Consider the following 57,671-nt stretch of genomic DNA (forward strand, 5'->3'; position numbering starts at 1 on the left):
GTTCCCCCTAAAAAGACGTTCTCAAAAAAAAGGCACGTTATAAATAACGTGCCTTTTATAATCACACTCCTCTTATCTTTTTAAATACTAAGGATAAGAGAGAAACGGAGATTAAGCCTTTAAGCGTGGAAATAGCTCAAGTGCGCCATCTTGATTGATCGAATCATACTGTCCGTCTTTAAAGTCTTTATAATTATCCAGCATATAGACAAAAGACTCACTCACAGGACGTGAAGCGTATGGATTATCACTTCCAAAAAGAACATGTCCTGGCTTTGCGAAAGCGAGCAAAGAAGGAAGTCCTTCTGGGCTGGAAGAAAGCGCCGTATCGAAATAGAATTTGCGGAAAGTTTCCATTAAGCTATTCGCCGTTGGAATATTTTCCTCGTGTCTTGCTTTCCGCACAACAGGAATCAATTCTGCAAAACGACGTACGGCAAAAGGTAAAAAACCGCCAGCATGTGCCAAAATAACCTTAATATTTTGATAACGATCCATCACACCATTATATACCATCTGCGCAGCAGAACGTGTTGTATCAAATGGATAATCCACAACAGGCCCAGGAATTACAAACTTACCAGGAACAGATGGATCATTTGGATGAACGAACACAACCGCAGAGCGCTTATTTAGTTCCTTCCAAACAGGCTCTAAGGCAGAATCTCCGAGATACATCCCTTCATAATTGCTGAGCAAAACCACACCATCGGCTTTCAAGTGATCAAAACCATATTCGATCTCTTTCAAAGCACCTTCAATTTCGGAAAGCGGCAATGTTAAGAAATTTCCGAAACGCTTAGGATGCTTCTGCACCACATCAGCCGTATATTCGTTGACTTTCCGCGCCATTTCTAAACGCGCCTGCCCTTTCCAGCCGCAGACACCTGGAGCTGTCAAAGAAAGAACAGATGTGCCAATCTTATTACTGTCCATAAAATCTAAAGCGGTTTGTGGTGTCCATTCAGGTAAAGTCCAGCCTGAAGGATCTCCTCCATGTTCTGATAATCCCTTGCCCCAGACAGGCGGTATAACGTGTGTATGAACATCAATACGGGAAATAGATGACTTGATCTTGTTGCCTTTCTCTAAAAAGCGCTGAAATAAAAACACTTTTTTGTGCCTCTCTGCCCTAGATAGGCATTCCTCGCATAACAAAAAACTCTATTGTGGTTCTATATTTTAAAAAACCATTAATTTATCTTCATCTACCTCAGCGAGAAGGCCGACAAGGCCGCCAACTTTAACACCATCAATCAAGTCAGTTTCTTTAAGATTCGTTTGAAATAAGCCTGTTTCGCAGGCGATGAGCTTTATGCCAAGCTGTAAGCTTTCCTCAATTAATTTGTCTAGACACAAAACCCCTTCGGCCTCAGGACAATTTTCCTTATCGCATTCAAGGTTTATTTTTCTAAAAAGGCGAACGCTTTTTCCACCAGCAAAAATCGTGACTTCTCTGCCCAACGCCAAAGCAGCTAAACTCAATGAAAAAGCAATATGCGCCCGATTTCGATCATCTCCTGCCAAGAGGATAAAAAGAGGCGAAAAATCCTTAGCTTTTGTCATGGTAAAATCTTCTTCAAATCAATCAGCGTTAACGAAACGTCCATGATGTGGGCAGTCTTTATCAGGCGCAATTTTTACTTTTCTTAAATGGCGCTCCATCGCATCCCACATATAAAGGCGTGGCTCATCCTCATAACCCTGCCACTCAAGCGCCATTCTCAGAATTTCCGTTCCCATCATGCCCGCAATGGTTGCGCAAACAGAACCAACCACCCCAGCCAAGGCACAGCCTCCAGCCTGTTGATTTTCTAAATCAGGATAAAGGCAACGGTAGCAGGCAATCTTTTCTTTTTTATAGAAAGGAAAACTCGCCCATTGCCCCCATGTTCCTTGAACAGCACCGCTAATTAAAGGCTTCTTTAACTTCTGGCAAATATCGGAAACCAGCCCTCTTGTTTTTGGATCATCGCATCCATCCGCAACAATATCGACCTTGGCAATGATTTCTTCTGCGTTCTCTGTATTCAGATATTCACAAAGAGGCGTAATGCTGATTTCTGGATTTAATTCCAGACCATATTTTGCCGCTGTCTCTGCCTTGAATTTTCCAATATCAGAAGTTTTATAAAGCGTTTGGCGTGGCAGATTCCCCAACTCAATTTTATCTGGGTCAATAATAAAAATCTGACCAATACCTGCACCTGCCAGTTGGGGCAAAAGTGGCGCACCTAAACCACCGGCTCCGACAATTAAAATTTTTAGATCCCCCAAACGTATTTGCCCCTTTGCACCAACAGCAGGCAAAAGAATTTGTCTGGAATAACGTTCCAGTCTTTCAGGGGTTAACATACAGGCTCCGAGTTTTCTAAAAAATTAAGCTTCAGGAAGGTCTTCCTGCAAAAGAGTGATGTTCACGGCATAGGAGACTTCACCATCTTCCTCATCTTTATAAACTGTACCGATTGTTTCATCTCCAACCAAAACCTCTACACTCACCCCTTTCCGTGCCATGGGTGGAATGCGAATGGCTGGAGATTTTAGAAGCTTTTGAAGGCCTGCCTGAAGCCTTGAAATTTCTGATTGTGTAAAGTCAGCCATAAATATCCCATTTCAATTTAGAATCTCTTTTCTGCCTGCCCTTATAACAAGTTTCAAAAGAGAAATCTTTGCTTTCTTTGATTATTTGCGTTGTAAATTCATTTTACGCCGCATTTCAGAAACGGCCTTGGCTAAGCCCACAAATAAGGCCTCACCAATCAAATAATGCCCAATATTGAGTTCTGAAATTTCTGTCATTGCGCCAATCTCCTCAACATTGTCATAAGTTAAACCATGGCCCGCATGCACTTCCAATCCATGGGCTTTCGCAAATTTTGCGCCTTCTTTCAAACGAAGCAGCTCCTGCTTCAAAGCCTCTTCCGTCTTAGCCTGCGCATAAGCCCCCGTATGAAGCTCTACGGCATCTGCTTTTAACTCCGCCGCATGTTTCAATTGTTTTAAGTCTGGATCGACAAAAAGAGAGGTTCTAATTTTTGCTTCTTTCAATTTTGCAATAAATTCAGGAATCGCCTCCTGAAATGTATTTAAGCCCCCTTCCGTCGTTAGTTCCTGGCGTCTTTCTGGCACAAGACATACGGCAAAAGGTTTGATCCCTAAAACGATCGAAAGCATTTCAGACGTTGCCGCCATCTCAAAATTTAAGCCCACAGGCAATTCCCGAAGGCGCTTCATATCCTCATCTTTAATATGACGTCTATCTTCTCTTAAATGCGCTGTAATCGAATCTGCTCCGCCTTTAATCGCTTCCTGCGCAACCTTTACGGGGTCTGGCCAATTTCCACCACGCGCATTTCTAATCGTCGCCGAATGGTCAATATTAATGCCTAATCTTAGAATTTCTGCCATACATCCTCACAAAACAATTTTTGAACGCTGCTTTCTGATTTTTTCAGCCTCTATAAGCGCTGCATAAAAACTCTCAGCAGAAGCCTTACTCTGAGCTAGATTCTCCAAATCACATGCAATATCAAAGGCCGTACCGTGATCTGGTGATGTTCTTATAATGGGCAAGCCCAGTGTTATATTCACGCCCTTTTCCATGCCCAGCGTTTTAAGCGGTATCAATCCTTGATCATGGTACATGCACAAGGCAACATCATATTTCTTTCGCATCTCAGGTGTAAAAAGCGTATCTGGCGGATAAGGGCCCTGCACCTGAATACCTTCTTCTTGAAGAATCTTCACAGCCGGTATGATAAATGCCTGCTCCTCTTCACCCATTCTGCCATTTTCACCCGCATGGGGATTCAGCGCAGCAATCGCAATTCGAGGGTGAGAAAAACCGAAATCTTGCTTTAATGCCTGATTCGTCTTGCGTGCCGTGGTTATAATTCTTTCTTGCGTCAGCTGTTTTAAGGCTTTCCGAATAGAAACATGCACCGTTGCCAGAACAACCCGCAATTCAGGACATGCCAGCATCATTGTTTCTTTTCCAACAGAACCGCAAAGATGCGCTAAATATTCTGTATGTCCTGGAAAAGCGAACCCTTTTTGCGCCAAAATATCCTTAGAAATGGGGGCCGTCACGACGGCCGACGCTTTGCCTTCAAGACACCACTGAACCGCAGAACGAATGGCCTCGACGACAGAAGGCGCATTTTCGATTTCAGGAATAGTCACTTTCGGAGGATAAGCACATGAAACCGGAAAGATTGGGAGTGCCTCTCCAAAAAACTTCATGCCTTCTTCTGGAGTTTTAATCTCTTTTACAGGCACAGCTTTTGAAAAATAGGCTGAATCACCAAAAACAATGAAGGGAGGCGTTTTACATGCCTTTCTCGACAGCCACGTTTTGGCGATAATTTCCGGCCCAATACCCGCTGGATCGCCCATTGTCACAGCTAAAGGACGCTGCTGCATCTCAATCTCCTATCAATTTCAAAGGACGCTTTGGCGGGAAATGATCTTTTTGAGAAAATTCTAAGTCTTCCAAAACAACCTCGCCCTGCATCTCAAAAACTTGGCGAAGCTGCATAAAAATCATACGCAATTTTTGCTGTTTTTCAGATCGTGTACTTTTAGAAGATAAAATAATCTGCCTTAATTCAGGCTTTTTATCTAAAAGGGGGCACTTCCCTTCCTCCACTAAAATAATCCCTTCGATAAGAGGATTTTTTTCAATAGCGTCCAAAAGAGGCAAAGAGAGTTCTGAGAGGTCTTTTTCAAAACGTAAATCCACAACACACGGGCTGAGAAGAGAAGATTCTGTCTGATAATTTTGCCAACCTGTTAGAAACTTTTGCAACGACTCTAAGCCAACAATCCACGTTAAATCTGACTTTTCCAATCTTTCAAAAAGCGAATTCTGCCAATTTTGAGAGGCTTCCTCCCAATCTATTTTTGTTCCAAAAGAGCATAAACGTTTGAAAAAATCAGCCTCATTTTTATCAAAAGCCAACAAATTCAATTCAAAACCTAGATTGGAAAAAAACTGCACTTCCTCAAGCAAAATTTTATCGCCTTCTGAAGAAGAATTATCTGGAAGTTTTGGCAAAACAAAAGAGAGTTTTTCAGGCCTTTCTGCGAGAAGCAGATCCGCAAAATTCTTTCGCCGCCAACGTGCTAAAGACATTTCTCCTTTTGAAAAGGAAAGTTTTTCACTTACAACCGCATAAAAGGTAGGTGAAAAGCGAATTTTTTTCCCACTTTCCCTTAAACTTAATGCAACCGTCTCAAAATCTGAAAAACTAGTCCAAATCAATCTCTCTTTAACTTGTTGCGCTTCCTGTATTTTTTTCCAAATTTCTCGAACCGAAGAAACCTGAAACAAGAAAATACCAGAAGGCGGAACATCTATTTCTTTCTCACCCTCAAAGAAAGAATACTTTTCTTGCTCAGAAACCTCTCGAAAAGAATTTAAAGTGCCATCATAAGAAAGACTTCCACCGTGATTTTCCTTCAATCCCTGTATCACCCTAGCACCAAATGCAGCTGCATCGCCTTTCTCTAAAACAGCAAGCATTCTCGAAAGATTTATACCCTCTAAACGAACGCCTGCCGCCATCCAAAGCGTATTTTCAGCGCGCAATGTTTGAAGAGCAGTTTTCCAAAAAGCCAACACATCTTCTAATTTCAATAAATGGCAAAAACGATATTCTCCTTTAACAAGTCTTTCGACAGTGCGCTGCTCCTCCAGATTTCCAGAACTTACAATAAGAAGTTCTGTCCCTTGTTTTAAAATGGGTGCGAGACTTTCAATAGAACTGATAAGAGCAGTGTAATCTCCATGGGAAAACAAAACAACACTCAAATAAGGCTTTGCTGTAAAGAAATCCTCGTCCCAGCTTTCTGAAAAAACTTGCAAAGGAGAACGGCTTAACACCGAAAAAAGTGCCTCTTGCCGTGCCTGAGAGAGGCGCATTATTTGCCCAAAATCCTTTAAAGTCTCCTTGGACTGCGTTTCTTTCTCCTCAGCTGGCGCATACAACGTTTTTAAATCTTTTCCTAATTCATGATAAGCAACATAAAGAGAAAATAAATCATCTGCGCCAAGCCGTTTCATTTCCGCTTCGACTTCTGGCGTTTTCTGAAGAAAATGGAAAATATTTCTTGGATAAAAATTTTTATCCGTTAGAAAAGTACGCCCCTCTTCCTGACCGCATCTTAGAAAATGATCATATCCATTTCTGAAATTCCCCGCCTCTATCGCTTCTCGAACGTCTGGGTGATGCCTAAGATATTCTGTTTCTGAAAAATATTTACACGGATCAAACGCCAAAGGTGTTTTATTCGTTAGATAATGATGTAACGGAGACGAAAATTTCTTTTTTGCAATTTCCTCTGCGACCTCTGGATATTTTTCCAAATAATATACTGGGTCAAAATGCCAAGAAGTCCTAAGCGTTGTGATTTGTAACTCAAAACAACTCAGGAAAAACTGCCAAGCACCCATTCCTTCTGGAAGTTCTCTTTTGGGAGAAAGTTTTTCTAGTTCTTCTAAAAAAAGCTTTGGAACAAAAAAACGGTGTGGACGCTTTTTTTCTAAATCCCCCTTCAGAACAAAATGGTCATAATAATTTAGAAAAAGTTCAGGCTCTGTTCTAATCCGTCGAATAAACTGCCCGACGTCAAAGCAAAAACGTTTTTCTGAAAGTTCTGGATTAAAAAAGAAATATTCTTTTTCAGAAAAGAGCCAATGAGGCGCATGTCCTGAAAGCCCATTTTTTAAATAGAGTTCAATAACTTCCTCTAGAGAAGATGGACGCCTTTCCAATGAACAATTTTCAACATAAAAGGCTGGATCAAAAAAAGCATTCGGCGACTGCTTCGTTTCCCAGCCTTTTTTTTGCCAAAACAAACGATCCCGCCCTCTTTTTTGGGGAATTGTTCTTCCATAACGCTCCCGCCGCCAGATAAAGTCAAGCAATCCCCACTTTGGAGGCTGCTCTCTCGCTTTGATAAAACTTGAAAATTCGAGCTTTGAAAGTTCAGGAAGAATTTCAGAATTTGGTAAAGGCCTCTCTGTCATTTTTCCTCATTTTTAACCGAGATTTACGTTCATTACGTTTAAAATAGCCTCATGAAAAAAGCTTGTGATAAAGATATACTCAAAAAGCATTGAGCGCTATAAATATGAAACGAATAGAGGGATTACTCCCCTGAATTCAAAAGATTAAATCATTTTATGAAAAGCCTAATGACGACCTCAACTTCTATTCCTGAAAAAATCCTGCATCGCCTCCCTGACCGTACAGGACTCATTGTCGCACTGGACATGCCTTCCTTAGCGCAGGCTGAGACGATTGCAAATGCTGTCCGTCCTCATGCTGACATGCTTAAAACAGGAATGGAATATTGCTATGCGACAGGTCTTGAGAAAATAAAAGAAATAGAACGCATCCTTCCTATTTTTATCGATCTCAAGCTCTACGATATTCCTGCAACGGTCAAAAAAGGCATGAAATCCCTTATGCGCTATCACCCTTCCATGGTGACAATCCATGCTTCTGGAGGTGCAGAGATGATTAGAGCAGCCAAAGAAGGGCTGCAAGAAAGTGCTAAGGAAAACCATGTTCCAGCCCCACTCCTGCTGGCTGTAACGGTTTTAACAAGTTTTTCTTCAGAAGCACTCGAAAAGACAGGTATTCCACGATCGCCTCTAGATCAGGCGCTTCTTTTAGGAAAATCTGCCATTGAATCAGGTGCTGACGGGCTTGTTTGCTCTGGACATGAACTTAAGCATCTTCGTCAAGAACTCGGAGAAAGGCATGTTTTAGTAACACCTGGTATTCGTCCAAAAGGCAATGAGACACATGATCAAAAAAGAGTAATGACACCGACAGAAGCTGCGCATGCTGGTGCGGATTGGATTGTCGTTGGACGTCCTATCACACAAGCAAGCAATCCAGCTGAAGCTGCAAAAAACATTCAAGAAGAGCTTTCAAATGCCTCAAAATAAAAGTTGCATTTCTTTTTCAATATTTTTTAAATGAGCCATAATTTTTACGAAGTGGGCAACCTAGCATGACGGAAACAGATTCATCTTCCACGAGCAATGAAAAAACAACTAAACCCTCTACGCTTGATAAAATTTCCAATGCTTTATCTGAAGCTGAGCGTACGATTTCTGGCGCCTCTTTCTTAAAAACACCTTCTGAACCAGAAAAAGATAAAAAAGAAAACAATGAGCAAAGAACACCTCTCTCCCCTGAAGAAGAAGAAAAGAAAACAGAAGAAGAGCTAAAGGCTGAAAAAGCTGAGGAAGACAGAAAAAAAATTGAAGCAGAGCAAAAAATAGCTAAAGAGAAAGCTGAAGCTGAAGCTCGAAAAGAACTTACCATGGCTCAACTTTTGGCAAAAAATCCCAAAACTGAAAAAGAAATGGGAGAAGAGCTGGAAATGCTCACAGCCAGTAAAAACTTGACACCTGCAGAAGTGAGTAAAGTTTTACAATGGCTGATTAAACAAGAAATTGTACAATCAGAGCGAATTAAAAATCTGCAAAAAGCAGTCGAAAAACTCTCTCCAAAAACCTGAATTTTATAAAATTTTATTAAAGAGAAAGGATAGTTACATATTTGTAGCTATCCTTTTTTATATCCATAGAGCTAAATTCTAAGCTTCTATGAAAAAGATTTCTCAAGTAAGGTTTAAGACTCGCCAAGTGCGAATACACATCATATTCAAACTTAAGAATAGCGCATGTGAAATCGGAATAACCTTTTCATCTACTCTCTATTAAATGGGACTAATCATGAAGAAATTCAAACTTCGCAATCTCCCTCCCTTAGCTGGCATCGCTTGCCTTTTGGGCGTTGGTTTTCTTACTGGCTGCAGCGGTAATGAAAATGAACAGGAAGGTATTTCCCGTATGATGGGAAGTGGCAATCAAGATCAACCCGATGCAGACACAGCGCAGGGAGCCAAAATGCAATATGATCAAGAGCAACGCCTAAAACAACAGCAAGCAGATCAACCCGCTTCCTAATAATACACCATACAGTAAATCCATAATAAAACGGCACTGTAATCTATTTACAGTGCCGTTTTATTCATCGCTAATTGATATGCGGATGCTGATCTATGAGCTGCTGCCGCTCGATTTGCTTTTTATTCAGCTCCTCTTCCAAAGAGTGGATAATACCATCAATACTCTCAATTTTTTGTTCTAAAGTCTGCTGATGCTCTTCTAAAAGCTCTTTGGCTTCTTGAATATCTGAAGCCGCTGGAACGGCACCACGCAAAGGTCTGTTAGCAGTCTCCCTCATAAAGAAAGTCGTGATAAACCCAATTGTCCCCATTCCCATTAAATAATAAGCTGGCATCATTAAATTGCCTGTCATTTGAACCAGCCAAGCCAAAATTGTTGGTGTCAGACCTGCGATAAGAACCGAAATATTAAAAGAAATTGCCAGCGCGCTATAACGCACCTCTGTTGGAAATAGAGCAGGCAAAATAGATGCCATCACCCCAAGGAAGCAATTTAGAATAATCGCTAAAATAAACAGCCCCAAAAAAAGCGCAGCAGGGACATGAGAGCCAATCAAATGAAAGGCAATGAGAGAAAGGAAAATAGCGCCTAAACTCCCTGCAAACACAAAAGGACGTCTGCCGATTTTATCGCTGAATAAGCCGATGAGAGGTTGAACAAAAAGCATACCAACCATCACAACAACAATAATCAAAACCCCTTTGCTGCTGCTGTAATGAAGATTATGCTCCATATAGCTAGGTAAATAGGTCAGCAAAATATAATACGTCACATTGCAGACAATGACCAAACCGACAGCACTCAATAGGCTTCGCCAGTATTTTACCGCAATTTTTTTCAATGGAACACGAGGACGATCTGCTAGTCCTTCACGATCTTCTTTCTCGATTGTTTCAATATGCTGCTGAAAAATTGGGGTCTCTTCCAGAGCATTTCTTAAATAAATTCCAATAAATCCCAAGGGTAATGCAAGAAAGAAAGGAATCCGCCATCCCCACTCTGACAAAGCTTGCTGGCCAATTAGACCTGTTAAAAGCTCAACGACACCAGCCCCCAGCACAAACCCTAAAATTGAACCGAAATCAAGGAAGCTTCCCATAAAGCCCCTTTTACGGTCTGGAGAATATTCTGCAATAAAAATAGAAGCCCCTGTATATTCTCCGCCAACAGAAAATCCCTGCACCATTTTACACAGAAGAAGAGCAAGAGGTGCAAAAATTCCAATTGTTGCATAGGAAGGAATTAAACCAATGCAGAAAGTACTGAAGGTCATCAAAATAACAGTCAGCGCCAAAATTTTCTGACGTCCGTATTTATCCCCTAGAACGCCAAAAAACATTCCCCCCATAGGACGAATTAAAAAAGGCACAGAAAAAGTTGCCAACGTCGCAATCAGCTGAACGCTCGGTGTTACTGCGGGGAAAAAAACAGCTCCCAAAACAGTCACAAGGTAACCATAAACACCGAAATCAAACCACTCCAGAGCATTGCCAAGGGCCGCTGCTGTAATCGCTTTATGGAGTTTTTTATCATCAATAATTGTGACATCACTCAATTTTAAAGGAGAAAGTTTTCTAGTTACCTTCATAATTCCTTGCTCTTTAATTTACAAAAAATCTTAAGAAACCTGCGAGCTATCAATTTTCAAATGACAAAAGCTTCTTTAACTTTAGACTATAAGGCCTCTTAATTTTTCAAAATATTCAATTAACTAATGCCCTAATGAAGAAGATTCTAAATCCTCTTCATCACAGCGTATAAAACGGTGCTGCTTTTGAAGGGAATAATCCGCCTCCCAGCACCAGCCTCTTTCCTGAAGCTCTGTTCCTGCGGCACTCAAAAGAATTGATCCTGCAACATTATTTGTTGGATCAAATCTTGAACGCGCTTCTAATGACCACGCAAAAAGCTCTTTTAAAGGCATTTTTGCTAATTTCTGCATAACTTCCTTTGGCGGTGCCGTCGTAAAGAGAACACATCTTGCCGCCGTTCTGCCATCTTTTTCACATTGCGCTAGAACTTCCTGATTCATTTCCTTATTGAGCTTTAGAAAGTCCTGCTTTTGCCCGTACGTTAAGCGTTGCGCCATTGGGTCATAATCAACCTTAGCAGATTTTTCAGCAAGATGCTCTTCTGTTTCTTTTTCTTTCTCTTGTTTTAGACGAAGCTTCCGCAATTTTTCCATTCCAGAATCTCCTTTTAAGGCAACCTCTGCAACACCAAAAGCGGAATAAACCCCTAACCCATATCCATCTGACAAGGCCTTTTTTTCTAATTCTGGGTTATTTTCATTCTCTTCTTCGGATTCACTCTCTTCTTCCTCAACTGGAAGCTTTTCCTTCCCTGGTGCTATTCCAGCTTCCTCAGCTGCAGCCTGCTCATTAAAACCTTCTTGACCTGTTGTCGTATGCTCTCCGTAGGTTTTTTCAAACGTTTCCTTTGCCTCATCTACACCAAACTTTCCAGCCTCATCCCATCCTGATGTTGCAAGTGTTTCGGCACACAGCCTCGCTGATGGCCACGACGCAAAACATGTTCCCATCACAGTAAAATGTAAAAAAGATAAAAGCGTTTTTTTCATAAAACCTATGTAATCCTAAGGAAGGAATGGTCACAAAGCTTAATAATAAGCCATCACCTCAAAATTCGCACCCAAACGCCGCAAACCACTGCTATTTTCATAAAATTTCGATTTTTCACCAAAGACCAGCATCGTTCGATAGAATTGCAGATTGACATCCCCATGCAAGAAAACAGGAGAGGTCTCTGGACGCATAAATTTCTTAGGCACTAAAACCGCCGATTTTGGATTGATTTCCTTTAACACCATATCCCAGCGATCTGGCAAAACTTGTGGGAAGACATAACAATGCCCTTCTAAAGCAATCGGATCCTCTAAATTTTTTTCAACAAGAATAACAGGGACACCATGACATTTCCGTAATGTTTCTTTACCCCATTCTTCCTCTTCATCTTCCCATTTCTTTTTTTCTGTCTCGTCCGAATATTTTGCCCTTGCCTCAGAAACGTCCAATCCTTTTTCAGCCATTAAACTAGCCGTCCCAATTGTTTTATCTGTATCTTGCCAATCAGAAGGATAAGCAAGATTCACCTCCCGCACATCATCTGCGGCGACTTCTTTTGAATTCACAGCCCTTAACAGAATTTGAATTGCAGAAACATCAGGGGCATTTAAAACCTGCACTTCACGATCTGAAGAGGCACTTGCCCCCACAAAAGCAGATTGAGGCAAACCTAATTTTTCAACCCACATCTTAAGCTCCCGAGGACTGTGAATCCCCGCATCTGCAAATTGACGCATAAGATCTGGCGTATATCTATGATCACACCATTGATGAATTTGATCGTCCTTCAATCCGCCATCGCGCAAATCCATATAATCCGCAACGGCTAAATGATGATCTTTATAATAACGATATTCATCGTAAGGGACACCTTGATCTTTCCATGCTGTTGCATCGGAATCACTCCCCTGTCCCTTTGCAAAAGCCACAATATTATCTGAAAAATAGCTACGCAAAACATCATGAGGCGTACAGCCACTTAAGACAAAGCTCATTGCAAAAACAGAAAGAATTTTAAAAGGGCGTCTCATAAATTCTCTCTTATAAATTTTCAGGAAAAGAAACACCTGTCATTTTTTCAGCCTTTTTCCAAAGTTTCTCTCCATCCGTCCAACGTGCAGATTCTGGTTTTTTAACATGCCCACTTTTGCCTATCAGTAACCAACGTGGACCATAATAGCTTCCAGATAGAGCTTTTGGATCTGTTGCCGCTTCAATCAAAGGCACAGCGCCTTTATCTGGATTCATGGCTGGAATAAAATTATAAATCCAAGGACGTGTTGTTTTGTTTGTCCCCATATTGGGTCCCGTCAGCATTAAACGTGTCCTTGTGCATCCAGGATGTGCCGCATTGGAAATTAAATTCCATCCACGTTCTGCTGAAATTTTTGCCAGTTGCTGCATCATTAACAAATCAGACAATTTTGATCGTGCATAAGATAAAAATGGGAGATAAATCTTTTCTGATTGCAGATCAGACATTCCCAATAAAAACCCAATAATCGCAGCACAACTTGACATTGTGGTTACCCGCGGCGCTTTGGAAGATTGAAGCAAAAGCGGAACAAGATGATGCGTTAAAGCAAATGGACCTAAAAAGTTAGTTCCAAACTGTAGCTCAAAATTATTCTTTGTCACATAACGCTTTGGCGGACTCATCACGCCCGCATTATTGATAAGAACATCCAGCCCCTTCCCCTCTGACTTAAGACCTTCTGCAAAATTCTCAACTGTTTTCAAATCCGCCAAATCAATATATTTGACCTCGAGCTTCGCCTTTGGAAATTGCTGCAGAATTTCTTCCTTTGCAGCCTCTCCAAAAGCCTCATTGCGGACTGCCATCACAATTTCCGCATTTGCTTCAGCCAAACGTCTTGTCATTTCTTTGCCTGTTCCACTATTAGCGCCCGTAATGACAAAGCGGCGACCAGTCTGATCTGGAATATGATACATTTTTAAATTCACCCCTAATGATTTCTCAACAACTTACCTTATTTAAGCACAAACTTACATATTATCGACATCATTTCCGTCATCTGTGTCTCCAGGGGTATTGCCTTGCTCTAATGCGGCAGGAGATGGATTATACTGTGCATCTCCTGCATCACCATTCACTTGAGAATTCGCAGCGTTATTATAACTCTGAGGCGATGGAAGCGGTGGCGGCGGAGGCAACGCACCCTCCTCTTGCAAAGCTCTCAAATGCGCCTTACTAGGTTTTTTCATATCAACCAAATTAGGGTCTGGTGCTTTATGATGAAAACATCCTGTCAATAACAATGACGAAACCATCAAAGTTACAGATGTCTTTAAATATTTTTTTTTGTTCATCATCCTTATCCTTCTTTTTCAAAATTCTAATCAACGCCCCAACCAAGGCTTAATTTTTCCATTTGGTAAAACAAAAAAAGCTTTACCCTGCGCTTCCAATACCATTTCGAACATCTCAAAATCTCCAGAACTATTTCCATAAGCGATACTTTCCTCTGGAGCTTTGGACGATTTCAAATAAGCTAAAATTCTTTTCTTTTTTTCTGGGCCATGACAATTTTTACTCATAAAACGGCCTGTGGCACATCCATCAAATCCCTTTTCTAAACGGGTTGCCAACACAGCCTCAAACCCATTTTTTAAAGCCCAAGGCGCTAAATACTCCCCAAGGCTAGCACTCACTAAAATACAGCGATCTCCCCGCTGTTTATGCATCTCAAACTTTTGAAAAACATCTCTGAACTGATAATTTTCTAGCAAATGCTTCTGAGAAAAAATTTTTCCAAGCATATAAATTTCTTTTAAAGAGCGTCTCCTTAAAACAGCCCCAAAAAGACGTTCTTTTAACCTGTTGCGATTAATCTTTCCTGTGAAAAAATCCTTCAAGACACCCAGAAATAAAAGGAAAAGATTAGGAAAGTCTCTCAAACGAAAACAAAATAACAGAAATCGCCAACCGCTATCTCCTCTTAAAAGAGTGCCATCAAAGTCAAAAAAAGCAACTTTACGAGAAGAAACAGTGTGAAAGAAAGGCATAAATCCGATGACAAAAATAGAATTTTATAGTAATCGCTTACTAAAAATAAGGTAGACAAACACTATCGTTTTAAAAAAGAGAAATCACCTGTATATAGAATATATTCGTGCCTTATGTTTAGGGACAATTTGAAAATATTCTCTATTGCGTGTTTCAATGCCTTAAATTTGCTTAATTTATCATTATCCTTGAAAATCCATGGCAACATCTTCCCAACAATCTCCTAATCCAAAAACGATCTTACGCCAAAATCAGAATGAAAAAGAAATTATTCGAGATACAATCTGGATTGTTGGCGGAATTTTTATTGCCTTACTCTTTATTGGACTTGCCTCCTACATTGTCCGTTATGTCTCTTCAAGACCCTCAAACAGCCTCGTTGTTGGCGAAGTCATTGGACTTGCCTCTCCAAAAAATCATCCAATCAGTGGAAAACTTTCCCTTCGCCACAAAGAAAAACTCTTGCTAGAGAAAGATGGCGAGTGTCAGAAATTTAATGGTAAAGTTTTTCAAATTCCCTTTGATAAGGGTTTTACAGCCTACTACCGTGGAAATATTGGGCATTATCTTTCTTTTGAACTCATTAATGTTGAAGCCCTTTCTAACTGTCCTTATGAAATGATCTTAAGGCCTCAGCAAGCGCGTATTGCAATGAGCGTCTATATGCAACAGCAGAAGCTTACGCATAATCTCGTCTCTGCACTGCCAGCAGCGCTGCCTTCTGCACTTTCCTTCACGGAAGAAGATTTAAAATCTGCGGAAAAAGAAGCCGACCCAAATGAAGACGAAAACAGTGATAGCGACTAAAAAAATTAGAAAATAAGAAGCTCTAATTTCTCGCAACAGCAGCCTCATCTGCTGCCCCTGCTGACTTAATATCCCCAATCCGAACAACATCGGCAATCGTTTGGCGGCAAGGAGAAGTCACTATCAAGCCAACATAATCCTTTGCGTGCAATTCACCTTGACGGCGAACCAGATAAGTCTTCTCGCCATCGGCTACAGAGAAATAAGTAAAATGCTCTCGATAAGGCACATTTACCGATGGCAGATATTTTGTACTCACACCATGAGAAGCGCCTAAAATATTCCCTCGATGGAGCGCAATCGGACAATTATGATCTTGAGTTGTGCCATGCACGTCAATTTCTTCTTCATGCCCAGAAATATGACTATTCTCTTTAGATGCCTTCCCCTGCGCGAAGGAAGGCATTATCGGCGTCGAAAACAAAACCATAGCAGGAAGGCATAAGCCTAAGAACTTAAGATGACTTTTCTTTTGCATCACACCCTCTTGCTCTCATTCTCTTTTTTTAATGTTTATTTCACAGAAGCTTTCGCATCTCTTCCCAAATTTTCAACGACCATTTTATTCGTTCCATCTGGATCAATGTTTAAAGATTCAATTCCCATCGTAACGGAAAGTGGATTTTTCCCCTGCAAACAATTTCCAGAAAGCTTAGGCGCCTGAAAATCAACACTTAACGAGCCTTCTTTACGATGAATAGAAGGTTTATCCAAGAACATCTGATAATCACAAGGCTTTGGTGAAACCACTCTCAATGTTGGAGATTCCAATGAAGAAGACCCTAAACGGATACCAACCTTTGAGAGATGCGCAGCCCCCTGACCAACAGCATCTGCAACCAGATAAGACGTTGTCATATGAGATTTTCCAAGCACAAGCTTATTGCTCATCACGCCAGCCGTACTCCAGTTCAAAGAAGAACCATCCGCATATTTGAGAAAATATGTATAGCCAAATAATCCCGCATCATTTGTATCTGTGGGACTTAAAGGGGCGAGGACTGTTGAGGTCGATCCACCATCGGCACGCACGGGAAGCTGATAAACACCCTTTGGCGTGTTAATGAGACGGGCTTTGAGCGAAATAGCCTCTGTGGCACTTACTGGAAAACGGTCGCTGCAACGTTGAGGCAAACCTTTTGAAAGCTGATAGGTCGCAAAAACACCTTTTTCATTTGCATCTGTTCTCACAAGGCTCAATTTATAATGACAATCTTGAGAACGTATAGAAATATTTTTGCCGTTCTGGCGAGCTTCGACCTTATCAGAACCAACAGAATTTTTTTTCTTAATTTCCTTTAAAAGTTTTTTAGCCGCACGGTTATCTCCCTTGAGCGCTTTGCTATAGGCTTCAAAACTAACCGGAGCATCTGCCGTCTTTGAATAAATTTCTCCAGCTTTATTTTTTAAGGTAAAATTATTGGAGATCAACGCTGTGTGCATATCCAAGGAGGCTGGCAACGCATAAGCTGCCCCGCTATTGGTTAGAAAGAATGCTGACGCAACCAAAAAAGTTGCCTTTAAGCCTAATGCCTTCTTTTTCGAATTTTTCATAGCCTCTTGATCCCTAAATCTTTTCAAAGACATTTTAATCTTTAATTAAAATCTATTTATTCCAGCTAGGATGCGCTTAAAAGTTTTTTTTTTCAATTTTATTTTTTTGAAAACAAACTTTTCCCTTGCCCATTCTAAAAGGAGAATGTTAAGGATAATTCACAACAAACGGAGAGGTGGCCGAGCGGCTTAAGGCGCACGCTTGGAAAGCGTGTGTGCGTTATGCGTACCGCGGGTTCGAATCCCGCCCTCTCCGCCATATTTTTATATAAAAAATTTAAGATCGCTTGTAAGCGCACGGTAATAATTAAGTGCTTTATATGACGACATCTTAAAAATAGCTTTTTCTATTTCTAAATCTAACGCCAAAGTAATCTAGAAATTGTACTTATCAAAATACCGTTGTATTCAATAAGTTTTCAACTATCCGCTAAACTTGTCTCTCCCTGCTATATAAAATAGCGCTAACCTTATGTCTTTAAATTCGTAAGGTGAAAATTATTTTCACTTTACCGGCTCTTAAGTAGATGCATATCAACTTCACCCCCATTTTTGTTGGTAAAAGAAAAAGCAGCAGGTGTCTTTTATCAAGAAAATGGGGCTCTAAAAATCTCTCTTTTTTCAAAAAACAGAGATTTCCGGCCTTCAAAAAGAAATATATTTTCCTGCCATTTTTATGCTTACTAGAGCTTCCTTATCCTCAAAAATTAGAAGCGAAAGAAAATATATTTTTTAGACGAAACAGCTCATCCCAAGAAATAGAGAGAAAAGAAACAAAGGAAAATTCTTCTGAAAGAATTCTTGTCCGTGGTGAACCTGCGGATCCAGACAAAATCACAAAAGATGTTTCTGGCACTCGTGCTCATTATCTCAATAAAAACGCAGATTTCGGCCCAATGGGAAACCTTCCTTTAAAAAAAACTCCCTTTTCCGTTTTCCAAATTAGCCACGACGTTATAGAGAATCAACAACTACGCTATGCCTCCCAAATGTTGAGTTTTAACCCTTCGGTTCAAATTCATACGACTGGAAGCCCTGCTTCTGTTGAAATCGAAAATCGTGGTTTTCTTAACAACACTTTTGCTAACTCGCGCCTTGATGGTCTCAATTCCATTATGTCCACACCACTCGCTTCAGAAATGGTGCAAAACATGACAATTCTAAATGGACTTGCCGGTGCAATGTATGGTCCTGAGAGCCCTGCGGGTGTCGTCAATACAACCTTAAAACGTCCAACCGAAATCCCCTTTTTTAACTTTAATTTTGGTTATGACGCCTCTGGATCCCCACTGGAATCCTTAGATACCTCTCTTGGGAAAGGCCCTATTAAAATTCGCTTCAATTACATAAATCAAACAGGCCAAATGTATGTCAAAGGCATGAATCAATGGCGTGATGCCTATAGTGGCGATATTGATATTCAACTCGATAAACGTACAAAATTAGAGCTGGATGCTGGACAGTACAATATGTCCTATTCTGGAATGCCTGGACGTTTTACATATGGTATGAATATGTCTCTTCCACAAGCTCCTAGCGCCGCAACGCCTGGCTTTGGACAAAATTATAGTGGTGTTAATTTCTCCAGCACTTATGGCATTATGAAACTAAAGCATGATTTCAGCCCCAATTTTCATTTTTCTATCGGCGGACTCTATGAAGTTTCACCTCGCTATACACATGGCATAACAAATCAATTACTCAATACCCTAGGCGCATTTAAACAAACAGCTTCAGCACAGCCTTCTGGCAATCAATACGGTATTTGGAGTAATTATGCCTATATTAATGCAACGCTGCACACAGGACCGCTTCTTCATCATCTAAATTTAGGCACAAACGGCTATGAAGGTTATGAAAATTCTCCTACACGCTATCAACTTGGAATCGATGTTATTCCAAACGATAACCTTCATAACCCCATTATTGCCCCTTCTGGCACTGAGCCAAAAGAGACTGGCAGTTATAGACAAAATGCCATTACGCAACAAAGCCTGCTAGTCGGAGATCAAATAGATATAGGAAAATTCTTTACAGTTACGGGGCAATTTTCTTTTGGCTATACTAATGTCAAAAATTGGAAACGTACTGGAGCTCCAGGTTATCCAAATGGATCTTATCTGATTTCGCCTTCTGGCGGATCTCGGGCTATGGGCTCTTTTTCTCCTGCGGTTGGCTTTAATTTTCATCCAATAAAAAATCTCTCTGCCTATTTTAATTGGGGAAAATCAACTGGTGTCGGAAGTTCTGCTTCTGCTGGATCTGCCAATGCTGGAGAAATGCTCCCTATTTATCATTCAGAACAATTTGAAGGAGGGATTAAATATCTCTACCAAAACCGTCTCAGTATTAATCTAGATGGATTCAGCATTGAAAGTCCCTATGCTTTTACTGATCCAAATACAAGAATTTATGGGTATAACGGCATTCAAAAAGATACGGGCATTGAATTTCAAACTTCTGGTGCGTTAACGAAAGATATTTCCATTTTAGGGGGTGTAACCTATCTTCACCCTCTCATTGAGCATGCCGCTACCTCTTCTGGAATCAACAATATGCTGGCTGCAGGAGTTCCGGCCTGGAATGTCAATTTTCTCTTAGACTATCATCCCAAAATTTTGCACGGCATCGCCTTTAATGCCAACACCCATTATACCAGTGCCCGACCAGCGAATATCTATAATACGACATGGGCAGATCAGTATGTTACGCTCGATTTAGGGATGCGTTATTCTACAAAAATTTGTGATCATATAATGGTCTTCCGAGGGGAAGTCGATAATGTCACAAATGAAACCTATTGGAACTCTCTTTCTCCTTCTGCAAGCCCTGGAGCTTCGGGCACAAACGGCGCAACACTTGGTCTTCCAAGGGTTTGGCATATCACCGCTTCTGTTTACTTTTAATCTGTTGCGCGTCTCTATAACGAAAAAGGGGCGAATTCGATATTGTAAACGCCCCTTCTCCTACCCTAAATCAGCAGGAAGCAATCAGTGTGCTTTCGTTAGCTCTTCTGAGCCTTCTGGCAAAGCATAAACGACCAGCTGATCGCTTACTGGCGCTTCCATAAAATGATGCCCCCCTGCAAAAATAGCCACATATTGACGGCCATCTTGCATATATGTGATCGGCGTCGCTTGTCCTCCACCTGGTAAAATATCATGCCATAATTCTTTGCCCGTTTTTATGTCGAATGCACGAATTTCGTTATCCGTTGTTGCTGCCACAAAAGCAACGCCACCAGCGGTCACGATGGGGCCACCATTATTAGGGAGACCGATACGCAGAGGTAAATGTGTCGGAATCCCAAACGGGCCATTTGCACGCGCATTCCCTAAAGGATGCCACCATAACACCTTATGTTTTTTTAGGTCAATGGCGGTAATCTGCCCATAAGGTGGTTCAAAACACATCATATGTGTAAAACTATTCCAAAAAGGCGAGACGACAACCCCATAAGGTGTTTCTGCCTGTGCTCCAGCGCCTTCAGCACCGCCGGAACCGACCTTATGATTTGGATTGTCGAGCGGAATAAGCCCTATATTATCAGCCTTTTTCCGTGTCACAAGCTGATCATACATCGGAAGAACATTCCAATTTGCCAGCATAATTCCTGTTCTATCATCATAAGAAATAGACCCCCAATCCGACCCACCATTATAGCCTGGAAATTCGATCCATGGACGATCAATACTGGGGGGCGTAAAGGGACCAACATAATGAGCCTGCCGAAATTTAAGACGACACACCAGCTGATCCAATGGGGACATCCCCCACATATTCCTTTCCTTCAACATTGGCATTCCCAATGTTGGCACACCGATAGACCAGGGTTGCGTTGGACTTCTTACATCGTCTGAAACACCGCCTTCGGTAGGTGCAGGAAGTTCTTTAACAGGAAAATCATCAAGAGGTTTGCCTGTTTCACGGTTTAGAACAAACGTCTGACCACGTTTGGTCGGTACAATCATCGCAGGAATAAGTTGTCCCTGATCATCCGTATAGTCAAAAAGTGTCGCTTGGGATCCAATGTCGTAATCCCACACATCTTTGTGTGTTGTTTGAAAAACCCAACGAGGTTCACCGGTACGCACATCAATCGCAACAATAGCAGATGAAACCTTATTTTCTGCTGGAGAACGCAAAGCTGAAAAATAATCGACCGCAGAAATCCCAGTAGGCACATAAACCAAACCCAGTTTATTGTCTCCTGTCATCGCCGCCCAAGAATTAGGTGTCCCACGGGAATAAAATGCTCCTGCGGCAGGTTGATGATGATTTTGAGGATGATTGACATCCCATGCCCAAATAAAACGACCGCTTTCCGCATCATAACCACGAATGACACCTGAAGGCGCCCACCGTCGCTGCCCATCAAGAACTTCCGCATTAACGACAGCCACACCATTAACAATAGGCGGCGGTGTCGTCATAGAGACAAACCCCGGAACAGATTCTCCCATTCCCTGCATAAGATTTACTTGGCCAGAGTAACCAAATGCCTTACATAACTTACTATTTTCCGCATCTACTGCGATTAAACGCATATCAAGCGTTCCCTCAATAATACGATTATGACAAGGCTGCCCTTCTGGAACAACAGACGATGTAAAATATGTCACCCCCTTACAAGCGGCCGTATACGGAATGGATTCATACTTCTCTCCTGATTTAAATCTCCAAATTTCCTTTCCTGTACGAGGATCCAATGCCATCATATCATTCAGGGCGGAACACATATAAATTCGATCCCCAACTTTAATGGGGGTCGTTTCCGCAGCCCACTTATTTACCTTGCCTTTCGGTGGCAGACTGCCTGTATGGTAAACAAATACCCTTTTTAATTTTTTTACATTTTCTGGAGTAATCTGTGAAAGCGGAGAGTAACGACTTTCTTTGCTGTCATGACCATATACTGGCCAGTCTGCTAACGCTGGATTCTCCCCAACCTGCGCCACTGGTGTCGGGAGATCTGATGCCAAAATTTCATCAATATCTGGTAAATTAGCAGCATTCACTCCCTCAGCTTGAGGACTATTTGGCGATGGTGGGTCAAAAGCAGAGTTTGTTTTTGCCAAAACATCCGCTTGTCCTCCACCTGGGCCAGGAACATCAAGAGAAGGAGGAATTTGCGCAAGCGCTGAAGTGCTAATTAAAACCCCTAAAAAGGTCAGCGCATATCGGCTTTTTATGTATCTCATCATATATCACCTTTCAGACTGGTAGCGCTTCAGAGCAGGAAAAACAGCAACAACCCAGAAAAAAATTAGCGTTGGTCCCAAGAGGCGGGGCAACCAGCCCCACCAATCCATCCCGCACTCCCATATTGTCCAGAAAAATGTTCCTGCCCAAGCTAACAGATAAATCCAGCCTCCAGCTTCACGCAGCAAAAACAATAAAATACCTGCCAATAGAATAGCGGCGCCAAAAACAACATAATATGGCGATCCACCCAGCAGCACTAATCTTACACCGTCCCAAACGAGGAACAGCCCCATACCAGCTAAAAGAAAACCTAAGAACCTTATTGAAAGCCTAACAACACTACCCATTGTCACCTAGCTCCTATTCCTTTTTGGCACTGCCCCTCATCATTCTCACAGTCGTCTCAGCGCCATTTTTAGTATAAATATAGTTCCTGCAATCTCTGCCACTTTAAACGTAACCTATGCACTGCCATGAACGATATCTAAAACCTGTTCAGCACATACACTTGCCCTGCCTATTAAAATGCCATCCACTCCAGTCTGAAAAACTGCAGCCGCTTGAAGACCCGTCATCACAGCGCCACCGTAAAGAAGAGGCGGTAAAATAGCAGAGGTCAAATGCTCCTGCAGAATCTCCCGAATAATCATAAGGCTTTTTTTAATTTGCTCTGTAGAAGCCATATCAACAGCACCCACGGCCCATATTGGCTCATACGCTAGAAGACCCACAAAATTTTTAGGTAAAGATTCTGTAATCTCCCTAAACAAAGCCTCTTTTACTTGACCTTTATTGTGCTCAATCAAAGTTTCTCCAACACAGACAATCGGAATAAGCCCCGTCTGAATTGCCATACATGTCTTACTTTTTACTTCGGCACTGCCTTCTCCATGGATGATACGCCTTTCAGAATGCCCTAACAGGACATATTCCACACCAACCGATGCTAAAAGTTCAGCAGGAACATCTCCTGTAGCCCCCTTAGGCAAGCTACAATCCTGTGCTCCCACACTCATATCTCCTATTTGCTTTGCCGAAGAAAGCTTTTCATAAACACTATAAAGCTGTGTAAATGACGGGCAAAGAACAATCTTCGTGCCTGCAGGTATCGATTTTTCTGAAAAGCCTCTTACGATATCATCCACCAGCGCCATCGCTTGATGATTGCTTTTTGTCCGAACCTTCCAGTTCCCAATAATATAACGTGAATACCTTTTAGAAACTTTTTTGATTGCCTCTACCTCTGAAGAAAACTTGTGCATGTTCCCCTCCTTTTTATGACATATCCACCTTAGAAATTGCTTCAAAAACCCGTGCCACACCCTCTGCACCGGCATCTGGTATGCCAACCAAACGTTCAGGAGGTACATAAGAAGAGCGTCCAACCCTCGCTTTCATACCTTTAGTAGCATCTGCCCCCATACGAGCAGCTTTGGCAGCTTCAGCGATGCTTCCACCTTTTGCTAGACACTCAGCTGCTGGAAGCAAAGCATCAATAACAGTGCGATCCCCTTGTTTCGATCCACCATATTCCTGCATTTTTTTGACACCCTGCAAGAGTCCTTTTCTCCAATCCGTTTCTTTGCCCGCATTTGAAAAAAGAATAGAAAATAAGGCGCCACTTGTTCCACCTGAATAATGAGAAAGTAAACGTCCTAAAACAGTAAATAATAAAGCCGTATTCGCAAAAGGAAGTTCTGTCCTTTTATTTTGAATTTTGCGAGCCGCTTCTGCGTATGTAGATCCTGTGTCTCCATCACCTGCAGTAGCATCCAAATTATTCAACACACCTTCATTCTTTAATAAAACATTCAATGCTGCGTCTAAATTCTTTTCGACTTCAGGATTTGAACTCGCTGGAATATCCTCAAAACTTTTAGAAGCTGACGAAGAAATGATAAGCGGCTTAATGTGATAAGGAACAGGCGGTTTCCAATAGAGTGGTTCTGCCGGAGCTTGAAGTAAATTTAATAAATCTTCGCGGATAGGCATCACCGTCAATGAAACACCTTTAACATCCAGCCCTTCGCAAAATTGCACTGGTGCAATAATAAACTTTACACGTTCCGCAAGCTTTGTTCGTCCAATTGCAGAAACAATAGCTAAAGCTTCCAACTCTGGACTTCCAGCCATCATATTGACCAAAAGAAGAAACTCTCCATCTTTAGGCGCACGCTCAAGCAAACGTTCTGTCAAAGTCATCATTAGCTGATCTAATGGCGCATATGGAATAGTTTCAACGCCAGGCTCGCCATGAATCCCAATTCCTATTTCGACAACATCTTTCCCAAGTAACTCAACATCCTCTGCATCATATGGATGAACACGTGAAAGTCCCAATCCGATCGTATAAATTGATGAAGCAGTCTCACGTGCAAGTGCGGTAACTTCTTCCAGCGACTTCCCTGATTCGGCAGCAGCACCTGCGACCTTATGAACAAGCAATGTCCCAGCAAGGCCACGTGGTTTTATTCCCTCGCCCAAAGCAACATCATCGGAAACCAATACCATTTCTACTTTCAAATCTAAGGCTTGAGCCTGTGAAACAGCGCTCGCAAAATTAAGCCTATCGCCCATGTAGCTTTTGACAATTACAAGGCAACCGGCCTCGCCAGTTACGGCTTTGATAGCCGTCAAAATATCTTCACTGCCAGGAGAAGCAAATAACGCACCACTAACTGCGGATGTTAACATGCCTCGGCCAACAAATCCTGCATGCATCGGTTCATGGCCTGCACCGCCTCCAGAAATGACAGCGACTTTTCCGTTATTTGGATCCCAATCTGCACGAACGATAACATAACTACCGCCCGTATTTTTTAACATTTCCAAATCTGCGCCATAGGAGGAATTTAACAAGCCTTCTAACGCATCTTTTACGATTGTTTCTCGGCGATTATAAAAGCGTTTCATTTCGAGAATCTCCGTATAAATAGAGAAAATTTCTTGCCTAAATAGCCAAGTCTATTTGGAGGACTCTGGGCTAAATAGCTTGTTTATTCTTTTACAACGCGCCACAAAAATGCGGATGTCAATCTAAAAAGGACCTCATCACTCTTTTTTATAGAGAGTTCTTTTTGCTCATCTCTTCAATCCATCTGGATTACGCGAAAAGTTAGCTTTTAAAGTAGAAAAAACGGCTGAATTCAAAAAAAGAATGTCATCTCCAGCTTTATCAAAGAGTCTTTTTTACAAAATCATTTAAGAAAAAGGTTAAGGAATCTCTCGCTCTTTTTCCTCTAACGCTTCCTGTTTCATCAGCCATTTTTCTTCCCATGATTCAAGCTGTGCAACCAAAGAAGATAATTCAGCATTTAAGGAAGTAATTTTTTGAGAATCATTTGAATCATACAAAGCAGGGTCTGCTAATTTTACTTCAATTCGCTGCTGATCTTTCCGCAACTTCTCCATCATCGCTTCAATAGATCGAATCTCTTTTTTCAATGGAGCTAACAAGCGTGTTAGCTCCTTGCGGTTTTCTCGCATTTCACGGGCTTGCGTAATCTTTTCCTGTTTAGTTTCAGGAACGTCTTCTTTTTCTTTTTTTTTAACAGCGCTCGCCTGCTCTAGAGAGGAGCGATAATCCTCCATACTGCCGTCAAAAGGCGTTACTGTGCCCCGAGCCGCAACAATCAATTGGTCTGCAACGGCTTCTACCAAATAACTATCATGGCTAATCAGCAAAACAGTGCCTTCAAATGCCATTAATGCACGAATAAGGCTGTCTCTTGCATCAATATCCAAATGGTTTGTTGGCTCATCCAAAATAAGAAGATGTGGCGCATGACGTGTCGCTAAAGCAAGTAGAAGACGTGCTTTTTCGCCTCCAGACAATTGGCTGACAGGTGTATCTGCACGGTGGACATCTAAACCAAATCTAGCCAATTGTGCCCTTGCCACCGTTATATTCGCATCTGACAAAACACGCATCATATGATCCAAAGGCGTATCTGTTAAAATGAGAGCTTCCTGTTGGTGCTGGGCAAAATAGCCAACTTGTAATTTTGAAGAATGGACAAATTCACCCTGCAAAGGCAAAAGCTCTCCTGAAAGTAATTTTGCGAAGGTGGATTTCCCTTCGCCATTACGTCCCAAAAGCGCAATGCGGTCTCCCATATCAATCCGCATAGAAAGATTACTTAAAATAGCCTGTCCGTTATACCCTACAGAAACATTTTCAAGTTTCAGCATTGGAGGAGGAACTTCCCCAGGAGATGGGAAATCAAACTGAACAGGCGCTTCCTCTATCACCGAATCAATTTCCGGCAGACGCGCGAGGGCTTTTAGACGTGATTGCGCTTGACGTGCCTTCGTCGCTTTTGCACAGAAACGGGCAACAAAGGCTTCCATATGCTGACGTTGTTTTGCTACACGCTCCGCAGCCCTATTCTGCTGCAATGCCTGTTCTGTGCGGATGCGCAAAAAACGGCTAAAACCACCAGGCGTTAAGGAAAGTCTTCCTTTATCCAAGTGAAGAATAGAATCTGTTACATTATCGAGAAAATCCCGATCATGACTGACAAGCAAAACGGTTCCAGAATAACGTTTTAGCCAAGATTCCAGCCATAATGCAGCCTCCATATCTAAATGGTTCGTTGGCTCATCCAAAAGGAGAAAATCAGGCTCTGTGAATAAAACACCTGCGAGGCTGACACGCATCCTCCAGCCCCCAGAAAAATCAGAAATTGGACGCTGTTGGGCCTTTTCATCAAATCCTAAGCCGGAAAGAATCGTTGCGGCTCGCGCTGGTGCAGAATAAGCATCAATCACATTTAAACGTTCATGAATGTCTGCCAGTCGTACAGAAGACGGATCTTCCTTCTCCAAGCGCTGCATTTCAGCTAACAAGTTCGCACGCTCAATATCTGCCTCTAAGACGATCTCTAAAACAGTAGAAGGGCCTGAAGGTGATTCCTGCTTTACCCTTCCCATACTGACACGGTTTGCAAGTGTCACTGATCCGCCGTCAGGTGAAATATCCCCTGAGATCACATTGAGCAGGGTTGATTTTCCTGCGCCATTTTTTCCAACCAATCCAATCTTATGTCCTGCATCAATCGTCACAGAAGCATTATCTAATAATTGACGATGCCCAACACGCAGACTGAGATTGGTAACGTTAAGAATGCTCATGAAAAATCTTTTCTAATTTAGGATATAACGAAGTGAAAATTTTCTTTAGACTTCCTAAAAATCAGATAAAGAGCGTTCTGTAAACCTGAAAGGAAACAGCTAAAGCATCTGCCAATGCTGCCTCATGCGCTTTAAGAGCGACATAATAAAGCACTAGTCCAAGAAAGATGAAAACAACAGAAAGACAGCCACCCCAAAAAGGGTATTTCTCATCAACGAGGAGTCCTAATCCATAGAACACCCCGCCAATAACACAACAAATACCCAGTAATTCTCCAAAACTCATATTTCTGCCCCTTCATTGAGCGTAAGAAATAACTTACCTCAGGGAACTTTACTATATGGTGGCGTAAATTGTTTGAAGAAAATCTAAGGGTACATCACACACCGTTAAGCGTGTGAGTACATTTTATTAATACGTTTTGGCTTCCGTGCAGAAGAAGCTTGAGGCGCATGTTTCTGCCCCCTTGGACGGTGGTTCTGAGAACGACGTCCACCACCACCTGATCGCTTTTTACCAAGAACTGGCGCAGGCATTTTTGAATGCTGTGCCGCTTCTGAATGGAAAGGCTGCTCCAAATCAACAGGAATAGCTTGACCAACTGCTTTTTCAATATTTTTCAGCCATGCGCGCTGCTCTGGACTACAGAAAGAATAAGCATATCCCTGACGGCCTGCACGCCCACTACGTCCAATACGGTGAACATAGGATTCTGGAATATTTGGCAAGTCAAAGTTAACAACCAAGGAAACATCTTCAACGTCAATGCCACGGGCCGCAATATCCGTTGCGACAAGAACCTCAATATCACCCGTTCTAAAGCCGTTCATGGCTTTTTCTCTAGCTGATTGAGACTTGTTACCATGAAGTGCAGCCGCCTCAATACCATTTTCGAGAAGGAACGCCGCAACCTTATTTGCTTCATGCTTCATCAATGTAAAGACAACAACACGGCGAGGCTTTTTTTGCTCATTATTAAGCAAATATAAAAGCGCCTCTTTTTTATCTTTTTCTTCTAAAAATAAAATTTTCTGGGTAATACGCTCAACAGAAGTCTGTTCTGGAACAACCTGAACCTGAACAGGATCAGAAAGTAATGTTTCAGAAAGGCTTCGAATATTTTCTGGGAAAGTCGCAGAAAACAACATCGTCTGGCATTTGTTTGGAAGTTTTGCCGAAATCGTACGAATATCGTGGATAAAACCCATATCAAGCATACGATCCGCTTCATCCAAAACCAAGAATTCTGTTGAAGAAAAATCAACATAACCTTGGTTGGCGAGATCCAACAAACGTCCCGTCGTTGCGACAAGAACATCCGCGCCACGACGCAAGCTTTCAACTTGACGCCCCTGCCCGACACCGCCGAAAACGGTAGCGATACGGAAACCTTTTATAAAACGTGAGAAATCCGAAATATTATCAGAAATCTGTAATGCCAGCTCACGGGTCGGTGCTAAAATCAAAGCCCTAAATCCCCAAGCTTTATAAACTGTCGGCTTTTGAGAAATAAACTGTAAAATAGGCAAACCAAAAGAAGCGGTTTTCCCTGTCCCCGTCTGTGCGAGACCGAGAACATCGCGCCCCTCAAGTATCCTTGGAATGGCTTGCGCCTGAATTGGAGTTGGTGTTTTGTATCCAGTGGCTTCTATCGCTTGACGAAGAGACACTGTAAAGCCAAAGGCATCAAAATTAGTCACTTGCTTTCACAATCTTTATTTAAAATGGAAGAGAATTTTAAATCTCTTTTAATAAAGACTATTTTAGTACTTTTAAAAAAGAGACGCAAGCGAACAAAAAATTATCCCGTAGAAAGACGGAGAACGTCTAACGATTTTTAATGGAAAATCATAAGAAAATGGCGGAGGGGATGGGATTCGAACCCACGATAGAGTTTCCCCTATACTGGTTTAGCAAACCAGCGCCTTCAGCCTCTCGGCCACCCCTCCACATTCTTTTTTGAAGACAGAGCGAATCTTTAAATTAAAGTTCAACCCTGCGTTACAGCCCCTATTTAAGGGGAAAAAGCGGAGGCGTCAAATTATTCCTCCGCTTTCTTTTAAATAAACTGATAAAATTTTTATTTATCTAAAATTTTATGCAGCTCTTCATTTACAACGGCTGGGTTTGCTTTTCCCCGCATCCGCTTCATAACTTGCCCCACAAAAAAGCCAAAGAGACGATCTTTACCAGATTTATACTCTTCAACCTTATCTGCATTTTCGGCAATAACAGCTTCGCACTCTTTTAAAATTACTCCTGTATCCGTCACCTGGCGCAAGCCCTTCTTATCAATGATTTTTTCAGGGTCTTCGCCTGTTTCAATCATATCCTCAAGGACTTCTTTAGCAATTTTACCGTTAATTGTACTATCTTCAATCAAGCCCAGAAGCTGATTTAAAGCCTCTGCGGAAACGGGAGAATCTTCCAAACTTTTACCTGTACGGTTCAAGCCTGCAAAGAAATCTCCCAAAACCCAATTCACAGCAAGGCGTGGATCTCTTCCCTTGGCAACCGCCTCATAAAAATCAGCGGTTGAAGCTTCTGTCGTCAAAATTCCAGATTCATAGGCGTTAATGCCATAATCTTTTTCAAGACGTGCCCGCTTTTCATCTGGCAATTCAGGTAAATCCTGACGCAATTTTTCAATATATTCGTCTGTAATCTGAACAGGCAACAAATCGGGATCAGGAAAATAGCGGTAATCCTGTGCGTTTTCCTTTGTTCTAAGGGAACGCGTCTCCCCTTTCACAGAATCAAACAATCTTGTCTCCTGATCTACCGTTCCACCAGCTTCCCAAACTTCTACCTGACGCTTTGCCTCGACTTCAACGGCCTGCATCACGAAACGGATTGAATTGACATTCTTAATCTCGCAACGGGTTCTATACCCCTCTTCACCGACCTTACGAACAGAAACATTCACATCAGCTCGCATAGAGCCTTCTTCCATATTCCCATCGCAAGACCCGACATAGCGTACAATCTGCCGAAGCTTCCGCACATAAGCGCCAGCCGCTTCTGGAGAGCGAATATCAGGCTCACTCACAATTTCCATCAATCCAACACCAGCACGGTTTAAATCAATATAAGAAAGATTAGGATCCTGATCATGCAAAGACTTCCCTGCATCCTGTTCAAGATGCATACGGGTGATGCCAATTTCTCTCTGCGTTCCATCAGCGAGGTCAACAATCAGCTTTCCTTTTCCAACGATAGGATGGAAAAACTGTGAAATCTGATAGCCCTGCGGTAAATCTGCGTAAAAATAATTTTTACGATCAAATTGACTAAATTTATTAATCTCGGCTTTTAAAGCAAGCCCTGTCCGCACACCTTGCGCAACGCATTCCTCGTTTAAGACAGGCAACGCACCGGGAAATGCCGCATCCACAATACTGACATTCTCATTCGGTGCTGCGCCATAAGTTGCCGAAGCACCCGAGAAAAGCTTGGACTTACTGACAATTTGCGCATGAACCTCCAGTCCAACGACAATTTCCCAGTCTCCAGTCTGCCCTTTTAAAATCCATTCACTCATGCTGCACCTCCGCTTTTATGATTGCCAGCCCACAACGCAGGACGCTGCTTAAAATTAATGGCTTTTTCTAAAGCGCCACCAGTTGCCAAAATGCTTTCCTCATCAAAGAAATTACCAATCAGCTGCAATCCAAGGGGAACACCTAAATTATCTAGGCCAGATGGCAAAGACAGTGCAGGCACACCTGCCAAACTAGCAGGTACTGTGAAAATATCATTCAAATAACGCTGGATTGGATTGGCTGGCTCTTGATCCCAAGCAAACGCACCGCTTGGCGCAGTTGGTGTCAGCAAAACATCTACTGTTTTAAACACATTGACAAAATCCTGACGGATTTTTGCGCGCACTTTCTGAGCTTGCAGATAATAAGCATCATATTGCTCTGCTGAAAGAACATATGTTCCTAACAAGATACGGCGTTTTACCTCATCTCCAAAACCAGCATCACGGGTTTCTTCATAAAGCTCATCAAGACTTTTTCCAGCGACACGCTCCCCATAACGAACGCCATCATAGCGTGAAAGGTTTGAGGAAGCTTCCGCTAGAGCAACAATATAATAGGTTGGCAAGCCATAAGAGGAATGCGGCAAAGAAACTTCTATGATTTCTGCACCAGCCTCTTTCAATTGTTGTGCGCCCATGTCCCACTGTTCTAAAATCTCTTTTGGCGTATCCTTATGACGATATTCTTTTGGAATGCCAACTTTTAGACCTTTGACACCTCTGGAAACAGCTTTTTCAAAATCAGGAATAGGATGATTGGCACTTGTTGAATCTTTTGCATCATGCCCAACCATTGATTTGAGCATAATCGCACAATCACGCAAATCACGTCCCATAGGCCCAGCCTGATCCAAAGAACTGGCAAAAGCGACCATACCAAAACGGGAGCAACGGCCATAAGTTGGCTTAACACCTGCAATACCACAGAAAGCGGCTGGTTGACGAATAGATCCCCCTGTATCACTTCCTGTTGCCCCAAGAGCAAGCCCTGCTGCAACGGCAGCAGCAGACCCACCTGAGGATCCGCCAGGAACAAGCTTTGAATCACTTCCAGTACGCTTCCACGGATTTTCAACACCACCGTAAGCAGAAGTTAAGTTTCCAGAGCCCATGGCAAACTCATCCATATTAAGTTTACCCAAAATAATAGCGCCGTCCTGACGTAATTTTGCAGAAACAGTACTTTCATAAGGCGGAACAAAATTCTCTAAAATACGGCTTCCTGCCGTTGTTTTAAGATTTTTTGTAACAAAAAGATCTTTAATCCCGAGTGGAATACCTGTAAGGGGCTTTCCTTCTCCTTTTGCTAAAATTTCATCTGATTGTTTTGCAACCTGACGGGCTTCATCAAAATTTGTCGCCAAATATGCATTGACACGGGGATTATGCGTTTCAATCGCATCAATATAAGCATTTGTAAGTTCAGATGCTGAAATCTTCTTTGCTGCCAAGGCATCTCTTGCCTCAGCCAAAGAAAGATCAATAAGATTCGTTTTTTTGTCGCTCATTCTACTACCTTTGGAACTGTGAAATATGGCCCAGCAGCTTCTGGGGCGTTACTTAAAATCTCTTTGACGCAGTTTCCATCCGTCACCTGATCTTGACGCAAAGGCGTTTGAGAAAGTGTTGCCGTTGTCATAGGCTCAACCCCTTGAACATCAACTTCTGAAAGTTGCTCAACCCATGACAATATATTGTTGATATCCCGCCCAAGATTTTCCTGTTCAGCAGGCTTTAAACGTATACGTGCGAGCTTTGCGACACGTGTAATGGTCGCGATATCGAAGGACATAAACGACATTTCTCCTAAAAAATTTCAAACTCAACTGCATCTTCTTTTAATCGATACAGGTGTCTACCTTAACCTTAATAACATACCAACTTAGCATTTTACCTGTTATATCTTAATTTTTCACTCCAAAATTTTTACGAACTTCATGACATCCGACTGCAAAAATGCCCTTTTATCTCCTCAAGAATTTTCAAAATCTCTTCCAGAACAGGGGCGTCTTCTTGGCATTGACCCTGGAAAAGTCCGTATTGGCCTTGCACTCTCGGATCTTGGGAGACGCATTGCCAGCCCCGCAGGCACTATTCAACGGGGCAGACTAAAAGAAATGGTCTCAGCCATTGAAAACATCATTCAGGGAGAAGATGTCTGCGCTATCCTTGTTGGACTTCCATTAGAAATGAATGGTTCAGAAGGAAGTTCTGCGCAATCCGCCCGTGATTTTGGCACGATGATTGCGAAAGCATTCCAGCTCCCTCTTACCTTTTGGGATGAGCGCTTTTCTTCCTCGGTTGTGAATCGCTTTTTAATTGAAGAGGTTGATATTAGCCGTAAAAAGCGCAGCGCTGTTGTCGATAAGATGGCGGCCTCTTACCAACTCCAAGGCTGGCTGGACGCTGCCCGCCCTTCCTTCAATAATTTTCAAAGATTTTAAGTCATTTTCCGCTTTTCGCATTCATCGCTATAATACACGGCGGTACTCCAAAAAAAAATGGCACATGCCTTTCTTCAATGAACATCTAATAGAGATATGACAACTTTTTCCTGTGACCCTTCGCATTGCTCTGGCGTAAAAAACAATTCCAGCGCTTCACACACTCACAATCATGAGACACATGATCACCACGCCCATGATCATGATGGGCATGGGCATGGGCATGGGCATGGGCATGGGCATGGGCATGGGCATGGGCATGGGCATGGGCATCACCACCATCTTCCCAATCAATTTGGAACCGCCATTGCCTTGGCAATGCTAATAAATCTTCTTTACGTTATTTTTGAAACAGTTTGGGGAATCAAAACCCATGCGCTAGCGCTGTTAGCCGATGCTTGCCACAATCTATCGGACATTTTAGCACTTGCCGCAGCTTGGCTTGGCCATGCGCTTGCAAAGCGTAAACCAACCGAGCGCTTCAGCTACGGCATGAAACGGGCAACTATTTTAGCCTCTGTTGGCAATGCTGCCCTTCTCTTTCTTGTAACGGGAGGTATCGTCTGGGAAGCGCTCATCTGTCTTATTCACCCTGCGCCTGTTGAGGGACTCTCTGCCAGCGCCGCCGCCGCTGGCGGAATTGTTATCAATGGGATCGCAGCCCTTCTTCTGATGAAAGGTTCTAAGGACGACCTTAATATTCGAGGCGCTTTCTTACACATGGCCTCAGATGCTGTGCTGGCGGTTGGCGTAGTCATAAGCGGCCTGCTGGTTGCATGGACAGGACTTTATTTCCTTGATCCGCTAACCTCTTTAATTTTATCCGTTATCATTATTTTGGCCAGCTGGAATATGCTTTCAGAGTCAGTCAATCTTGCACTTGATGCCGCCCCAAATGCGATCAACCCCAATGAAGTTGAGGAAAGCCTACAAAAGCTTTCAGGCGTTGTGAATTTACACCATCTTCATATCTGGCCTCTCAGCACGACAGAAACCGCTCTCACCGTTCATCTTGTTGTAAATGATCTCATCGCAAGTGATGAACTCCGTCTGCACGCAACCGAACTTCTCAAAACACAGTACAAAATCAGTCATGCCACTTTTCAAATCGAATCTGCACATCTGGCCTGCTAGGAAATAGAGATGCCACAGGCTCCTTTAGAGAAAAACCAAGACAGCAATCAGGCGGTAAAATTAGCCATCATTTGCCTTCCTGTTAGCCTTCTTGTTCTATTTATCAAAATGGCCGCTTGGTATGTTACGGACTCAACAGCACTTTTCTCAGATGGACTTGAAACATTAGCAAATGTTGCTGCGGCTGTTGGCGCTATTTGGGCCGTCAAATTAGCCTCTCTCCCACCCGATGAAAACCATCCTTATGGGCATGCAAAAGCTGAAGCCATTTTTGCGATTATTGAATCGCTTTTTGTTTTTACAACGGGTGTTTTAATCGCACTTTTAGCTTTTCGGGAATGGTTTTTTCCATCTCCTCTGCAAACCCCTTTTATTGGAGCAGCCCTCAACGGTTTTGCTGGGATTATTAACCTGATTTGGGGTATTACGCTCTTTCGTTGGGGGAAAAAACACCATTCTTCTACATTACAGTCCACTGGTAATCACATGATTTCTGATATTTGGGCGAGCATCGGCCTCATTGTCGGAATCATCTTAATCCCAATTACAGGCTGGGAACGCCTTGACGGCTTTATGTCCTTTTTAATTGGCATCAATGTCCTTTTTGTCGGCGGAAAAATGTTTTGGACAGCAACGCATCCGCTTATGGATCAAGCACTCCCACCAGAAGAACGAAAACAAATTGACAAAATTATTTGGGAAAATGCCTGCGGACAAGCCAAGGCGCACGATATAAGGATGAGACGAGCGGGAAAAGACCTGTTTACCGAGTTTCACCTTGCCGTTCCAGATGAAACGCCTGTCTCAAAAGCTTACAATATCTGCGCCCGTATCGAAACCGCTCTCAGACAAGAAATGGGCAATATTTCCGTTCATATTTATCTTGAACCCGATAGCCACGCTCTTCTTGAAAAAGGAGAAGAAGCAACCAGCAAGCAAGCTGTCTGCAAAAAATCTAAAAATTGCTGTTGCTATTAAATAAAACGGCATGCCGTGCAAAAAGTCTCAAAGAAGATTGGACGCTTGGGACGCAATACAGTACCCTCTCTAGGGAGATTTTATTTCACTCTCTTCCAGCAATGAAAGAATGATTATTATGGCTCAAAGTCTTACAAATAACGAAATTCAAATCAGCGGACTTCCCTCTTCAGTCTTGCGTATTGCCCTAGGAACTTGGGCGATTGGCGGCTGGATGTGGGGAGGCTCCGATGATAATTTAGCAATTAAAACAATCCATGATGCTGTTGCTAATGGAATCAATCTTATTGATACAGCGCCTGTTTATGGTTTTGGACATTCGGAAGAAGTCGTTGGAAAAGCTCTTGCTAGCTTAACAGACAAAAAACCTTTTATTGCGACCAAAGTTGGCCTTAGCTGGGATAATGGCAAAGTCTATCGTGATTCACGCCCTGAAATTATCCGTCAAGGTATCGAAGATTCTCTGCGCCGCCTTGGTGTTGACACGATTGCTCTGGCTCAGGTTCACTGGCCGGATAACAAAACCCCTATCGAAGATACTGCGGCTGAACTTGCAAAGTTGCGCCAAGAAGGAAAAATCCTCTCTATTGGTGTAAGCAACTATTCTGCTGATCAGATGAAAGTCTTTCAACAGGCTGCGCCTCTTGCAACCTCTCAAGACCCTCTCAATATTTTTGAACGTGCCACAGAGAAAAATACACTGCCTTTCGTCAAAGAAAATGACATGGCACTTTTGGCTTACGGTCCTCTTTGCCGTGGTCTTCTCAGTGGTAAGATTACAGCTAGCTCAACCTTTACAGGAGATGATCTGCGTAAAACGGATCCTAAGTTCCAAGCGCCACGCTTTGAGCAATATTTAAAAGCAGTCACTGAGCTTCAAGCCCTTGCAGATTCCAAAGGAAAATCTCTTTTGGCGCTTGCTATTCGCTGGGTTTTGGATTTGGGGCCAACCATTGCGCTTTGGGGTGCTCGCAAGCCTGAACAGGTTACCAATATTCGGGATGCACTCGACTGGTCTCTTTCCGCAGACGATTATCGTAAAATTGATGATATTCTTGCCCGGAACACACCAGATCCGATTGAACCAACCTTTATGGCTCCCCCAGAACGTCAAGCTTAAAACTGACAAAACTGGACGACTAATGCAAAAAGCACTGTTTGAAACAATCAACACTGCAAGTGCATGGCTTATAAAAGGAGGGCTGTCATCAGCTCTCCTTTTTTCACTTTCAGCCTGTTCACATGCTCATTTCAACAAAAAATGTAAATTTTCTGTGCCCTATCGAGCAGAAATAACAAACATAGATTCTACCTATAATCCCCGTGTTCCTCCCTATGCTGCCTATCCTATCGCACGCTTTAACCGAGAGGATGTTGTTGCCATTGCCCAGCGAGAATGGCGTCTCTTCGGTCAGCCTATTGTCGATATTGACCCAAAGCAAACCAGAGAGGTTGATAATTTTCCTTCCAAATCAAAACCCGAACGTCAAGCAGGCCTTTGGCAAAGAATTGGGGAATATTGGTGGATAGGCCAGCCTTTAGAAGCAAAAGAATCCTATTGGACAGGATTAAGCGCTGATAACGGAAAAATTTTTCCCGCTAAAAATGATGGCGAAAAAGCTTGGTCTGCCGCCTTTATTTCCTATGTCATGCGGGTAGCTGGCGCTGGCAATCATTTCGTTTATGCCGCTAATCATTCTACCTATATAAACGCAGCGATTAGCCAATCTCCTCATGGACTCAAAGGGAAAAATCCTTCTAATTATGCACCTAAAAAGGGGGATATTCTTTGCACAGGACGTGGAAAGAGTCGAAATATTCAATTTAATGACCTTCCAAGCAAAGAATTTTTTCCAGCCCATTGCGGTATTGTTACTTCCGCTCCCCACTTTGGAACACCTTTTGGGTGGGAAATTGATACCATCGGAGGAAATGTAGAAGACCAAGTCGCCCTCACGCATGTTCCTGTCAATAAAAAAGGCCATGTATCAAGTAAAAATGGCAACAGCCTAGACCCCCGTTTTCCATGGTGCGCTATCCTTGCGCCTCAATACCAGCAAGCAAAAGATACAATACAGAAAAAAGGATAAAATTTACGTATCCTATGAAAAAAGGCTGGTGCAAAATGCACCAGCCTTTTTCTATTTACCGCAATTATCATCCAAACAATGCGCAGGGTCTTTAATATCCCCACCACTTTCAGAAATGGATTTCTTAATAGAAATCTCTTCCTGTTGCGGATTAGGTTTTGGCGGCTCGCCTGTCGGTGGCATATCAGGATAAAGTCCGAGTCTTGTGCCAAGTTCATTTCCCTGACGCTCAAGACGGTCCAGCTCCTCAGGAGATGGCGGTTTAAACCATGGCGGCGGAACACGTTTTCCACCTTTATAGAGGCGCAATTTGTGATGTGAATTATCCGTTGCACCCGCCACAGCCATCGAAGCGCCTTGAATACGCATTGCGCTAAGCATTTCTTTTTTGCCGCCCTTATTAGGAAGAATTTCTTCCCATCCACCGCCAAGCGCATTAAAGAGTTTCGCAATTCCTTCAGCCAAAGCATCCAATGTATTCACAGCTTGAAGCTCGTTATTTTCTGCATCTGACTGCGCTTTTAGCGCATCTAAATAGGTCATCAGCCCATTTGCGTATGCATTCACAGCCAAATCTCTTTTTTTGCCCTTTTCTTCCGCAGAAGCGAGAGCAGCCGATGTCTGGAATTGTGTCTCACGATAGGCTTTCAAAGCATTGTCAACTTCCTGCCAGGCATTCATCACAACAGAGCGATATTTAATCGCAGCAGCGCGCTGTTGCGCCTTTTTCAATTGTAATTGGCCGTATAATTTTCCACCTTGGAAAATAGGAATTTGAATTGTCGGACCAATACTCCATGTACTGCCTGACCAGTTGGCCAATTTATTAAAGGACAAAGTACTCATACCGAAAGAAGCATCAATCGTGATCTTTGGATAAAAATCAGCCTCTGCCATGCCTGTTTCTTCAATAGCCGCCCTCAACATATCCTCGGCCTCACCAATATCAGGACGGCGATGGCATAGCTCACTTGGGATACCAATAGGAACTTCAGCTGGCAACTGTGGAATTGCAGGGTGGAAACCAAGCTCTTCATCCAACGCATGAGGCGGAAGACCTAAAAGAAGCGCAATCGCATTTTGCATCTTATTGGTGCGCAGAGCTAAATCATGCTGATGCAAAGTTACTGTATGGGCATTAGCCTTTAAATCATCCACCTCTGATTCTGATGCAAGGCCTGATTTTTGACGATCTTCCGCCAAGTTAATCATCATTTGCAACGTGTCGTAATTCTTTTTTAAGACAGCTAATGCTAATTGATCGCCACGCAATTTTAGATAATATTGCGCCATATCAGATTGCGCTGCAATCAATACCGTTCTTTGACGCCACTGAACAGAAGAAGCCTGTGCGGCAGCTGCTTTATACTGCCTCGCTAAACGTCCCCAAAAATCGAACTCATAGCTCGCATCAATGCCATAACTCCACATATTCAAAAGCGGCATCTGCACATTTTGTGAAAAGGCTGAATATGGATTAGGAGTGCTTGCATTGACAACGCTGGAAATCGGCTGCCCATCGGGCAATGTTATTCCGCTATTATCAACCGAATTAACAAGATTCGGCCAAGTCCCTTTCCCAATCTGATCAATATATTGTCCAACCATTGCCGTACTTGGCTGTGTCGCTTTATAGGATCCCTGAACACCGAGCATTGGGAAACGTTCCGCTCCTGCCAGCATCATTTCTGAACGGCTGGCAGAAATGTTGGAAGCCATCTGCAAAAGAGGCAAATGCATGGTTGAAATACGCACCTCAAGCGAAGTCAACTCTGGATCGTTAAACTCCTCCCACCAATTCGGATTCCCTGGTTTTTCAACAACTTGGCTAAAAGGCGCTGGTGATTTTCCTGAATTATCATCCACATGATATTTCGGAGGCGCATAAGGAACAGGTTTTTTATAATGCGGACCAATAAAAGTACATCCACCCCCGCTCCCTAAAACAAGAAGACTCAGGCTTGCAGAGAAATTCCCTAATTTTTTAAACAAAAATCTATTGCTTTGCTGTTTTTTCTTATTCTGCACCAAAAGCTTCCTTGCTATAAGAAAGATGACCGACCCGTTCGGTCAGCATAATACTTAATTCCTCTTTGAGGAAATCTAAAATTTTCATAGAAGAGATTCCCTCGTGCCTAAAACCCTTTCCACATTTCCTGAAAACCATACTCTGCAGTCCAGTAACGGACGTGAAGCCCGCAAAAACGCTAAAAGAGATCAGATTTTGCAGGATGCTGGTCTTGTTTTTTTGGAAAAAGGCTATGCTGGCGCTTCGATGTCTGTCATTGCAAAAAAAGCAGGTGTTTCGAAAGGCACATTGTACAATCACTTCACAGATAAAGAAGAGCTGTTCTCTGCATTCTTTCGTGAAAGCAGTAAAGAACGCTTGCAAGCCTTGGAAACCGTTTTTCAAGATAGAGAGCTTCCTCCCCAAAAAGCGCTTGAAGATGCGGCGGAAACATTGATTAAAATTCTGACAGCGCCTGTCTCGGTCAGTCTGTTTAGAATTGTTGTCGCCGAAGCCATTCATTTCCCCTCCTTGGCAGAAACTTTCTGGCGCTATGGTTTCAGCAGAGTCCTCACAAACTTGTCGGCCTGGTTCGATTCTTATGCGCGCAAAGGAAGTCTTCAAATGGCCGATAGCGGCCTTGCCGCGGAGCAATTCATCGCCATCTGTCAAACACGAATCCTCCAACGTATTCATTTCGGACTGCCTGTTGACCAATCCCCCGAAGCTATCCTTAAAATAGCCAAAATTGTTGCCAACAGCTTCCTGAAAATTTACGCCCCTTAAAGCCAAACCAAGCTGTGCCATTTAATGCGCCCCGCCTTTGGCTGAACCGCTGGCCTTAATTGCAGAGGCAAAGAAACAACAAGGCACCATCGCAAGAGAAAGCAAGGCCAATGCGTGGAACATACTGTTATAAGATAACATCGCCACTTGCATCATAAATTCCCGGTACAGCTTCGCCATAGCAAATGTCTGCGCATCCGAAGAAGGGATTCCGTGCTCTATCGCGACTTGCGCTGCCTGATGTAAATAATCCTGCACTTCAGGACGATTTGCATAAATATTCGCACTCATATCGTTCTGATGAATTTGCTGACAATTCACCAAACCTGCGCCTGAATAAGAAATCGCCTGACTTCCTAAATAATTTCGCACCATAGAGAACATGGCAGAAGCATCACCGTTCAATTTATCAGGTAATGTTGAAAACGCTAGAGTGTTAATCGGCACGAATAAAAATGCCATTGGCGCGATTTGAACAACACGAGACATTACCAAAAATCCAAAGCTCACATCTGAATAAAGCTGTGCTGAAAAATAAAATGAAAATGACATCAGCATGAAACCCGTTGCAATCAGATAGCGTAATTGAACATGCTTCATGAAAAGCCCAACAAGAGGGATTAAAATAATCACAGATGCCCCCCCTGGTGCCATGATCATCCCTGCACGCTGAGCTGTGTATCCCATCACTTGCTGTGCGAATTGCGGCACGAGCATTGCACCTGCATAAAGAGTGATCCCCATGGCCCCAACAAGAACCGTCCCCAGCGCAAAATTTTTATCTTTCAAAACACCTAAGTTCAAAAGAGGATTTTTTGTATTCAAAAGCCAAATAATGGCACCAACCGTGCCGCAAACACCTAGAACCGCCATGATACAAATAAACTGAGAGCCAAACCAATCCATTTCCTCCCCTTTATCTGCCATTACCTCCAAACAGCCTAACCCTAAGGAAACTAGAGAAATCCCAATAACATCCACGGGCATTTTAACCGCTTTTTCCCAAGGCGGATCTTCAACGAAAATGCCTACCAAAACACAAGTAAAAATCCCAAAGGGGACGTTAATAAAGAAAATCCAGTTCCAAGAATAGTTATCTGTCAGATAACCCCCTAAAAGAGGTCCTAAGACAGGGGCGACAATCGTTGCAATCGCCGTCAAACTGAAAGCCGCAGCTCTTTTTTCAGGGGGAAAAGTATCTAAAATAATGGATTGCTGAACAGGCTGTAGCCCACCGCCAAAAAATCCCTGCAAAAGTCTTGAAATCACGAGCATTGCCAATGAGCTTGCCATACCGCAAAGCAAAGAGCAGATCGTAAAACCCACAAGACAAATGAAAAAATACTTCTTTCGCCCGATTGTCTTTGCCAACCAGCCTGAAATTGTCAAAACAATCCCATTCGCCACAAGATAAGATGTCAGCGCCCAAGTCGCATCATTATAGGCAACTCCCAATGCCCCTGCGATATGCGGCAAAGAAACATTGACAATGGTCGTATCTAAAACTTCCATAAAAGCCGCCATCGTAACGACAACAGCAATGAGCCATGGGTTATGCTTTGGTTTCCACGCTGCTTTTTCGGCATCCGTAAAAACTTTATCCTTTTCCATCATGTTAATGGATACCTGCGCCCAAAGGATTTGCTCCTAGCGCACTCCCCTCTGTTTTTACATTTCCTGTATCAAAATTATGATTTGCCGAATCAAAATTAGAATCTGTTCCCGTCTTTATCTCTGGCGCTGGCAAGGTTGAACTGAAATTATCTATATTTTCCTGATATGATTTTTCATTCTGCTTATTATTTACAGAACTCCCTGGCGCACTTTCATCAACCTCATCTGGCTCTGTGACAGCATCTTCTGCCTCTTGCCCTGTTTTAGGCGTTTTGTGCTTACCATCTCTGTTCGTTGCAGCTTTAACCAGCTCTTTAGAAAGCTCTGGATCAATTGCATATTTACGATCTCCGCCTGAAGCTGCCTGCTTAACCGCATCTTTTACAACGAGTCTATCTGGAGGAGATTTTTTCCAAGCCTTTGCATTTTTCTGCGCCAAATCATTTACTGTTTTTTCAATTTCAGCTTTTTTCTCAGAAGAAATCGGCAAAGTTTTAATCCCCTCGACCGCCTCTTTCGCCATCCGCCCTAAAGCAGCTTGCGTATTGGGATCCTTCAAATCAATCGGATTGCCTAAAGCTGTTTCTCGATTAGCTTCCTTTTCCTGTAGTTTCTCGATCGATTCTTTTGGAATACCAAGTGCTTCCATCGCCGCAACAGCTTGATCCTTGATATCCTTTACCCCTTTTGAGCCTGCAAGATTATTCATTGCTGCAAGCGCTTTCTCCTTAATCGCCTGAACCTCTTCTGGCTTAATAGGCTGAAGTGAAGATTCTTCCCCCCCCTCCTCTTTTTTCTCTGATGCCGTGTCGTCTGATTTTGAGGAATCTGCCACATTTTCAACTGCATTCACGGCGTCATTTGAAGGCTTGTCTACCCCTTCAACCTGAGCTGCTTCGGCTGGGGGAAGATCTTTTGCTGCGGTCTCTAACGCTTGAGCCGCATCTTTTTTGAGCGTATCCTGCCCATCTTTCTCGGCCAAATTTCCCATCTGATCCACTGGACTTTGCCCCTCTGTCCCAGCATCAGCATTCGAGAGAGATTGATCCATAGATTTTTCAGTCTCTGCAGAATTAAAAGGCGAAGAAGCTTTCGGAGACTCTAAATCCAGAGGTTTTTCTGTTTTTTCGCTTTGCTGTGCTTGCGTAGAAGCCCCCCCACTATCCGCAACACTTTTATTAATCATTTCTTCAAGATTAAAATTCTCATTCGCTTTACCGCTTTCCGGCGCCTGTACTTTTGGCGGATTAGCTGGCGTGTAGCCAACATCGACAATCGTCGTCAAAGAAAGCCCCAAAGGCAAAGGTAAATCGTCTTTTAAACCTTTATCAATAAGAATTTTAACAGGCACCCTCTGCACCACCTTAACAAAGTTTCCTGTCGCATTTTCAGGTGGGAAGGTGCTGAAAGATTCTCCCGTTCCCATCTGAAAACTATCCACATGACCCTTGAGACGAAGTTGTGGATAGGCATCAACATGAATGGTAGCCTCCTGACCAGGACGCATTTTTTTTAGCTGTGTTTCTTTGTAGTTAGAAATCACCCAAATATCTTTTGGGACGATCGAAAGAATCTTCTGGCCTGCCTGAACAAAATTCCCCCGTTCCACAGATCTTTGGGAAATCCAGCCATCACAAGGCGCTTGAACTGTCAGCCAAGCAACATCGAGCTTAGCCTTTTCCAAGGCTGCCGTTGCGGATTTAATCTGGGCTTCTCCCTGAACTACCCGCATATTTGCATTCTTAATATTTTCACGAACAGGTTCTGCCTGAATCAAATGGCCTCTTGCCTCAGCCATTTTGGCTTCTGCGCTTTCCAATTGCGCTGTTGAAGCATCAATATCTGATTGACTGGTCGCTGCTCTTAAAACACGGTGCTGCCTAGCGTAATCTGTTTGAGATTTAAAAAGATTTGCCTGCGCATCGGCCACTTCCCCTTGCGCCGACATTAATTGCCCCGGGAAGTTCTTTTTCGCAATTTCCTCACCGACAACAGCAGCGTTAAAATTTGCCTGAGCCTGCGCAAGTTGGCCCTCTGCATTATGAAGCTGTGTTAGATAATCGCGCCCATCAACACGAATTAATACATCTCCCTTATGCACAAACTGGTTATCATTAACTAAAAGCTCATACACATAACCAGACACATGCGGGGCAACGGAAACCTTACGGCCTGTCACATAGGCATCATCTGTTTCCTCTTCATTCCGGTGAAGATACCACCAAAAGAAAACGCCAATAACGGCTAAAATCCCAAGAATTAAGAACATGCGTTTTTTCTTCGCTTTATTCTCTTCCTGCGATTCCTCACCTAACTCATCAAGCGCCTTGCTTAAAGCAAGCTGTTCCTCTGTTTGAGACTCCTCTGGCGAGGATTTCCCTTCAGAATCATTGGAATTCTGGCTTTTGCTTTCACTGCTGCCTTCAGGTTTATCTTCTTCCTGCGCCATCAATACTCCAAAATCTTAACAGCTTTCAACAAAATGACCAGTCGGTCAGAAATTGAGATGCCCTATTTATCAAGCTTAAGCAAGCTTATTTTGTCTCTTAAAGAAAATTTTATGCGTTACTGAAAAAACAACACGCTTTTCATTTAAAAAAATGGAAAGCGATGCAGACTACCTTTTTATCAAAAGTGCTGCAAAAAATCCATCCATTCCCCCTTTTTCTGACCACAAAGATGGATGCGTTCTAAAGTAGCCTTCTTGTGTCCGAGCTTCTGGCAAAAAACTTAAAGCTTCTTTTGAAAAAGGCTGGTGCTCCCATCCGCCTCCTTTAATGGCTTCGGAAATTTGATTTGGCCCTTCTTCATCTTGAAGAGAACAAACGGCATAAAGAAGCTTCCCCCCTTTTTTAAGCATTTTGCCTGCCGCTTCAATAAAATGCGCCTGCCCTTCAGCCAGCGCCCTCACATCTTGTTGACGCTTAAGACGCAAGACATCTGGATGACGGCGAAGTGTCCCTGTTGCCGAACAAGGCGCATCTAATAAAACACCGTCTAATAAATGATCTGGAGTCCATGCCAAAGCGTCCGCCTGTACAAGAGAAACCTCTAACTGAAGGCGCTCCATATTTTCCTTAAGACGATTCAGCCGAAATTCATCCCGATCAAGGGCGATCACCTTTGCGCCTGACTCTGCGAGCTGAGCGGTTTTTCCTCCTGGTGCAGCACAAATATCGGCTATTTCCAATCCATTCACCCCTCCAAACAAAGGCGCAATCATAGAAGCCGCAGCATCCTGAACCCAAAAATGCCCCTCCTCAAACCCTGAAAGTTCTGGCACAGGCGTACCCGCAGGAAAACGACAACTTCCGTTTGGCAATAAAACGCCACCTTCCGGCACTGCCTTTCCTTTTTTAAGCGTAATATCTAAGGAAGCTGTTTTATAATAAGAATTAGAAATAATCCTTGCTCGTTTTCCCCAAGCCTTCCACAGCCAAGCAGGCGTATCTAAACGTGGCTGATCCAGCGTTTCTAAGATACCATCCCCTTCCCGTACAATTTTACGCAAAACAGCGTTAGCAAGTCCTGCAAAAGGGACGAGACTTTGACGTCTTAGAAGATCAACTGTACTTCCGACAGCCGCATAAGGCGGAACTTCCAAAAAAAGAATTTGTGCCGCCCCAAGCAAGAGAGCCCGAAAAACTGGAAATGGCGGCTCCTTTTTTAAACGCTCCCGAAGAATTTCTTCCAAAACACCAACATGGCGCAACGTTCCTGCAATTATCCAATGGGCCGTAGAGCGATCCCTTGGAAGCATCTCTGATGAACAGGCTTTATCCAAAGCAAACTCTAAAGGCTCACGTTCGCCTAAAATAAACCCTAAAGCCTTCCAAGCGGCATCTCTTGCGGGATCTGGCGTTATTTTCGAATGACGTTTACGCGCTTTAGAGGAAGGCGATTTCTTCGCTGACGGCGTTTTTCTCTCTGACATAAATTTATTTAAACCCTTTTTTATTTCGCCATCAAAAAGAATTAAATTTAGAAAATTCTTTAAGAGAAGTATATAATTTACAAATCATCTTTATTTAAAAATAATAGAATTACCTATTTTAACCCATGCTTCATACCGCTATCTCGAAAAATCTTGCAAATATTAAAGAACAAATAACGCAATCTTGCGAAAAAAATCACCGATCACCAAAAGACGTTCAACTTATTGCTGTCAGTAAATTTCATCCCGTTCCAGCGATGGAAGCCGCATTACAAGCTGGACAAAGAATTTTTGGTGAGAATTATGTTCAAGAAGCAGAAGAAAAATCCACTTTTCTTCGCCCTAAATATCCAGAAATAAAAATTCATCTCATTGGCCCGCTTCAAACAAATAAAGCCGTGACAGCTTGTAAGTTTGCGGATGCCATTCACACTCTCGATCGCCCCAGTCTTTGCCAAGCTCTTCAAAAGGCTTCTGACAAAACAGGCAATCTGCCAGACCTTTTTGTGCAGGTAAATATCGGCCAAGAAATCAATAAATCAGGTATTCCACTAGAAAAAGCTGATACCTTTATCGAAGAGGCTCTTTTATCTTTTGGGGATAAAATCAAAGGCCTTATGTGTATTCCGCCTCAAGGGAAGCCTGCACTGCCTTATTTTCAAAAACTCGCTGAGATTTCTAAAAAACATGGTTTAAAAGAGCTTTCAATGGGAATGTCTGCCGATTTTGAAGAGGCAATCAAAGCAGGCGCAACCTATGTTAGAATAGGCACAGCTATTTTTGGGGGACGCCCTGTCTAATTTAGCTCTCTATATCCACTGGCCCTTTTGTCTCTCTAAATGCCCGTATTGCGATTTTAATTCACATATTCAACGCAATCTCTCTGCTGACGAAATGGGAGAAGCGCTCAAACGTGAACTTAAAACAACCCTTCAACGTGCTAAATTAGCTGGCTATACAAATCTTTCGTCTATTTTTTTTGGTGGCGGAACGCCCTCTCTCATGAATCCTGATTTGGTTCATGATCTTCTTTCCGAGGCGCTTTCTACTTTACCGCAGCAAAATGACCTGACGGAAATTACACTCGAAGCAAATCCTACAAGCGCTGAGAAAGCAAACTTTTCTGCTTTTAAAGAAGCTGGCGTCAATCGCCTCTCCCTTGGGATTCAAAGTCTTAACCCCGAAGATTTAAAACTTTTAGGACGGGAACATAGCGTCACAGAAGCGCTCACTGCTTTGGAAATGGCACGTTCTATTTTCAAGCGTGTTTCCTTTGATCTGATTTACGCACGCTCTGGACAAAATGCACAGGCATGGGAAGCCGAACTCAAACAAGCTCTATCTTTTAAGCCGGATCATCTTTCGCTCTATCAACTCACGATTGAATCAGGAACCCCCTACGCAACCCTGTACAAAAAAAAGAAAATTATCCCGCCTCCAGATGAGGAAGGCGCAACAATGTACAAATTGACCGAAGCTCTCTTAGCAAAAGAGAATATTTTCCCTTACGAAATTTCAAATTATGCCCAAAAAGGCCAAGAGAGCCGACATAATCTATCCTATTGGCATTACCAAGATTATATGGGAATTGGTGCTGGTGCGCATGGGCGTTTTCGAGAAAATGACCACACAATTGCAACCTCTTGCCTAAAACCGCCCAAATTTTGGTTAGAACAAATTCAAATCAAACAACACGGTATCGAAGAGGAAATCATCCTAAGCCAAGAAGAAATTATTGAAGAAGCCATTCTAACAGGTCTGCGTCTCTGTGAAGGGATTTCCTTTAAACGCTTTAAGGAGCGAACAGGAAAATCCCTTTTGGATCATCTAAACAAAAGTTTTTTAGAAAATTGTATAGAGGCAGGCTTTCTGACCCTTTCAGAAACAGCCCTCGCCCCCACCCTGCAAGGACGCCTCCGCCTCAATGCCATCCTTGGCGGTTTATTAGGAGAATAAGAAAGGGATCTGATTTTTCAGATCCCTTTCTCACTTAAATAAAATAATCTTTTAAAGCTTATTTCCCAGCTTGAATGGCTTCAACCAATTCTTTCACTGTTGGAATAAATCCATTCGCATAGAATGGATCAACGCCAAAGCGCCAAGCATTCGTTCCGCCAAACATCAGATTATGATCCATTACATAATCTGTTTCCGCATTTACAACATTGGGTAAATGCGCCACTTCCTGCAATGTTTTCTGTATACAAAAGGAACGGGGATCTGGACGCAAGGGAGATGGTTTCCCTGCCTGCATAGCTCTCTGACTCCAACCAGAAAAATGGCACTGAGACAAACAGCCCATACAGGCATTTTGATCCTGTAAAATCTCTGTTGCACGTTCTGGCACAACAAAAATCAATGTCCCATCAGGCGTACGCATTCCCTGCGTATAACCTTCTTTCTGCCAAGTCTCCACTTTTACAGCATCGGAAGGACGTAAATAGACATCTCGTGCCCGTGCGCCTTCTAGTGTAAAGCAGACCGTAAAATCAGATTCTTCCTGACGTTTAAAAGGAACTTGATGTTCCGAACGCTCACGAAGCTCTTGTAAAAATGGATTATTAACAGCAGAGGAATAAAAACCTGTTGGTGAAAAGCGGTTCAGAAAAACATCCCCTTTTTTCAAATGACGAAGTTTTTCCTTCCAGACCAATGGAATTGGACTTTCCTGCGTTAATAAAGGACGTGTCCCAAACTGAAAAGCAACAGGCCCTAACTCCTTGTTATCAATCCAATCTTCCCATTCTGTCAGATTCCAAACACCCCCAGCCATAATGATTGGTGTATCGTTTAAACCGTAGCTATTAAGAACCTTACGGAGCTCAAGAACACGAGGATACGGATCCTCTGGCATAAGTGGATTTTCTGTATTTGAAAGCCCATTATGTCCCCCTGCTCGCCATGGATCCTCATAGACCACACCGCCAAGAAGCTCTCTCTGCTTTGAAAAAGAACGTTTCCAAAGAGCATTAAAAGCACGCCCTGAAGAAACAATCGGATAATAATAAACGTTAAAACGTGCAGCAACGTCAGAAAGCCGATAAGGCATTCCAGCACCACATGTCAGACCTTGAATAAGACCTGATGTTTGTTCCAAAATCCCTGTAATGACCTCTTCTGCGCCCCCCATTTCCCACATAAAATTCGCATGAACAGGAGCATTCCCTCCCGCAATTTCATGCGCAATTTTTGCCTGAGCAACACCACCTTTAATGGCATACTCTATCAACTCCGCCTGACGTTCCCGCCGGGTAGATGAATGATAAATTTGAGGAATGCGATTCCCATGCTCATCATACGAGTCTGCGTTAACCGCAGAAATTGTTCCCACACCACCGGCCTCTGCCCATTTTCCAGCAGAAATACCCGTAGAAACAGAGACACCTTTGCCTCCCTCAATAAGAGGGAGACAATCCATGCCTGATAAACGAAGGGAGTTTAGCTTTTTCATATGAAAGTTATACCCGACTGGATGAAATCAGTAATTAGTCTTGAACGTCTGAAGAAACTTCATCCGCAGAATCTGACTGAGGCACTTCTTTCATAGAAAGTTTTACTTTACCCCGATCATCAAAACCAATCACTTTTACTTTCACTTTATCTCCCTGCTTTACAACATCAGTTGTACGAGCAACGCGCTGTGTAGAAAGCTCGGAGATATGGACTAAGCCATCCTTTGGCCCTAAGAAATTAACAAAAGCTCCGAAATCTGTTGTTTTCACAACAGTTCCATCGTAAATCCGGCCGACTTCTGGATCTGAAGTTAAAGCTTCAATCCGCTTTTTAGCCACATTTGCCTGCGCTTCATCGCTTGCAGAGATCGTAACCGTACCATCATCTGAAATGTCAATTTTTGCACCAGAGGTTTCCGTAATCTCACGAATGGTTTTGCCACCCTGACCAATCACATCCCGAATTTTCTCCCGTGGCACGCTCATCGTAACAATCCGAGGGGCATTGCCAGCGACTTCACTCCGACCAGATGTTAAGGCTTTGCTCATCTCACCAAGAATATGAGCACGGCCATCTTTCGCCTGAGCAAGCGCCTGTGCCATAATTTCTGGTGTAATAGATGCAATCTTAAGATCCATCTGAAGAGCTGTAATACCCTTTTTTGTTCCAGCAACCTTAAAATCCATATCCCCAAGGTGATCTTCATCCCCAAGAATATCGGTAAGAACGGCGAATTTATCACCCTCTTTAATCAAACCCATAGCAATCCCTGCAACAGGTTCAGACAAAGGCACGCCAGCATCCATAAGTGCTAAAGACGTTCCACAGACGGTTGCCATCGAAGATGATCCATTACTTTCTGTAATTTCAGAAACAACACGAATAGTATATGGAAAGGCGTCTTTAGAAGGAATCTGACGCGTCAAGGCACGCCATGCAAGCTTACCATGTCCAATCTCACGACGACCCGGAGAGCCCATACGGCCACATTCCCCAACAGAGTATGGAGGGAAATTATAATGCAACATAAATCGGGAACGGTATTCGCCAGGTAAAGCATCAATAATCTGCTCATCCTGTGCCGTTCCAAGCGTTGCAACAACTAAAGCCTGTGTTTCACCACGGGTAAACAGAGCTGATCCGTGTGTACGAGGCAAAGTACCAACCTCAGAAGTAATTGGTCGAACCGAAAAAAGGTCACGACCATCAATTCTAGGATTACCTTCGAGAACAGAAGAACGAACGACGTCGGCTTCAATGCCTTTAAAGAGAGACTTCGCTTTTTCAGCGGCTTCCTCATCCAAATTTAGGCTTTCGATCAATCCACTGCGAACAGCAGCCAGTTTTTCCTGACGTTGCTGTTTTTGACGCTCTTGATACGCAGCCTTAAACTGGCCGTTATCGGCCTCTTTTAACTTCTGACGTAAATCTATGATTTCTTGAGATTCAGGCTCTAAAGTCCATGGCTCACGTGCCGCATGTGCTGCGAGCTCCTGAATAGCTTGAATCACAGCTTGGCAAGATTTATGCCCTTCTGTCACGGCCTGAAGCATCTCTTCTTCTGAAAGCTCTTCCGCTTCAGATTCAACCATCAACACACCTTCAGCCGTTCCCGCGACAACGAGATCCAGCGTGCTTTCCTCAAGCTGGGAAAGGGTTGGATTGATAACAAACTCATTATTGATACGACCAACACGCGCTGCCGCAACGGGTCCAAAAAATGGAATCCCCGAAAGGGTCAATGCTGCGGAACATCCAATGATTGAAAGAATGTCAGGATCATTTTCCATATCATGGCTAAGAACAGTTGCAACCAATTGCACTTCATTCTTAAAATTATCTGGAAAAAGCGGACGGATTGGACGGTCAATTAAACGAGATGTTAGAACTTCATTCTCAGAAGGACGCCCTTCACGCTTAAAAAATCCCCCCGGAATCTTACCGGCCGCAAAAGATTTTTCTTGATAATTCACAGTCAATGGGAAGAAATCCTGCCCTGGGCGAACAGATTTTGCCCCAACTGCTGTGCATAAAACAACTGTTCCGCCATAAGAGGCAACAACCGCCCCGTCTGCCTGTCTTGCGACTTTGCCAGTCTCTAGAACAAGCGGCCGACCCGCCCATTCAATTTCTTTGCGAAAATATCCGCTCATTTCGCCTTCTCCGATTCAGTCCACAGGACAAGGCATCCCCCATTGGATGCCACCTCTAACAACAATTAACGACGCAAGCCTAATGCTTCGATCAAGCTTTTGTAGCGTACTTCATTTTTACCTTTAAGATAATCAAGCAAACTACGGCGACGACCGACCAACACCAACAAACCACGACGTGAATGGAAGTCTTTTTTATGTGTTTGCAAATGTTCTGTGAGGTTTGCAATACGGTCAGTCAAAAGAGCAACCTGAACTTCTGTTGAACCTGTATCTGTTGGGCTCAAACGGAACTTTTCAATTAACTCTTTACGTTTCTCAAGATCTTTCGACATCATTATTTCTCCAAAATAAATGGTTTTCAAACATACGAGCAGCCCGAAGCTCTCCTTCGGATACTTGCCCAAGACCGATCAGATGATTCTCCCAGCGAATCTGGTAGATGCCATCCTCTGATCCATTCGGAGCAGAAACTTTCTGCCCCCAGCTGAGCCTTTCTCCATCTTTCGCTGTCACGCATAAAGCCGGGATGTCGTCCAGAGCAGTTGCGATAGGCATTAGAAGCAAAGAAGGGTCAGTCTTGTTTTCGGGATTTTTCTCTCTTTTGTCCAGTCTTAACCGTAAAAATGCGTCAGAAAGTGTCTCTGGAGGCGAATCCTCTAAAAGAGAAAAAGGCCCACAGCGCATTCTACGCAGACTGCCAACATAGCCCTCAGCCCCGCAGGCCTGCGCTATATCATAAGCTAAAGAGCGAACATATACCCCTTTTCCGCAACTTACTTCTAACATCATTTGATGAGGCTGCGGAATGGAAAGAATCTTTAAACTATTGATTCTAACTTTTCTTGCTGCCAGAGAAACCTGCTTTCCTTCACGCATTAAATCACAAGCACGCCGGCCATTGACTTTCAACGCAGAATAAACAGGCGGATGTTGCAAAATCTCTCCTAAAAATTGAGGAAAAACAGCTTCAACCTCTTCCCGTGTTGGAAAAATATCAGAGATTGCAATAACCTCGCCTTCTCCATCTCCTGTGTCACGGCTTTCACCAAAAACGAGTAAAAAACGATAAAGTTTCTCACCGTCCATGACATAAGGAATCGTTGAAGTTGCTTTTCCAAAGGCGATTGGCAAAGCCCCTGAAGCCAGAGGATCCAAAGTCCCTGCATGCCCCGCTTTACGGGCATTCAAAAAATGCCGAGTCTTATTCACCGCAAAAGCAGAACTGACCCCCACGGGCTTATCTAACAATACCCAGCCATCTAAAAAGAGACCTGTCTTTATGCGCCCCATGTCTCTCCTTGAGAAGAATCTTCTTCAAAGTCCTCTGCATCTTTCTCGTTCAAATCCCTTTTCACTTTAGGCGAATCTAAAAGATGATCAATCCGAGAGGCCTCTTCTAAAGAATGATCCCCTTGGAACTGTAACTTTGGAACGCTTCTCAAAACAGCAGCATGTGCAAGTTCTCCACGCAAAAAGGGTGCTGCCTTTTTTAAAGCAGGAAGATATTCTTCTATATCCTCATGCCCCAAATGCGCAATAAAAACGGTTGCATTTTTAAGATCAGGAGACATTCTTGCTTCTGTAATCGTAAACTCGACATCCCGCAAAACAGGATCTCTGAAAGGAGAACGTGAAAAAATCTGCGCCAAAAGACGACGAACTTCTTCTCCCACCTTCAGCTGACGAACTGTTGGGCCTTCGATTTCTCCCCCCGCAAAGGATGAGAAATTTGACTGAATTTTAGAATGCCTGCTCAAGCCTCAACGACCTCCATCTCATAGCATTCAACAACGTCACCAACTTCGAGGTTATTATACCCTTCAAAAGAAAGCCCACATTCATATCCACTACGAACTTCACGAACATCATCTTTAAAGCGTTTCAGTTGGCTGAGATCGCCTTGATGAATGACAACATTCTCACGCAAGAGGCGGACACCACAACCACGCTTAACAATGCCTTCCGTAACGTAACAGCCGGCGACTTTCCCAACCTTGGTAATTTCAAAGACCTGACGAATCTCAGCATATCCCAAGAATTTCTCTCTATGCTTAGGCGCAACACGCTTTTTGATCAGCGCTTCGACATCATCAGCAACCTGATACAAAACAGAGTAATAACGGAAATCAACACCTTCATGTTGCGCAATCTGACGTGCTTGAGACGTTGCACGTACATTAAACGCAATAATCACGGCATCCGAAGCTTTAGCAAGCTGAACATCACTTTCCGTAATTTGTCCAACAGAAGCGTTAAGGACACGCACGCCGACCTCTTCATTTCCAAGACCTGAAAGCATTGCAGAAAGGGCTTCTGCAGAACCTCTCACATCCGCCTTAATCACCAAGGAAACCTCTTTACGGGCATCTCCCTGAATGCGTTCAAGCATCTGATCTAACGTTCCACGGGCAGCCAACTGCGCCGCAGCTTCCTTGTCACGCTCAACCCGCCGACGAAACTCTGTAATTTCACGAGCACGAGAATCATTTTCAACGACAACCAGCTGCACACCAGCTTCTGGAACACCTGAAAGCCCTAGAACTTCAATAGGCGTAGAAGGGGTCGCTGACTTAATCTGCTCGCCGTCATCACTTAGCAAGGCACGAACACGCCCCCACTCCGTGCCGACAACAACGATCTCACCGACATTCAATGTGCCATTCTCAACCAAGGCCGTCACCATTGGACCACGTCCACGGTCTAAACGACTCTCAATAACAGAACCAACAGCTAAACGGTTTGGATTCGCTTTAAGATCAAGCAACTCCGCCTGAAGCAGAATCGCTTCCATCAAACTATCCAAACCTTGTTTTTTCAGGGCAGAAATAGCGACTTCTTGAACATCCCCCCCCAAGCTTTCAACAACAATTTCGTGAGAAAGCAACTCATTGCGCACACGATCTGGATTTACATCTGGCTTGTCCATTTTATTAACAGCAACAATCAACGGAACATCCGCTGCTTTTGCATGCTTAATCGCTTCGATTGTTTGAGGCATAACCCCATCATCCGCTGCGACAACTAAAACAACAATATCGGTTACAGAAGCACCACGAGCACGCATTGCCGTAAAGGCTTCATGACCTGGGGTATCGATAAACGTAATCGGCTTTCCTTCCGATCCCTGAACCTGATAAGCACCGATATGCTGCGTAATGCCACCACTCTCATGGCTTGCAACCTTTGTAGAGCGAAGTGCGTCTAAAAGAGTTGTTTTCCCGTGGTCGACATGCCCCATAACAGTAACGATTGGCGCACGTGGCAATAGATCTTCTGGCTTATCTTCAATTCCCTCAAGACCTAACTCAACGTCACTTTCTGCAACACGTTTAATACGATGACCAAACTCTGTGGCAACTAATTCCGCCATATCCGCATCAATACTTTGCGGACCTGTCGCCATCACGCCAAGCTTCATCAAAGCTTTAATCACTTCTCCCTGACGTGCGGCCATACGGTTCGCTAACTCGGAAACAGTAATAGTTTCAGGAATAACAACATCCCTAACAACACGCACCTGCTCTGTCTGTCCGCGCTCTGCACGTGCTTGACGACGCTCACGGTCACGCTGACGACGCACAGAAGCCAAGGAACGTATCTTACCATCATCCCCATCTATCGCCGCACGAATATCAATACGGCCCTGGCGACGATCATTTCCAACACGCTTTAGTGAAGCACGCTTAGAAGCGCCAGAATTACCCTTTACAGCCCCGCCACGACTTCCTCGACCACCCTCATCTCCACTCCGAGAGAGGTGAAGCGTCTTAGGAGCTTCATCCTCATCATCCTCGTTGCGAGCATCGAGTGAACGACGCTTTTCTGGAGGCGGCATAATGGCGCGCTCCGCGAGAGGGCGCAAACGCTCGGTTGGTGGCGCCAATTGCACCCCCCCCATTGACGTCGCCTCTTTCAAAGGTGGTAAGGCAGCTTCTTCTGCTTCTTTACGTTTTTGCACCTCGTCTGCCTTCAAGCGCTTTTCTTCTTCACCTTTAGCCTTGAGAGCTTCTTCTTGCTCTTTTTTCTGCCGTTCTGCTTCTTCAGCCGCAGAACGAATACGGATCTGCTCGGCCTCAAGCCTTGCTTTTTCAGCAGCCTCTGCTTCTTCTTTTTCACGCTGACGTGCTTGAACAAGCACCTGCTTACGACGCTCTTGCTCGGAAGCATTCAAGCCACGCTGCGCTTTTCCGCGGGCGGGGCGAACACCAACAGTTCCTGTTGCGGCACGTTTAGGGCGCTTCACCTCTACCTGAACTTCTTTCGAGCGCCCATGACTAAAACTTTGGCGGACAGATCCAGCCTTTTCGGTCCGTCCTCTTTCTTGCCGTGAAGAGCGCAAAGACAACCGTCCAGAAGAACGAGCCTGAGAATTTTCCTGATTATTTTCTTTTGTATTATCTTTATTCACTTTTTTATCGTCTTTAGCGTCCTTGCCATCGGTCATAATTTAATTTTCACTCCTCGAGTGGGCATCGGCCTGCCCTTTTGCCATTCCTATAAATCTCGTTGCATCTGCTAAAAGACGTTCTGCCAGAGGACCAGAAGAAATAACAGCATAAACTGCATTTTCTTTTGCAAAAGCCTCTTCCAATATTCTTGCATCCAATGAACAGACTGGAACATTCATCCACCCTGAACGAAGTCTGCGCAACTCTTCTACACTTGCATCTTTAGCATAAATTAACAGTCCAGCTCTACCCGCATTAAGCTTTTCACGACATTTTTGAAAACCAGTCACAGCATTGCCCGCCTTCCGAGCCAAACCAATCCCCTCAACCAAACGCCGAGAAAGCCCCTCTTCAATGGTTTTAACAAGCCGTTCAGAAAGCTCATCCCCTTGAGTCACAACAGAAGTTTTTGCTCCCCGTGAGAAAGCTTGCTTTAATTTAGGACTTTCCACAACCTCCCGCAAAGCGGAAAGCCACAGCCCCCTCCCTGGCAATTTTCCAGCCAAATCAGGGATAATATCTCCTGCTGGACTCAGAACAAAACGAATCATAAAGCGCTTATCCCCCTCTTTTCTTGTCACAAGACAAGTCCGAGAAGAAGATTTCTGCTTCATCTCATTTTTTTCTAAAAGGTCGTAGCTTTCTCTAACAGACATATAAAATTGAACGATCCGTTACCTTATACAACTCAAACTTTACGCTTCATCGTTTTCCGCAGGATTCTCAGAATCCTCATCTTCAAACCAATGAGAACGTGCTGTCATAATAATTTCATTTGCCGTCTCTAAGCTAATAACGTCTGAACCCAAAAGCTCAACAAGCTCATCTCCGGCCAAATCCCCAAGATCATCAAGTGTCTTGATATTCTTATCTCCAAGCTGAACTAAATGATGCCCAGAGAAAACACCTAAATCAATCAAATCATCGCTAACCCCAAGCTCTTTGCGCTTTGCATCCAGCTCATTATCTTGCTCTTCAAGATAACGGTTAGCCCGCATTATTAATTCTTCCGCAAGATTTTCATCAAAGCCTTCAATATCATGAAGTTCTTCAATCTGCGCCGCAGCCAATTCCTCAACATTTTGGAAGCCAACAGTTACCAAAAGCCCCGCAATCACATCATCAACATCAAGCGCCTTCACAAAAAGATCTGTGCGCTTACGGAATTCATCCTGACGACGCTCCGTCTCTTCTGCCTCTGTCAAAATATCAATATCCCAGCGGGTCAGTTGACTTGCTAAACGCACATTTTGTCCACGCCGACCAATCGCTAAAGAAAGCTGATCATCTGGGACAACGACTTCACAACGCTTTGCATCTTCATCCATGACAACTTTTGTGACTTCTGCTGGCGCTAAAGCATTCACAACAAAGGTCGCAATTTGTGGACTCCAAGGAATAATATCGATCTTTTCACCTTGAAGTTCAGCAACAACGGCTTGAACACGTGATCCGCGCATACCAACGCAAGCACCAACAGGATCAATGGAAGGATCATTCGAATGCACAGCCATTTTTGCACGAGACCCTGGATCGCGTGAAACCCCTTTAATTTCGATGATACCATCATAAATTTCAGGGACTTCCTGAACAAAGAGCTTCGTTAAAAAGCCTGGATGCGTTCTGGATAGGAAAATTTGCGGCCCACGACTTTCCTCCCGCACGTCATAGATAAATGCCCTAATGCGGTCAGAGTTTTTAAAAGTTTCACGTCCAATCAATTCATCTCTACGCAACAGCCCCTCTGCAGCGCCTAAATCAACCATCAGGTTAC

The 57,671-nt window shown here is 43.3% G+C and carries 51 protein-coding genes and 2 tRNA genes (2 of these 53 running past the window's edge); 15 read left to right on the top strand and 38 right to left on the bottom strand.

What is annotated here, in order from left to right; genetic code table 11:
- Position 1, top strand: a 1-nt sliver of a protein-coding gene (locus FAI40_01140; GenBank protein ID QCE34055.1) for a hypothetical protein. The gene continues 569 nt to the left of window position 1, outside the view; only 1 of the gene's 570 nt is visible here; its start codon lies beyond the left edge, outside the window; its stop codon straddles the left edge of the window (only 1 of its three bases is visible, at position 1).
- Positions 2-111: 110 nt separating this feature from the next.
- Here FAI40_01140 and FAI40_01145 read toward each other — a convergent pair whose 3' ends face one another.
- From FAI40_01145 to FAI40_01175, 7 genes are all read right to left on the bottom strand, one after another.
- A complete protein-coding gene (locus tag FAI40_01145; protein QCE35705.1) occupies positions 112-1,062 on the bottom strand; it encodes an amidohydrolase in 951 nt (316 codons plus the stop codon).
- Between the two features lie 120 nt (positions 1,063-1,182).
- Positions 1,183-1,566: a hypothetical protein gene (locus FAI40_01150; GenBank protein QCE34056.1), complete on the bottom strand. Its 384-nt coding sequence runs from the start codon at positions 1,564-1,566 to the stop codon at positions 1,183-1,185.
- A gap of 18 nt (positions 1,567-1,584) precedes the next feature.
- Positions 1,585-2,355: a HesA/MoeB/ThiF family protein gene (locus FAI40_01155; protein QCE34057.1), complete on the bottom strand. Its 771-nt coding sequence runs from the start codon at positions 2,353-2,355 to the stop codon at positions 1,585-1,587.
- 24 nt (positions 2,356-2,379) lie between these two features.
- The gene (locus FAI40_01160; GenBank protein ID QCE34058.1) at positions 2,380-2,604 is read right to left on the bottom strand and encodes a DUF3126 family protein; all 225 of its coding nucleotides are present in this window, start codon (positions 2,602-2,604) and stop codon (positions 2,380-2,382) included.
- An 81-nt stretch (positions 2,605-2,685) separates the two neighbouring features.
- Entirely contained in the window at positions 2,686-3,411 is a 726-nt protein-coding gene (locus FAI40_01165; GenBank protein ID QCE34059.1) for a pyridoxine 5'-phosphate synthase, read from the bottom strand.
- Positions 3,412-3,417: 6 nt separating this feature from the next.
- Positions 3,418-4,425 carry a 4-hydroxythreonine-4-phosphate dehydrogenase PdxA gene (gene pdxA, locus FAI40_01170; protein ID QCE34060.1) on the bottom strand — a complete coding sequence of 336 codons (1,008 nt, stop codon included), beginning with the start codon at positions 4,423-4,425 and terminating at the stop codon, positions 3,418-3,420.
- A 1-nt stretch (position 4,426) separates the two neighbouring features.
- Positions 4,427-7,033: a hypothetical protein gene (locus FAI40_01175; protein ID QCE34061.1), complete on the bottom strand. Its 2,607-nt coding sequence runs from the start codon at positions 7,031-7,033 to the stop codon at positions 4,427-4,429.
- Positions 7,034-7,201: 168 nt separating this feature from the next.
- Between FAI40_01175 and pyrF the strand changes: the two genes are divergently transcribed.
- The 3 genes from pyrF to FAI40_01190 all read left to right on the top strand — a co-directional run bounded on the left by pyrF (position 7,202) and on the right by FAI40_01190 (position 8,992).
- On the top strand, positions 7,202-7,963 hold the full coding sequence (gene pyrF, locus FAI40_01180; GenBank protein QCE35706.1) for an orotidine-5'-phosphate decarboxylase: 762 nt from the start codon (positions 7,202-7,204) through the stop codon (positions 7,961-7,963).
- Between the two features lie 65 nt (positions 7,964-8,028).
- A complete protein-coding gene (locus FAI40_01185) occupies positions 8,029-8,541 on the top strand; it encodes a hypothetical protein (GenBank protein QCE34062.1) in 513 nt (170 codons plus the stop codon).
- Positions 8,542-8,758: 217 nt separating this feature from the next.
- Positions 8,759-8,992 (top strand): hypothetical protein, encoded by a 234-nt coding sequence (locus FAI40_01190; protein QCE34063.1) that lies wholly within the window; start codon positions 8,759-8,761, stop codon positions 8,990-8,992.
- 70 nt (positions 8,993-9,062) lie between these two features.
- On the opposite strand, the gene proP is transcribed toward FAI40_01190, so the two are convergent.
- From proP to FAI40_01220, 6 genes are all read right to left on the bottom strand, one after another.
- Positions 9,063-10,583 (bottom strand): glycine betaine/L-proline transporter ProP, encoded by a 1,521-nt coding sequence (gene proP, locus FAI40_01195; GenBank protein QCE34064.1) that lies wholly within the window; start codon positions 10,581-10,583, stop codon positions 9,063-9,065.
- Between the two features lie 123 nt (positions 10,584-10,706).
- Positions 10,707-11,576 carry a hypothetical protein gene (locus FAI40_01200; GenBank protein QCE34065.1) on the bottom strand — a complete coding sequence of 290 codons (870 nt, stop codon included), beginning with the start codon at positions 11,574-11,576 and terminating at the stop codon, positions 10,707-10,709.
- A 39-nt stretch (positions 11,577-11,615) separates the two neighbouring features.
- A complete protein-coding gene (locus FAI40_01205) occupies positions 11,616-12,611 on the bottom strand; it encodes a hypothetical protein (GenBank protein ID QCE34066.1) in 996 nt (331 codons plus the stop codon).
- Positions 12,612-12,621: 10 nt separating this feature from the next.
- Positions 12,622-13,533 carry an SDR family NAD(P)-dependent oxidoreductase gene (locus FAI40_01210; GenBank protein ID QCE34067.1) on the bottom strand — a complete coding sequence of 304 codons (912 nt, stop codon included), beginning with the start codon at positions 13,531-13,533 and terminating at the stop codon, positions 12,622-12,624.
- A 54-nt stretch (positions 13,534-13,587) separates the two neighbouring features.
- Positions 13,588-13,914: a hypothetical protein gene (locus FAI40_01215; protein ID QCE34068.1), complete on the bottom strand. Its 327-nt coding sequence runs from the start codon at positions 13,912-13,914 to the stop codon at positions 13,588-13,590.
- A gap of 27 nt (positions 13,915-13,941) precedes the next feature.
- The gene (locus FAI40_01220; protein QCE34069.1) at positions 13,942-14,607 is read right to left on the bottom strand and encodes an HAD-IB family hydrolase; all 666 of its coding nucleotides are present in this window, start codon (positions 14,605-14,607) and stop codon (positions 13,942-13,944) included.
- Between the two features lie 199 nt (positions 14,608-14,806).
- Between FAI40_01220 and FAI40_01225 the strand changes: the two genes are divergently transcribed.
- On the top strand, positions 14,807-15,415 hold the full coding sequence (locus tag FAI40_01225; protein ID QCE34070.1) for a hypothetical protein: 609 nt from the start codon (positions 14,807-14,809) through the stop codon (positions 15,413-15,415).
- Between the two features lie 22 nt (positions 15,416-15,437).
- Here the strand turns inward: FAI40_01225 and FAI40_01230 are convergent, their stop codons facing one another.
- Positions 15,438-15,821, bottom strand: coding sequence for a hypothetical protein (locus tag FAI40_01230; GenBank protein QCE34071.1), 384 nt, complete (start codon positions 15,819-15,821; stop codon positions 15,438-15,440).
- Between the two features lie 107 nt (positions 15,822-15,928).
- A complete protein-coding gene (locus FAI40_01235; GenBank protein ID QCE34072.1) occupies positions 15,929-16,969 on the bottom strand; it encodes a hypothetical protein in 1,041 nt (346 codons plus the stop codon).
- 170 nt (positions 16,970-17,139) lie between these two features.
- Here FAI40_01235 and FAI40_01240 point away from each other — a divergent pair.
- Positions 17,140-17,228: transfer RNA gene (locus FAI40_01240), tRNA-Ser, on the top strand.
- 268 nt (positions 17,229-17,496) lie between these two features.
- The gene (locus tag FAI40_01245) at positions 17,497-19,875 is read left to right on the top strand and encodes a hypothetical protein (protein ID QCE34073.1); all 2,379 of its coding nucleotides are present in this window, start codon (positions 17,497-17,499) and stop codon (positions 19,873-19,875) included.
- Between the two features lie 84 nt (positions 19,876-19,959).
- Here the strand turns inward: FAI40_01245 and FAI40_01250 are convergent, their stop codons facing one another.
- The 11 genes from FAI40_01250 to gatC all read right to left on the bottom strand — a co-directional run bounded on the left by FAI40_01250 (position 19,960) and on the right by gatC (position 32,644).
- Positions 19,960-22,170, bottom strand: a complete 2,211-nt coding sequence (locus tag FAI40_01250; protein QCE35707.1) for a pyrroloquinoline quinone-dependent dehydrogenase — start codon at positions 22,168-22,170, stop codon at positions 19,960-19,962.
- 6 nt (positions 22,171-22,176) lie between these two features.
- On the bottom strand, positions 22,177-22,521 hold the full coding sequence (locus FAI40_01255; protein QCE34074.1) for a glucose dehydrogenase: 345 nt from the start codon (positions 22,519-22,521) through the stop codon (positions 22,177-22,179).
- A gap of 114 nt (positions 22,522-22,635) precedes the next feature.
- Entirely contained in the window at positions 22,636-23,544 is a 909-nt protein-coding gene (locus FAI40_01260; GenBank protein ID QCE34075.1) for a triosephosphate isomerase, read from the bottom strand.
- Positions 23,450-25,087 (bottom strand): DAK2 domain-containing protein, encoded by a 1,638-nt coding sequence (locus FAI40_01265; protein QCE34076.1) that lies wholly within the window; start codon positions 25,085-25,087, stop codon positions 23,450-23,452. Before FAI40_01265 ends, FAI40_01260 begins: the two co-directional genes overlap by 95 nt.
- Before the next feature lie 300 nt (positions 25,088-25,387).
- Positions 25,388-27,307, bottom strand: coding sequence for an ABC-F family ATP-binding cassette domain-containing protein (locus FAI40_01270; GenBank protein QCE34077.1), 1,920 nt, complete (start codon positions 27,305-27,307; stop codon positions 25,388-25,390).
- A 61-nt stretch (positions 27,308-27,368) separates the two neighbouring features.
- The gene (locus FAI40_01275; GenBank protein ID QCE34078.1) at positions 27,369-27,593 is read right to left on the bottom strand and encodes a hypothetical protein; all 225 of its coding nucleotides are present in this window, start codon (positions 27,591-27,593) and stop codon (positions 27,369-27,371) included.
- 104 nt (positions 27,594-27,697) lie between these two features.
- Positions 27,698-29,008: a DEAD/DEAH box helicase gene (locus FAI40_01280; protein ID QCE34079.1), complete on the bottom strand. Its 1,311-nt coding sequence runs from the start codon at positions 29,006-29,008 to the stop codon at positions 27,698-27,700.
- 159 nt (positions 29,009-29,167) lie between these two features.
- Positions 29,168-29,257 (bottom strand) — tRNA-Ser (locus FAI40_01285).
- Between the two features lie 131 nt (positions 29,258-29,388).
- Positions 29,389-30,849, bottom strand: coding sequence for an Asp-tRNA(Asn)/Glu-tRNA(Gln) amidotransferase subunit GatB (gene gatB, locus FAI40_01290; GenBank protein QCE34080.1), 1,461 nt, complete (start codon positions 30,847-30,849; stop codon positions 29,389-29,391).
- Positions 30,846-32,360 (bottom strand): Asp-tRNA(Asn)/Glu-tRNA(Gln) amidotransferase subunit GatA, encoded by a 1,515-nt coding sequence (gene gatA, locus FAI40_01295; protein ID QCE34081.1) that lies wholly within the window; start codon positions 32,358-32,360, stop codon positions 30,846-30,848. The genes gatB and gatA overlap by 4 nt, the downstream gene beginning before the upstream one ends.
- Positions 32,357-32,644, bottom strand: a complete 288-nt coding sequence (gatC, locus tag FAI40_01300; protein ID QCE34082.1) for an Asp-tRNA(Asn)/Glu-tRNA(Gln) amidotransferase subunit GatC — start codon at positions 32,642-32,644, stop codon at positions 32,357-32,359. Before gatC ends, gatA begins: the two co-directional genes overlap by 4 nt.
- Positions 32,645-32,789: 145 nt before the next feature.
- Between gatC and ruvX the strand changes: the two genes are divergently transcribed.
- The 5 genes from ruvX to FAI40_01325 all read left to right on the top strand — a co-directional run bounded on the left by ruvX (position 32,790) and on the right by FAI40_01325 (position 37,498).
- Positions 32,790-33,296 carry a Holliday junction resolvase RuvX gene (gene ruvX, locus FAI40_01305; protein ID QCE34083.1) on the top strand — a complete coding sequence of 169 codons (507 nt, stop codon included), beginning with the start codon at positions 32,790-32,792 and terminating at the stop codon, positions 33,294-33,296.
- 96 nt (positions 33,297-33,392) lie between these two features.
- The gene (locus tag FAI40_01310; protein QCE34084.1) at positions 33,393-34,430 is read left to right on the top strand and encodes a cation transporter; all 1,038 of its coding nucleotides are present in this window, start codon (positions 33,393-33,395) and stop codon (positions 34,428-34,430) included.
- 9 nt (positions 34,431-34,439) lie between these two features.
- On the top strand, positions 34,440-35,408 hold the full coding sequence (locus tag FAI40_01315) for a cation transporter (protein QCE34085.1): 969 nt from the start codon (positions 34,440-34,442) through the stop codon (positions 35,406-35,408).
- A 118-nt stretch (positions 35,409-35,526) separates the two neighbouring features.
- Complete coding sequence (locus FAI40_01320) at positions 35,527-36,528, top strand: aldo/keto reductase (protein ID QCE34086.1); 1,002 nt, start codon at positions 35,527-35,529, stop codon at positions 36,526-36,528.
- A 22-nt stretch (positions 36,529-36,550) separates the two neighbouring features.
- The gene (locus FAI40_01325; protein QCE34087.1) at positions 36,551-37,498 is read left to right on the top strand and encodes a DUF2272 domain-containing protein; all 948 of its coding nucleotides are present in this window, start codon (positions 36,551-36,553) and stop codon (positions 37,496-37,498) included.
- Between the two features lie 51 nt (positions 37,499-37,549).
- On the opposite strand, the gene FAI40_01330 is transcribed toward FAI40_01325, so the two are convergent.
- Positions 37,550-39,526: an efflux transporter outer membrane subunit gene (locus tag FAI40_01330; GenBank protein QCE34088.1), complete on the bottom strand. Its 1,977-nt coding sequence runs from the start codon at positions 39,524-39,526 to the stop codon at positions 37,550-37,552.
- A 247-nt stretch (positions 39,527-39,773) separates the two neighbouring features.
- Between FAI40_01330 and FAI40_01335 the strand changes: the two genes are divergently transcribed.
- Entirely contained in the window at positions 39,774-40,292 is a 519-nt protein-coding gene (locus FAI40_01335) for a TetR/AcrR family transcriptional regulator (GenBank protein ID QCE35708.1), read from the top strand.
- Positions 40,293-40,313: 21 nt separating this feature from the next.
- Here the strand turns inward: FAI40_01335 and FAI40_01340 are convergent, their stop codons facing one another.
- The 3 genes from FAI40_01340 to FAI40_01350 all read right to left on the bottom strand — a co-directional run bounded on the left by FAI40_01340 (position 40,314) and on the right by FAI40_01350 (position 45,840).
- Positions 40,314-41,903: a DHA2 family efflux MFS transporter permease subunit gene (locus tag FAI40_01340; protein QCE35709.1), complete on the bottom strand. Its 1,590-nt coding sequence runs from the start codon at positions 41,901-41,903 to the stop codon at positions 40,314-40,316.
- A gap of 4 nt (positions 41,904-41,907) precedes the next feature.
- Positions 41,908-44,175, bottom strand: coding sequence for an HlyD family secretion protein (locus FAI40_01345; protein ID QCE35710.1), 2,268 nt, complete (start codon positions 44,173-44,175; stop codon positions 41,908-41,910).
- 348 nt (positions 44,176-44,523) lie between these two features.
- Positions 44,524-45,840, bottom strand: a complete 1,317-nt coding sequence (locus FAI40_01350) for an rRNA cytosine-C5-methylase (protein ID QCE34089.1) — start codon at positions 45,838-45,840, stop codon at positions 44,524-44,526.
- Between the two features lie 125 nt (positions 45,841-45,965).
- Here FAI40_01350 and FAI40_01355 point away from each other — a divergent pair, with 125 nt between their 5' ends.
- On the top strand, positions 45,966-46,640 hold the full coding sequence (locus FAI40_01355; GenBank protein ID QCE34090.1) for a YggS family pyridoxal phosphate-dependent enzyme: 675 nt from the start codon (positions 45,966-45,968) through the stop codon (positions 46,638-46,640).
- Positions 46,633-47,796: a coproporphyrinogen III oxidase gene (locus FAI40_01360; GenBank protein ID QCE35711.1), complete on the top strand. Its 1,164-nt coding sequence runs from the start codon at positions 46,633-46,635 to the stop codon at positions 47,794-47,796. Before FAI40_01355 ends, FAI40_01360 begins: the two co-directional genes overlap by 8 nt.
- A gap of 58 nt (positions 47,797-47,854) precedes the next feature.
- Here FAI40_01360 and FAI40_01365 read toward each other — a convergent pair whose 3' ends face one another.
- From FAI40_01365 to nusA, 8 genes are all read right to left on the bottom strand, one after another.
- Positions 47,855-49,291, bottom strand: a complete 1,437-nt coding sequence (locus tag FAI40_01365) for a nitronate monooxygenase (GenBank protein QCE34091.1) — start codon at positions 49,289-49,291, stop codon at positions 47,855-47,857.
- Positions 49,292-49,325: 34 nt separating this feature from the next.
- Positions 49,326-51,446, bottom strand: a complete 2,121-nt coding sequence (gene pnp / locus FAI40_01370) for a polyribonucleotide nucleotidyltransferase (GenBank protein ID QCE34092.1) — start codon at positions 51,444-51,446, stop codon at positions 49,326-49,328.
- Positions 51,447-51,511: 65 nt separating this feature from the next.
- The gene (rpsO, locus tag FAI40_01375) at positions 51,512-51,781 is read right to left on the bottom strand and encodes a 30S ribosomal protein S15 (protein QCE35712.1); all 270 of its coding nucleotides are present in this window, start codon (positions 51,779-51,781) and stop codon (positions 51,512-51,514) included.
- Entirely contained in the window at positions 51,765-52,739 is a 975-nt protein-coding gene (gene truB / locus FAI40_01380; protein QCE34093.1) for a tRNA pseudouridine(55) synthase TruB, read from the bottom strand. Before truB ends, rpsO begins: the two co-directional genes overlap by 17 nt.
- Positions 52,727-53,188: a 30S ribosome-binding factor RbfA gene (rbfA, locus tag FAI40_01385; GenBank protein ID QCE35713.1), complete on the bottom strand. Its 462-nt coding sequence runs from the start codon at positions 53,186-53,188 to the stop codon at positions 52,727-52,729. Before rbfA ends, truB begins: the two co-directional genes overlap by 13 nt.
- Before the next feature lie 14 nt (positions 53,189-53,202).
- Positions 53,203-55,893: a translation initiation factor IF-2 gene (gene infB / locus FAI40_01390; GenBank protein QCE34094.1), complete on the bottom strand. Its 2,691-nt coding sequence runs from the start codon at positions 55,891-55,893 to the stop codon at positions 53,203-53,205.
- Between the two features lie 3 nt (positions 55,894-55,896).
- Positions 55,897-56,553 (bottom strand): RNA-binding protein, encoded by a 657-nt coding sequence (locus tag FAI40_01395; GenBank protein QCE34095.1) that lies wholly within the window; start codon positions 56,551-56,553, stop codon positions 55,897-55,899.
- A gap of 39 nt (positions 56,554-56,592) precedes the next feature.
- Positions 56,593-57,671, bottom strand: partial view of a transcription termination/antitermination protein NusA gene (nusA, locus tag FAI40_01400; protein QCE34096.1) — the 3' portion only. Its footprint extends 463 nt past the window's final position; only the last 1,079 of its 1,542 coding nucleotides appear in the window; its start codon lies off the right edge, out of view; it ends in the stop codon at positions 56,593-56,595.

The sequence above is a fragment of the Acetobacteraceae bacterium genome (assembly GCA_004843345.1).
Classification (GTDB): domain Bacteria; phylum Pseudomonadota; class Alphaproteobacteria; order Acetobacterales; family Acetobacteraceae.

Excerpts from the sequence above, each read along its gene's own strand:
- FAI40_01150 (QCE34056.1), bottom strand. The coding sequence starts at position 1,566 with ATGACAAAAGCTAAGGATTTTTCGCCTCTTTTTATCCTCTTGGCAGGA.
- FAI40_01155 (QCE34057.1), bottom strand. The coding sequence starts at position 2,355 with ATGTTAACCCCTGAAAGACTGGAACGTTATTCCAGACAAATTCTTTTG.
- FAI40_01160 (QCE34058.1), bottom strand. The coding sequence starts at position 2,604 with ATGGCTGACTTTACACAATCAGAAATTTCAAGGCTTCAGGCAGGCCTT.
- FAI40_01165 (QCE34059.1), bottom strand. The coding sequence starts at position 3,411 with ATGGCAGAAATTCTAAGATTAGGCATTAATATTGACCATTCGGCGACG.
- pdxA (QCE34060.1), bottom strand. The coding sequence starts at position 4,425 with ATGCAGCAGCGTCCTTTAGCTGTGACAATGGGCGATCCAGCGGGTATT.
- FAI40_01175 (QCE34061.1), bottom strand. The coding sequence starts at position 7,033 with ATGACAGAGAGGCCTTTACCAAATTCTGAAATTCTTCCTGAACTTTCA.
- pyrF (QCE35706.1), top strand. The coding sequence starts at position 7,202 with ATGACGACCTCAACTTCTATTCCTGAAAAAATCCTGCATCGCCTCCCT.
- FAI40_01185 (QCE34062.1), top strand. The coding sequence starts at position 8,029 with ATGACGGAAACAGATTCATCTTCCACGAGCAATGAAAAAACAACTAAA.
- FAI40_01190 (QCE34063.1), top strand. The coding sequence starts at position 8,759 with ATGAAGAAATTCAAACTTCGCAATCTCCCTCCCTTAGCTGGCATCGCT.
- proP (QCE34064.1), bottom strand. The coding sequence starts at position 10,583 with ATGAAGGTAACTAGAAAACTTTCTCCTTTAAAATTGAGTGATGTCACA.
- FAI40_01200 (QCE34065.1), bottom strand. The coding sequence starts at position 11,576 with ATGAAAAAAACGCTTTTATCTTTTTTACATTTTACTGTGATGGGAACA.
- FAI40_01205 (QCE34066.1), bottom strand. The coding sequence starts at position 12,611 with ATGAGACGCCCTTTTAAAATTCTTTCTGTTTTTGCAATGAGCTTTGTC.
- FAI40_01210 (QCE34067.1), bottom strand. The coding sequence starts at position 13,533 with ATGTATCATATTCCAGATCAGACTGGTCGCCGCTTTGTCATTACGGGC.
- FAI40_01215 (QCE34068.1), bottom strand. The coding sequence starts at position 13,914 with ATGATGAACAAAAAAAAATATTTAAAGACATCTGTAACTTTGATGGTT.
- FAI40_01220 (QCE34069.1), bottom strand. The coding sequence starts at position 14,607 with ATGCCTTTCTTTCACACTGTTTCTTCTCGTAAAGTTGCTTTTTTTGAC.
- FAI40_01225 (QCE34070.1), top strand. The coding sequence starts at position 14,807 with ATGGCAACATCTTCCCAACAATCTCCTAATCCAAAAACGATCTTACGC.
- FAI40_01230 (QCE34071.1), bottom strand. The coding sequence starts at position 15,821 with ATGCCTTCCTTCGCGCAGGGGAAGGCATCTAAAGAGAATAGTCATATT.
- FAI40_01235 (QCE34072.1), bottom strand. The coding sequence starts at position 16,969 with ATGAAAAATTCGAAAAAGAAGGCATTAGGCTTAAAGGCAACTTTTTTG.
- FAI40_01245 (QCE34073.1), top strand. The coding sequence starts at position 17,497 with ATGCATATCAACTTCACCCCCATTTTTGTTGGTAAAAGAAAAAGCAGC.
- FAI40_01250 (QCE35707.1), bottom strand. The coding sequence starts at position 22,170 with ATGAGATACATAAAAAGCCGATATGCGCTGACCTTTTTAGGGGTTTTA.
- FAI40_01255 (QCE34074.1), bottom strand. The coding sequence starts at position 22,521 with ATGGGTAGTGTTGTTAGGCTTTCAATAAGGTTCTTAGGTTTTCTTTTA.
- FAI40_01260 (QCE34075.1), bottom strand. The coding sequence starts at position 23,544 with ATGTACCTCCTGAACGTTTGGTTGGCATACCAGATGCCGGTGCAGAGG.
- FAI40_01265 (QCE34076.1), bottom strand. The coding sequence starts at position 25,087 with ATGAAACGCTTTTATAATCGCCGAGAAACAATCGTAAAAGATGCGTTA.
- FAI40_01270 (QCE34077.1), bottom strand. The coding sequence starts at position 27,307 with ATGAGCATTCTTAACGTTACCAATCTCAGTCTGCGTGTTGGGCATCGT.
- FAI40_01275 (QCE34078.1), bottom strand. The coding sequence starts at position 27,593 with ATGAGTTTTGGAGAATTACTGGGTATTTGTTGTGTTATTGGCGGGGTG.
- gatB (QCE34080.1), bottom strand. The coding sequence starts at position 30,849 with ATGAGTGAATGGATTTTAAAAGGGCAGACTGGAGACTGGGAAATTGTC.
- gatA (QCE34081.1), bottom strand. The coding sequence starts at position 32,360 with ATGAGCGACAAAAAAACGAATCTTATTGATCTTTCTTTGGCTGAGGCA.
- gatC (QCE34082.1), bottom strand. The coding sequence starts at position 32,644 with ATGTCCTTCGATATCGCGACCATTACACGTGTCGCAAAGCTCGCACGT.
- ruvX (QCE34083.1), top strand. The coding sequence starts at position 32,790 with ATGACATCCGACTGCAAAAATGCCCTTTTATCTCCTCAAGAATTTTCA.
- FAI40_01310 (QCE34084.1), top strand. The coding sequence starts at position 33,393 with ATGACAACTTTTTCCTGTGACCCTTCGCATTGCTCTGGCGTAAAAAAC.
- FAI40_01315 (QCE34085.1), top strand. The coding sequence starts at position 34,440 with ATGCCACAGGCTCCTTTAGAGAAAAACCAAGACAGCAATCAGGCGGTA.
- FAI40_01320 (QCE34086.1), top strand. The coding sequence starts at position 35,527 with ATGGCTCAAAGTCTTACAAATAACGAAATTCAAATCAGCGGACTTCCC.
- FAI40_01325 (QCE34087.1), top strand. The coding sequence starts at position 36,551 with ATGCAAAAAGCACTGTTTGAAACAATCAACACTGCAAGTGCATGGCTT.
- FAI40_01335 (QCE35708.1), top strand. The coding sequence starts at position 39,774 with ATGTCTGTCATTGCAAAAAAAGCAGGTGTTTCGAAAGGCACATTGTAC.
- FAI40_01340 (QCE35709.1), bottom strand. The coding sequence starts at position 41,903 with ATGGAAAAGGATAAAGTTTTTACGGATGCCGAAAAAGCAGCGTGGAAA.
- FAI40_01345 (QCE35710.1), bottom strand. The coding sequence starts at position 44,175 with ATGTTCTTAATTCTTGGGATTTTAGCCGTTATTGGCGTTTTCTTTTGG.
- FAI40_01350 (QCE34089.1), bottom strand. The coding sequence starts at position 45,840 with ATGTCAGAGAGAAAAACGCCGTCAGCGAAGAAATCGCCTTCCTCTAAA.
- FAI40_01355 (QCE34090.1), top strand. The coding sequence starts at position 45,966 with ATGCTTCATACCGCTATCTCGAAAAATCTTGCAAATATTAAAGAACAA.
- FAI40_01365 (QCE34091.1), bottom strand. The coding sequence starts at position 49,291 with ATGAAAAAGCTAAACTCCCTTCGTTTATCAGGCATGGATTGTCTCCCT.
- pnp (QCE34092.1), bottom strand. The coding sequence starts at position 51,446 with ATGAGCGGATATTTTCGCAAAGAAATTGAATGGGCGGGTCGGCCGCTT.
- rpsO (QCE35712.1), bottom strand. The coding sequence starts at position 51,781 with ATGTCGAAAGATCTTGAGAAACGTAAAGAGTTAATTGAAAAGTTCCGT.
- truB (QCE34093.1), bottom strand. The coding sequence starts at position 52,739 with ATGGGGCGCATAAAGACAGGTCTCTTTTTAGATGGCTGGGTATTGTTA.
- infB (QCE34094.1), bottom strand. The coding sequence starts at position 55,893 with ATGACCGATGGCAAGGACGCTAAAGACGATAAAAAAGTGAATAAAGAT.
- FAI40_01395 (QCE34095.1), bottom strand. The coding sequence starts at position 56,553 with ATGTCTGTTAGAGAAAGCTACGACCTTTTAGAAAAAAATGAGATGAAG.